Origin of the sequence: uncultured Halopseudomonas sp., from assembly GCF_963977355.1 — a bacterium.
Classification (GTDB): Bacteria; Pseudomonadota; Gammaproteobacteria; order Pseudomonadales; family Pseudomonadaceae; genus Halopseudomonas.
This window is the reverse complement of the sequence record NZ_CAXBOV010000010.1, coordinates 1-57,671: the sequence shown is the minus strand read 5'-3', so window position 1 is coordinate 57,671 and position 57,671 is coordinate 1. Positions and strand designations below refer to the sequence as shown.

At 56.0% G+C, this 57,671-nt stretch carries 55 protein-coding genes and 1 pseudogene (1 of these 56 running past the window's edge); 29 read left to right on the top strand and 27 right to left on the bottom strand.

The features are described from left to right. Together AAC076_RS07040 and phoU are read right to left on the bottom strand one after the other, a co-directional pair. A protein-coding gene (locus AAC076_RS07040) for an iron-containing alcohol dehydrogenase (RefSeq protein WP_339843925.1) crosses the window boundary here: on the bottom strand, nt 1–739 show its 5' portion. It extends 416 nt beyond the left edge of the window; 739 of the gene's 1,155 nt are visible here — the first part of the coding sequence; its start codon is at nt 737–739; its stop codon lies off the left edge, out of view. 144 nt (nt 740–883) lie between these two features. Continuing rightward, entirely contained in the window at nt 884–1,606 is a 723-nt protein-coding gene (gene phoU, locus AAC076_RS07035) for a phosphate signaling complex protein PhoU (protein WP_339843924.1), read from the bottom strand. Nucleotides 1,607–1,910: 304 nt separating this feature from the next. Here phoU and AAC076_RS07030 point away from each other — a divergent pair, with 304 nt between their 5' ends. The 4 genes from AAC076_RS07030 to AAC076_RS07015 all read left to right on the top strand — a co-directional run bounded on the left by AAC076_RS07030 (nt 1,911) and on the right by AAC076_RS07015 (nt 5,765). Continuing rightward, nucleotides 1,911–2,303: an acyl-CoA thioesterase gene (locus tag AAC076_RS07030; RefSeq protein WP_339843923.1), complete on the top strand. Its 393-nt coding sequence runs from the start codon at nt 1,911–1,913 to the stop codon at nt 2,301–2,303. Between the two features lie 68 nt (nt 2,304–2,371). Then, a complete protein-coding gene (locus AAC076_RS07025) occupies nt 2,372–2,902 on the top strand; it encodes a TRAP transporter small permease subunit (RefSeq protein WP_339844029.1) in 531 nt (176 codons plus the stop codon). Further along, a complete protein-coding gene (locus tag AAC076_RS07020; protein ID WP_339843922.1) occupies nt 2,902–4,269 on the top strand; it encodes a TRAP transporter large permease subunit in 1,368 nt (455 codons plus the stop codon). The genes AAC076_RS07025 and AAC076_RS07020 overlap by 1 nt, the downstream gene beginning before the upstream one ends. Before the next feature lie 146 nt (nt 4,270–4,415). Then, nucleotides 4,416–5,765, top strand: coding sequence for an MFS transporter (locus AAC076_RS07015; RefSeq protein ID WP_339843921.1), 1,350 nt, complete (start codon nt 4,416–4,418; stop codon nt 5,763–5,765). Nucleotides 5,766–5,768: 3 nt separating this feature from the next. Here AAC076_RS07015 and AAC076_RS07010 read toward each other — a convergent pair whose 3' ends face one another. The 3 genes from AAC076_RS07010 to AAC076_RS07000 form a co-directional block, all read right to left on the bottom strand. Continuing rightward, a complete protein-coding gene (locus AAC076_RS07010) occupies nt 5,769–6,266 on the bottom strand; it encodes a nucleoside deaminase (RefSeq protein ID WP_339843919.1) in 498 nt (165 codons plus the stop codon). Nucleotides 6,267–6,388: 122 nt separating this feature from the next. Beyond that, nucleotides 6,389–7,315, bottom strand: a complete 927-nt coding sequence (locus AAC076_RS07005; RefSeq protein ID WP_339843917.1) for a dienelactone hydrolase family protein — start codon at nt 7,313–7,315, stop codon at nt 6,389–6,391. A gap of 350 nt (nt 7,316–7,665) precedes the next feature. Further along, nucleotides 7,666–8,610 (bottom strand): dienelactone hydrolase family protein, encoded by a 945-nt coding sequence (locus tag AAC076_RS07000; RefSeq protein ID WP_339843916.1) that lies wholly within the window; start codon nt 8,608–8,610, stop codon nt 7,666–7,668. A gap of 605 nt (nt 8,611–9,215) precedes the next feature. On the opposite strand from AAC076_RS07000, the gene AAC076_RS06995 reads away from it, so the two are divergent. Continuing rightward, on the top strand, nt 9,216–10,343 hold the full coding sequence (locus AAC076_RS06995; RefSeq protein ID WP_339843915.1) for a zinc-binding dehydrogenase: 1,128 nt from the start codon (nt 9,216–9,218) through the stop codon (nt 10,341–10,343). 147 nt (nt 10,344–10,490) lie between these two features. On the opposite strand, the gene AAC076_RS06990 is transcribed toward AAC076_RS06995, so the two are convergent. Then, entirely contained in the window at nt 10,491–10,904 is a 414-nt protein-coding gene (locus AAC076_RS06990; RefSeq protein WP_339843913.1) for a YidB family protein, read from the bottom strand. Between the two features lie 2 nt (nt 10,905–10,906). Continuing rightward, entirely contained in the window at nt 10,907–11,164 is a 258-nt protein-coding gene (locus AAC076_RS06985; protein WP_339843912.1) for a hypothetical protein, read from the bottom strand. A 331-nt stretch (nt 11,165–11,495) separates the two neighbouring features. Between AAC076_RS06985 and AAC076_RS06980 the strand changes: the two genes are divergently transcribed. Further along, on the top strand, nt 11,496–13,286 hold the full coding sequence (locus AAC076_RS06980) for a diguanylate cyclase (protein WP_339843910.1): 1,791 nt from the start codon (nt 11,496–11,498) through the stop codon (nt 13,284–13,286). A gap of 382 nt (nt 13,287–13,668) precedes the next feature. On the opposite strand, the gene AAC076_RS06975 is transcribed toward AAC076_RS06980, so the two are convergent. Then, nucleotides 13,669–14,121, bottom strand: coding sequence for a DUF302 domain-containing protein (locus AAC076_RS06975; RefSeq protein ID WP_339843909.1), 453 nt, complete (start codon nt 14,119–14,121; stop codon nt 13,669–13,671). 102 nt (nt 14,122–14,223) lie between these two features. On the opposite strand from AAC076_RS06975, the gene AAC076_RS06970 reads away from it, so the two are divergent. After that, complete coding sequence (locus AAC076_RS06970; protein WP_339843908.1) at nt 14,224–14,412, top strand: hypothetical protein; 189 nt, start codon at nt 14,224–14,226, stop codon at nt 14,410–14,412. After that, complete coding sequence (locus AAC076_RS06965; protein ID WP_339843907.1) at nt 14,379–16,145, top strand: hypothetical protein; 1,767 nt, start codon at nt 14,379–14,381, stop codon at nt 16,143–16,145. Before AAC076_RS06970 ends, AAC076_RS06965 begins: the two co-directional genes overlap by 34 nt. A 107-nt stretch (nt 16,146–16,252) precedes the next feature. Here AAC076_RS06965 and AAC076_RS06960 read toward each other — a convergent pair whose 3' ends face one another. The 7 genes from AAC076_RS06960 to uvrD all read right to left on the bottom strand — a co-directional run bounded on the left by AAC076_RS06960 (nt 16,253) and on the right by uvrD (nt 24,643). Then, nucleotides 16,253–16,822, bottom strand: coding sequence for a hypothetical protein (locus AAC076_RS06960; protein ID WP_339843906.1), 570 nt, complete (start codon nt 16,820–16,822; stop codon nt 16,253–16,255). A 142-nt stretch (nt 16,823–16,964) separates the two neighbouring features. Beyond that, nucleotides 16,965–17,651, bottom strand: a complete 687-nt coding sequence (locus AAC076_RS06955) for a hypothetical protein (protein ID WP_339843904.1) — start codon at nt 17,649–17,651, stop codon at nt 16,965–16,967. A 31-nt stretch (nt 17,652–17,682) separates the two neighbouring features. Next, entirely contained in the window at nt 17,683–18,735 is a 1,053-nt protein-coding gene (locus AAC076_RS06950) for a hypothetical protein (RefSeq protein ID WP_339843903.1), read from the bottom strand. A gap of 103 nt (nt 18,736–18,838) precedes the next feature. Next, complete coding sequence (locus tag AAC076_RS06945) at nt 18,839–19,855, bottom strand: PIN domain-containing protein (RefSeq protein ID WP_339843902.1); 1,017 nt, start codon at nt 19,853–19,855, stop codon at nt 18,839–18,841. 48 nt (nt 19,856–19,903) lie between these two features. Beyond that, entirely contained in the window at nt 19,904–20,779 is an 876-nt protein-coding gene (locus AAC076_RS06940; protein ID WP_339843900.1) for a J domain-containing protein, read from the bottom strand. Between the two features lie 447 nt (nt 20,780–21,226). Then, the gene (locus AAC076_RS06935; protein ID WP_339843898.1) at nt 21,227–22,327 is read right to left on the bottom strand and encodes a TRAP transporter substrate-binding protein; all 1,101 of its coding nucleotides are present in this window, start codon (nt 22,325–22,327) and stop codon (nt 21,227–21,229) included. A gap of 141 nt (nt 22,328–22,468) precedes the next feature. Continuing rightward, complete coding sequence (gene uvrD / locus AAC076_RS06930) at nt 22,469–24,643, bottom strand: DNA helicase II (RefSeq protein ID WP_339843897.1); 2,175 nt, start codon at nt 24,641–24,643, stop codon at nt 22,469–22,471. A 180-nt stretch (nt 24,644–24,823) separates the two neighbouring features. On the opposite strand from uvrD, the gene AAC076_RS06925 reads away from it, so the two are divergent. Then, nucleotides 24,824–27,682, top strand: a complete 2,859-nt coding sequence (locus AAC076_RS06925; RefSeq protein ID WP_339843895.1) for an EAL domain-containing protein — start codon at nt 24,824–24,826, stop codon at nt 27,680–27,682. A 28-nt stretch (nt 27,683–27,710) separates the two neighbouring features. Here the strand turns inward: AAC076_RS06925 and zwf are convergent, their stop codons facing one another. Further along, nucleotides 27,711–29,186: a glucose-6-phosphate dehydrogenase gene (gene zwf, locus AAC076_RS06920; protein ID WP_339843893.1), complete on the bottom strand. Its 1,476-nt coding sequence runs from the start codon at nt 29,184–29,186 to the stop codon at nt 27,711–27,713. Nucleotides 29,187–29,288: 102 nt separating this feature from the next. Between zwf and hexR the strand changes: the two genes are divergently transcribed. From hexR to AAC076_RS06900, 4 genes are all read left to right on the top strand, one after another. Continuing rightward, nucleotides 29,289–30,164, top strand: coding sequence for a transcriptional regulator HexR (hexR, locus tag AAC076_RS06915; protein WP_339843892.1), 876 nt, complete (start codon nt 29,289–29,291; stop codon nt 30,162–30,164). A gap of 210 nt (nt 30,165–30,374) precedes the next feature. After that, a complete protein-coding gene (locus AAC076_RS06910) occupies nt 30,375–30,728 on the top strand; it encodes a response regulator (protein ID WP_339843890.1) in 354 nt (117 codons plus the stop codon). A gap of 184 nt (nt 30,729–30,912) precedes the next feature. Next, nucleotides 30,913–32,058 (top strand): ATP-binding protein, encoded by a 1,146-nt coding sequence (locus AAC076_RS06905; RefSeq protein ID WP_339843889.1) that lies wholly within the window; start codon nt 30,913–30,915, stop codon nt 32,056–32,058. A gap of 163 nt (nt 32,059–32,221) precedes the next feature. After that, complete coding sequence (locus AAC076_RS06900; protein ID WP_339843887.1) at nt 32,222–33,811, top strand: ABC-F family ATPase; 1,590 nt, start codon at nt 32,222–32,224, stop codon at nt 33,809–33,811. Between the two features lie 7 nt (nt 33,812–33,818). Here AAC076_RS06900 and AAC076_RS06895 read toward each other — a convergent pair whose 3' ends face one another. Continuing rightward, nucleotides 33,819–34,535, bottom strand: coding sequence for a cold shock and DUF1294 domain-containing protein (locus tag AAC076_RS06895; RefSeq protein ID WP_339843886.1), 717 nt, complete (start codon nt 34,533–34,535; stop codon nt 33,819–33,821). 138 nt (nt 34,536–34,673) lie between these two features. On the opposite strand from AAC076_RS06895, the gene AAC076_RS06890 reads away from it, so the two are divergent. Both AAC076_RS06890 and AAC076_RS06885 read left to right on the top strand, forming a co-directional pair. After that, nucleotides 34,674–35,078 (top strand): TraR/DksA C4-type zinc finger protein, encoded by a 405-nt coding sequence (locus tag AAC076_RS06890; RefSeq protein WP_339844028.1) that lies wholly within the window; start codon nt 34,674–34,676, stop codon nt 35,076–35,078. Beyond that, nucleotides 35,062–35,496, top strand: coding sequence for a hypothetical protein (locus tag AAC076_RS06885; RefSeq protein WP_339843885.1), 435 nt, complete (start codon nt 35,062–35,064; stop codon nt 35,494–35,496). The genes AAC076_RS06890 and AAC076_RS06885 overlap by 17 nt, the downstream gene beginning before the upstream one ends. Nucleotides 35,497–35,532: 36 nt before the next feature. Here the strand turns inward: AAC076_RS06885 and AAC076_RS06880 are convergent, their stop codons facing one another. From AAC076_RS06880 to AAC076_RS06865, 4 genes are read right to left on the bottom strand one after another with little or no spacing between them, the layout of a single operon-like run. After that, nucleotides 35,533–35,868 (bottom strand): DUF3325 domain-containing protein, encoded by a 336-nt coding sequence (locus tag AAC076_RS06880; RefSeq protein ID WP_339843884.1) that lies wholly within the window; start codon nt 35,866–35,868, stop codon nt 35,533–35,535. Next, a complete protein-coding gene (locus AAC076_RS06875; protein ID WP_339843883.1) occupies nt 35,865–37,439 on the bottom strand; it encodes a PepSY-associated TM helix domain-containing protein in 1,575 nt (524 codons plus the stop codon). The genes AAC076_RS06880 and AAC076_RS06875 overlap by 4 nt, the downstream gene beginning before the upstream one ends. Next, a complete protein-coding gene (locus AAC076_RS06870; protein WP_339843881.1) occupies nt 37,436–37,732 on the bottom strand; it encodes an iron transporter in 297 nt (98 codons plus the stop codon). The genes AAC076_RS06875 and AAC076_RS06870 overlap by 4 nt, the downstream gene beginning before the upstream one ends. Nucleotides 37,733–37,734: 2 nt before the next feature. Continuing rightward, the gene (locus AAC076_RS06865; protein WP_339843879.1) at nt 37,735–39,933 is read right to left on the bottom strand and encodes a TonB-dependent siderophore receptor; all 2,199 of its coding nucleotides are present in this window, start codon (nt 39,931–39,933) and stop codon (nt 37,735–37,737) included. 210 nt (nt 39,934–40,143) lie between these two features. On the opposite strand from AAC076_RS06865, the gene AAC076_RS06860 reads away from it, so the two are divergent. Beyond that, nucleotides 40,144–40,335, top strand: a complete 192-nt coding sequence (locus AAC076_RS06860) for a hypothetical protein (protein ID WP_339843878.1) — start codon at nt 40,144–40,146, stop codon at nt 40,333–40,335. A 16-nt stretch (nt 40,336–40,351) separates the two neighbouring features. Here AAC076_RS06860 and AAC076_RS06855 read toward each other — a convergent pair whose 3' ends face one another. After that, nucleotides 40,352–41,290: a LysR family transcriptional regulator gene (locus AAC076_RS06855; RefSeq protein ID WP_339843877.1), complete on the bottom strand. Its 939-nt coding sequence runs from the start codon at nt 41,288–41,290 to the stop codon at nt 40,352–40,354. Nucleotides 41,291–41,430: 140 nt separating this feature from the next. On the opposite strand from AAC076_RS06855, the gene AAC076_RS06850 reads away from it, so the two are divergent. From AAC076_RS06850 to AAC076_RS06790, 13 genes are all read left to right on the top strand, one after another. After that, nucleotides 41,431–42,846 (top strand): acetyl-CoA carboxylase biotin carboxylase subunit, encoded by a 1,416-nt coding sequence (locus AAC076_RS06850; RefSeq protein ID WP_339843874.1) that lies wholly within the window; start codon nt 41,431–41,433, stop codon nt 42,844–42,846. Nucleotides 42,847–42,939: 93 nt separating this feature from the next. Next, entirely contained in the window at nt 42,940–44,760 is a 1,821-nt protein-coding gene (gene oadA / locus AAC076_RS06845) for a sodium-extruding oxaloacetate decarboxylase subunit alpha (protein ID WP_339844026.1), read from the top strand. Between the two features lie 149 nt (nt 44,761–44,909). Further along, nucleotides 44,910–45,842, top strand: coding sequence for a sodium-dependent bicarbonate transport family permease (locus tag AAC076_RS06840; RefSeq protein WP_339843872.1), 933 nt, complete (start codon nt 44,910–44,912; stop codon nt 45,840–45,842). A 9-nt stretch (nt 45,843–45,851) separates the two neighbouring features. Beyond that, the gene (locus AAC076_RS06835; RefSeq protein WP_339843870.1) at nt 45,852–46,154 is read left to right on the top strand and encodes a transcriptional regulator; all 303 of its coding nucleotides are present in this window, start codon (nt 45,852–45,854) and stop codon (nt 46,152–46,154) included. A gap of 162 nt (nt 46,155–46,316) precedes the next feature. Further along, nucleotides 46,317–46,808, top strand: coding sequence for a 5-(carboxyamino)imidazole ribonucleotide mutase (purE, locus tag AAC076_RS06830; protein ID WP_339843868.1), 492 nt, complete (start codon nt 46,317–46,319; stop codon nt 46,806–46,808). A 10-nt stretch (nt 46,809–46,818) separates the two neighbouring features. Beyond that, nucleotides 46,819–47,901, top strand: coding sequence for a 5-(carboxyamino)imidazole ribonucleotide synthase (locus tag AAC076_RS06825; protein ID WP_339843867.1), 1,083 nt, complete (start codon nt 46,819–46,821; stop codon nt 47,899–47,901). Between the two features lie 13 nt (nt 47,902–47,914). Then, the gene (locus AAC076_RS06820) at nt 47,915–48,442 is read left to right on the top strand and encodes a DUF3299 domain-containing protein (protein ID WP_339843865.1); all 528 of its coding nucleotides are present in this window, start codon (nt 47,915–47,917) and stop codon (nt 48,440–48,442) included. Between the two features lie 125 nt (nt 48,443–48,567). After that, on the top strand, nt 48,568–49,503 hold the full coding sequence (locus AAC076_RS06815) for an alpha/beta hydrolase (protein WP_339843863.1): 936 nt from the start codon (nt 48,568–48,570) through the stop codon (nt 49,501–49,503). A 3-nt stretch (nt 49,504–49,506) separates the two neighbouring features. Then, the gene (gene tsaA, locus AAC076_RS06810; RefSeq protein ID WP_339843861.1) at nt 49,507–50,211 is read left to right on the top strand and encodes a tRNA (N6-threonylcarbamoyladenosine(37)-N6)-methyltransferase TrmO; all 705 of its coding nucleotides are present in this window, start codon (nt 49,507–49,509) and stop codon (nt 50,209–50,211) included. Between the two features lie 71 nt (nt 50,212–50,282). After that, the gene (locus AAC076_RS06805; RefSeq protein WP_339843859.1) at nt 50,283–51,845 is read left to right on the top strand and encodes a sensor domain-containing diguanylate cyclase; all 1,563 of its coding nucleotides are present in this window, start codon (nt 50,283–50,285) and stop codon (nt 51,843–51,845) included. An 89-nt stretch (nt 51,846–51,934) separates the two neighbouring features. After that, nucleotides 51,935–52,300: a DUF3301 domain-containing protein gene (locus tag AAC076_RS06800; protein WP_339843857.1), complete on the top strand. Its 366-nt coding sequence runs from the start codon at nt 51,935–51,937 to the stop codon at nt 52,298–52,300. Nucleotides 52,301–52,356: 56 nt separating this feature from the next. Further along, complete coding sequence (locus AAC076_RS06795) at nt 52,357–53,370, top strand: CobW-like GTP-binding protein (RefSeq protein WP_339843855.1); 1,014 nt, start codon at nt 52,357–52,359, stop codon at nt 53,368–53,370. After that, entirely contained in the window at nt 53,367–53,774 is a 408-nt protein-coding gene (locus AAC076_RS06790; RefSeq protein WP_339843854.1) for an NADH:ubiquinone oxidoreductase, read from the top strand. The genes AAC076_RS06795 and AAC076_RS06790 overlap by 4 nt, the downstream gene beginning before the upstream one ends. 11 nt (nt 53,775–53,785) lie before the next feature. Here AAC076_RS06790 and AAC076_RS06785 read toward each other — a convergent pair whose 3' ends face one another. The 5 genes and pseudogenes from AAC076_RS06785 to AAC076_RS06765 form a co-directional block, all read right to left on the bottom strand. Beyond that, entirely contained in the window at nt 53,786–54,283 is a 498-nt protein-coding gene (locus tag AAC076_RS06785; protein WP_339843853.1) for a DUF192 domain-containing protein, read from the bottom strand. Then, a complete protein-coding gene (locus AAC076_RS06780) occupies nt 54,283–55,155 on the bottom strand; it encodes a flagellar brake protein (protein WP_339843851.1) in 873 nt (290 codons plus the stop codon). The genes AAC076_RS06785 and AAC076_RS06780 overlap by 1 nt, the downstream gene beginning before the upstream one ends. A 255-nt stretch (nt 55,156–55,410) precedes the next feature. After that, nucleotides 55,411–56,778: a bifunctional UDP-N-acetylglucosamine diphosphorylase/glucosamine-1-phosphate N-acetyltransferase GlmU gene (glmU, locus tag AAC076_RS06775; RefSeq protein ID WP_339843849.1), complete on the bottom strand. Its 1,368-nt coding sequence runs from the start codon at nt 56,776–56,778 to the stop codon at nt 55,411–55,413. Between the two features lie 154 nt (nt 56,779–56,932). Next, a complete protein-coding gene (locus tag AAC076_RS06770) occupies nt 56,933–57,370 on the bottom strand; it encodes a F0F1 ATP synthase subunit epsilon (RefSeq protein WP_339843847.1) in 438 nt (145 codons plus the stop codon). A 42-nt stretch (nt 57,371–57,412) separates the two neighbouring features. Next, a pseudogene (locus AAC076_RS06765) lies at nt 57,413–57,671 on the bottom strand (F0F1 ATP synthase subunit beta); the annotation flags it as partial.

The following is a 57,671-nucleotide window of genomic DNA, read 5'->3' as shown; positions in this document are numbered from 1 at the left end:
TCTGCTGCCGTGCTTCCACATCCTGGCCATTGGCGGTGGCCCGTGGCAGGTACTCCTTCACCAGGCGCATGCCTTCCAGAGCAATACCTTCGGCCATCGGGTGGTAGACCGGCGTGCAGTAGGATTCGAGGTTGTGCGCCAGGGCATCCATACCGGTAGCCGCAGTAAGCTTGGCAGGCAGACCCAGGGTCAATTCAGGGTCAAGAATAACAATGCCCGGAACCATCTTCAGGTGGAAAATCGGCCGTTTGACGTGTTTCTCGTCATCGGTGATTACCACCGCCTGGCCCACTTCCGAGCCAGTACCGGCGGTGGTCGGTACCGCCACCACGGGCAGCATCTTGCTTGCATCAATGGTAGCGGGGCCCGCTTCCCACAGCGTACAACTCTGATGGGCAACCAGCGCTACGGCCTTGGCCGCATCAATGGCAGATCCGCCGCCAAAGGCAATCACGCCATCGTGGGCACCGGCTTTCAGCGCAGCTACCCCGTCAGCCACGTTGCGACCGGTCGGGTTGCCCTTGATGTTGCTGAACAGTCCCACCTGCAAACCCGCGTCGCGGCAATTCTGCAATGCTTCTTCAACCATCGGCATCGCCGCCAGGCCAGGATCGGTCACCAGCAGCGGCGCTTTCATGCCCAATTGCTTGCACGACTTGCCCAGTTCGCGAATGCGGCCTGCACCCACCTTCATAGCCGTTGGGTAGTGCCAGTTCATGCTGAAGGACTTGATCTCCATGGATACTCCGATAAATTTGGCAGAAATGGATCGTCAAGCGTCACATGGCGCCCCTGACAGCAGGGATACAGTCCGCTTTTGTGTCCCGAAACATACCCAAACCCGATCGTCGCGTCTATGCCCCATTAGCGGGAAAAGTATCAGCTAATCCTTCCTCACTTCCTCTTTCATGCGTTCCAGCCCTATATAACGGACATCGGTACCCTTGACCAGGAAGATGACCTGCTCCGACACATTGCGCGCATGGTCGCCCACCCGCTCGAGCGAGCGCAGAACCCAGAGGATATTCAGAACCCGGCTGATGGAACGAGGATCTTCCATCATGTAGGTAACCATTTCGCGCATCGCACTCTTGTATTCCTTATCGACGATCTTGTCTTCGCGGGCCACCAGAAATGCCTGGTCACTATCGAGCCGCGCAAAAGCGCTCAACGCATCCTGCACCATCTGACGCACATGGGCACCGATATGCCGGCATTCAACATAGCCCTGTGGCGACTGGCCTTCGTCGACCAACAGCAAGGCCCGTTTGGCAATCTTGGACGCTTCATCACCAATGCGCTCAAGATCCACGACGATCTTGGTGATAGACATGATCAAGCGCAAATCGCTGGCCGCAGGTTGACGCCGAGCGAGTATGCGCATGCATTCCTCGTCGATCTTGCGCTCCATCCTGTTGACCCGCTCATCAGCGGCACGCACCTGTTCACCGAGAATGCTATCTCCCTCGATCAGCGCGGTAATGGCGTCGTTGATCTGCTTCTCTACCAGCCCACCCATCTCCAGAGTCTGGGTACGGATGCCCTCGAGATCATCGTTAAACTGCGTGGATATGTGTTGCGTAAATGCCTCTTTGTCTTCCTTCATCACAACTGGCTCCTGCTGATTACCCAGAAAACCGTCACCAGGCGGCGAACACTGACGCCCCAACTGGTAACAGACATAGGTCAACCGTACTGCTGGAATAGGACAATTGTGTGACCATTCTGTGACTTGCGCGCAAACAGCCCTCTGGATGGGTGCAAAGCGGCCGCGCCGGGGCCCATTGCCGGGCACACAAGCATTGAGACAAGGCCCGCAATCTCTTACCATAGAGCGGCTCCGCGCATGTCAATAGATTCATAACGCGAGTGAATAAAACAATTACAACAGCCCTTTATTCGAGAATCCCATGCAAGAGATAGACAAGGATCCGGTACCAACAGGGGAGTTGGCACTGAAAATCACCGCGCTGCCGCGCGATAGCAACAGTTTCGGCGACGTCTATGGCGGCTGGCTGGTCTCCCAGATGGACGTGGCCGGCACCAGTACTGCATCGCGGCTGGCCCGGGGTCGGGTAGCGACTGTGGCGATAGACCGTATGGGCTTCATGGTCCCGGTCCCCGTCGGCGCTCAGCTGGCCTTTCACTCCCATGTGCTCGAAGTAGGCCGCAGCTCGGTAAAGATGCTGGTTGAGGTCTGGAGTGAGGACCTGGCACATGAAGGTAGCCGCAAGGTGACCGAAGCAATATTTGTATTCGTTGCTATCGATGACCGTGGCCGTACCCGAGTCATACCCTCCTGACACGCCGAGCCTAACGACGCTCCAACCACGGATACGCCATGCCAGGCCACTTTGCCACCTGCTGTTTGATGATAGCCCGCGCCATTGATCAATTGACTGGCTGGCTGGGGCGCACGTTGTCGTGGCTGACCTTGCTGATGGTTCTGATGACCGGCGCCGTGGTGTTGTTGAGGTACGCTTTCGGCATCGGCGCCACCGCCATGCAGGAACTGGTTTTGTATGCCCACGCCCTGGTTTTCATGGGTGCCGCGGCCTGGTCCATGCAGCGCGATGCCCACGTTCGGGTCGACATTTTCTTTCGCCGCATGACAGCCCGGCGCCAGGCCCTTGTCGATCTGACCGGCGGACTCCTTTTCCTGCTGCCGGTGTGCCTGTTCCTGGCCTGGAACTGCTGGGACTACGTAGCCGTATCCTGGGCGCGCAATGAACGCTCAGCCGATGCCGGCGGCCTGCCCTGGGTGTATCTGCAAAAGAGCATCATTCTGCTGTTGGTAGGCACGCTGTTGCTGCAGGCAATAGCGCAGATCATCAAGACGCTCTGTGTACTCACCGGCGTTTTGCCCAGCCATCTGCCAGCACGGCACGAGGAACATCTGTGATGCCCGAGCTGATGGCCATAGCGCTGTTCATCTGTCTGTGCCTGGCGCTGATGCTTGGGTATTCCGTGGCTTTCACGCTGGGCGGCATTTCACTGCTGTTTGCCGGCGCCGGGGTGTTGATGGGGCTGTTCGATCCCAGTTTCTTTGGCGCCCTGCCCAGCCGGTTGTTTGGCACAATGAACAACCAGACACTCCTGGCCGTGCCTCTGTTCGTGTTCATGGGCGTTATGCTGGAAAAGTCCAGAGTGGCCGAAAAACTGTTGGAGTCCATGTCACAACTATTCGGCGGCCTGCGCGGCGGTCTAGCCTTCTCGGTACTGCTGGTCGGCGCCCTGCTCGCTGCGAGCACTGGCATCGTCGGCGCGACAGTGGTCACACTCGGTCTACTGGCGTTACCCACGATGCTGCGCCGCGGCTACGATCCGGCATTGGCCACGGGCACACTCGCCGCTACGGGCACCCTGGGACAAATCATTCCGCCCTCGATCATTCTCGTTCTGCTCGGCGATGTGCTCTCCAACGCCTACCAGCAGGCGCAGCTGCGCATGGGCATCTTTTCGCCAAAAACGGTGACCGTGGGCGATCTGTTTATCGGCTCATTACTGCCCGGCCTGGTGCTGGTCGGTCTGTATCTGCTCTATCTGATTGGCGTTGCTCTCTGGCAACCAAAGAAGATGCCGGCTTTACCGGCAGAAGAACGCGGACAGGTCAGCATCCTGCGATTGGTCGCCAGCCTGCTGCCACCGCTGCTACTGATCACCGCTGTACTCGGCTCGATCCTCGCTGGCATAGCTACGCCAACTGAAGCCTCTGCGGTCGGAGCCATCGGCGCAATGTTACTGGCGCTGGCCAACGGACAGTTATCGGTTAGGCGACTTCGCGAGGTCAGCCGCGCGACAACCGAGATCAGTGCCATGGTTTTCATGATTCTGATCGGCGCTTCGATCTTCTCCCTGGTGTTTCGCGGGTTTGGCGGAGAGGAGATGATTCACAACCTCTTCCAGCAACTGCCTGGGGGCGCGTTCACCGCGACCCTGCTGGTGATGCTGGTGATCTTTCTGCTCGGCTTCATTCTCGATTTCATCGAAATCACCTTTGTCGTGGTACCAATCGTCGGACCCGTGCTATTGATGATGGGCATCGATCCAATCTGGTTAGGCGTGATGATCGCGCTTAATCTGCAGACGTCCTTTCTGACGCCGCCCTTCGGCTTTGCCTTGTTCTATCTGCGCGGAGTCACACCCCCCAGCGTGCCAACGTCGGCAATCTACCGTGGCGTGCTGCCGTTCATAGCAATCCAGATACTGATGCTGGTGATCGTGGCTCTGTGGCCCGGCCTGGTAACCTGGTTACCCAGCGTTCTGTAGATATCTTTTTCGTCACACCAGGGAAAACCCGCAGGATTGAGGCTTTGCTATCCTGCAGAGGGAACAGACGCCTTTTGTGTTTGTCCCAGGCAGCGAGATACCGCTTCAAGGTAAGTATCCACGCCAAGAACCTTCCCGGAGTTTTAATGCAACGCACTGCCCTTACCCTGTCATCGCTGATCACCAGCATCATTCTCCTGATCAGCGGTAACGCCTTTCTGATGACCCTGCTCGGCCTGCGCCTGAGTATGGAAGAGTTCAGCGCCAGTCTGATCGGCTGGATTCTGGTGTTTTACTCATTGGGCTTCGTCGCCGGTACGCTGTGGGCCGGACGCATAATCGAAAAAGTCGGACATATCCGCGCCTTCGCCGTTTTTGCCGCCATCCTTTCCGCGTCGATCCTGATTTACCCCATGGCCGTTCAGGCGGAACTCTGGGGGTTTTTGCGCGCCCTGGGCGGCTTCGTTATGGCCGGCCTGATGACCGTCATGGAAAGCTGGTTCAGCAGCAAGGCTGACAACCGCAACCGGGCGACCCTGTTCGCGGTGTATCAGCTGGTGTTCTTTCTATCCACAGCCGGCGGGCAAGTGCTGATCCGGGTCAGTGATCCGGGCGGCTTCATTCCCTTCTCCCTGGCGGCCATTCTGATTGCCCTCGCCCTGGTACCACTATCCCTGACGCGGGAAGCCTCACCCACGATGGCACAGAGTGAGCGCATGTCGCTGCGCAAGCTTTACAAGGCATCTCCACAGGGTGCCATGGGTGCGCTGGTGGCCGGGCTGCTGATCAGCGCCTTCTACGCCATGGGGCCGGTATTCGCCGACCGTATTGGTCTGGACGTCAATCAACTCTCGAATTTCATGGCTGCGTCCATCATCGCTGCAATGGTTCTGGCCTGGCCCGTCGGGCGCCTGTGTGATCGTTACGACCGTCATCAGGTCATGCTGGTGGTATCTTGCGTAGCTGCGGTATGCAGCCTGGGTGCGGCGCTGGTTGGCGACTTCAACATGACCCTGCTGATGATTTTAGTAGGTCTGTATATGGGCATAGCTGCCACGCTCTACCCCATTGCTGTGGCCATCACCAATGACCTGATGGAAAGCGACCAGATTACTGCCACCAGCACTGCTCTGCTGCTTAGCTATGGCGTCGGCAGCTGCGTCGGCGCGCCACTCAGTGCGCTTTTCATGGAGCTGCTCGGCCCCCGAGGCCTGTTTGTCAGCAACGCACTGATTCTTGGCGGGCTGATTCTCTTCATACTGTTCGGTCCCAGTCGCCCGCGCCCTGCTGTGGTTGACCAGCAGCAGTTCATTACCCTATCGCCAGAGGCTGCGCTGGGCCTGGCCGAACTGGATCCACGCTACACGGAATTTGAAGAAAGTATCCAGCCCGAGGCCGAGACCGAGACCACCGAGTCAGACGGCGAACCGGTCGTCGAAGGACAAACCGACACGGTTGCCCCTCGGCCACTGCCGGAGGAGCCAACCGAGCGCTAGAAGTCAGTAAGGCTGGCGGTCATGCTTGATCAACCAGGCCAGAAAGGGCGCTGCTGCATCGTCCATCTCGAGCTGTGATAGCCCCAGATTTTCGGGCTTTGCCGGGTGCAGCTGCCCGTACAACTGCTCGGCAATATTGCCATCGGCAAACCCTGCCTGATTGGCCGTTTCCTGGGGCGCGGCATATACAATACGCGGTATATGAGCCCAGTGAGCCGCCGCCAGACACATGGGGCATGGCTCGCAGCTGGCATAAAGAGTAGCGGCCGACAGATGTGGATTGCCCAGTGACTTGCCGGCCATACGTATCGCCTCCACCTCGGCGTGCGCCGTGGCATCGCAGTCGAGCGTCACGCGGTTACCCGCTTGGGCAATCACCTTGCCGTCATGCACTACTACAGCGCCGAAAGGGCCGCCGCCTGATGCGACCGAGTCCACGGCCAATTGAATCGCCTGGTGCAGGAAGGCTTTATCGTTGTCCAGGTCAGCTGGGTAGGTCATGGGGCGTATCTCCGGATGATCGGTAGCTTCAACCGGAATCCTAGCCCGAAATGCCCGTCAGCCCCATACAAAAAAGCCCCGGTTCCTTGCGGACCCGGGGCTTTATCCATACTGCCTGTTACTTAGTAAGGGCAGTTACCACGGTACTCGGAGATGTCGCGATCCGAAGTATGGTTGGGTCCACACAGGAACTGGCTGTAACGCGTGTCGTTATCCAGGTGACGCTTCATCCAGGAGACACCGAGACGGCTCAGCGTCTCATTGAAGCGGTTGCCACCGTTGGCGCAAGTGTGACTTCCACCGTTGATTTCAAAGAACGCTTTGTCGGTATTGAAGGGGATCTCGTTGTAAAACGGCGACGCATGGTTGCGAACTGGCGCAATCGTATCCGATTCACAGGCAAGGATCATGGTTGGCGCATCAACATTGCGAAAGCTGATGGTGTCATACGGCGCAAGCCCAACCGCAGCCTTCAGACGGTTCTGCGAAGCCACGCGCAATGTGCCGCCACCACCCATGGACCAGCCCATAACGCCCAGGCGATCGGTGTCGATCATGTTGCGAACCGGGCTTCTGGAATCGGAATTCTGATCAATCAGATAGTCCAGGGCACTGTTGATCTGCGTGGCCCGACTCCTTGGCTGATCATAGCCGCTGTTGGTCGCGATAGTCATGACCACGAAGCCATGGGAAGCCAGCTTGGGTCCCCACCAGGCGATGGAGGATTCCGGGGATACGAAACCGGGAATGACCACGATGGCCCCCATGGTGCCGCTAGTGCCCGTCGGATAATAGATGGTACCGCCGCCGAAGCCCCTGACAGTGCCCGACACACGGGTCTCTCGGATGCTGAAAGGACCGCGCGACGCTTCAAGGAAAGAAACGCTGGGGTTAGGGCCACGCTCGAACCCGTCGCTTGGCTGACCTGGGCCTGGGCCCGGATCTGGCGGTGGCGGCGGCGGATTGTAAGCGAAGGTAGAAGCGGAAAACAGCAACGCACTGGCTGCAAGAATCGACATCAAAGGTGAAAACTTATTCTTGTTATTCATTTGAACTCCGTAAGACGGTTATTATTTATTAACAGTCAGAATGCGGGTTCAAAAGATAGAGTCACCCGCAGCAACGAAGTTAGTCTTATTTTTTGGGAGCGATGAGTCAACGCCATTGGGGAAGTTTCACCCTAATTGGGTATTAAAATGCTATTAACGATATAAAAAATAAGCACACGCCATTGTTAAGGGCATATGTAAATACGCACCGCACAGCAAATTTCACCTGTTTGGGTTATGCCGAACAAAGGTTATTCATGCTGGTTAAAACATAAAACCGAGCGCTAACAAGATATAAAAAAAGCCCCGGACCCATTCGGATCCGGAGCTTTATGTGTATTACTTTTTACTTAGTAAGGGCAGTTACCACGGTATTCGGAGATGTCGCGATCCGAAGTATGGTTGGGTCCACACAGGAACTGGCTGTAACGCGTGTCGTTGTCCAGGTGGCGCTTCATCCAGGACACACCGAGACGGCTGAGCGTATCGTTGTACTGGTTCCCGCCGTTAGCACAGGTGTGGCTTCCGCCGTTGAGTTCAACGAAGGCTTTGTCTGTCGCATCGGGGATCTGGTTGTAGAACGGCGAAGCGTGGTTACGCACTGGGGCAATGGTGTCCGACTCACAGCCAAAGATCAGTGTCGGCGCATCGACGTTGCGGAAGCTGATGGTGTCATAGGGCGCCAGCGGAATAGCGGCCTTCAAACGATTCTGCGAGGCCACGCGCAGGGTACCGCCACCACCCATGGACCAGCCCATTACACCCAGGCGATCGGTATCGATCATATTGCGGACCGGGCTGCCGGAGCTTGAGTTCTGAGCGACCAGATAGTCCAACGCAGCGTTGATTTGCGTGGCACGGCTGCTTGGCTGATCAGTGGTTCTATTGGTTGCGATAGTCATGACCACGAAGCCATGGGAAGCCATTTTGGGGCCCCACCAGGCGATGGAAGATTCTGGCGAAACGTAACCCGGTATAACCACAATGGCGCCCATGGTGCCGCTGGTACCCGTTGGGTAGTAGATAGTACCGCCACCGAAGCCTCTGACCGAGCTAGATACTCGGGCGTTTCTCACGCTGAAAGGACCGCGCTCGGCCTGCAGCAGTGAAACGCTGGGGTTGGGGCCGCGTTGGAAGCCGTCATTCGGCTGCCCGGGAAGCGGTGCAGGTCCAGGCGTGGGGGTAGGCGACGGTGGTGGCGGCGCCGGATTGTAGGCAAAGGTGGAAGCGGAAAACATCAAAGCGCTTGCAGCCAGAAGTGACAACAAGGAAAGTGATTTATGCTGGATTTTCATTGGAACCTCGACAGTGTGTATTATTGTTATTACTGGCAGGTGCTGGTTCCAAAACAGGAGAGAACCCGCAAGAGCGAAGCAAGTTTTTACTGGAAAGGTTGAAGCGTCAATTCACCCATTCAGGTATCACCCCAATGGGCTATAGTTTGGATCGAAAACAGACTCTGACTATCAATAAATACAACTTTCTAACATCAAATCTCACCCGTTTGGGTTATGCCGCAAACTCGGGAAAGTGTAGTTATCCCTCATCCACACAACTCCTGTCGTAAAAAAGAAAGCAGTCTCAGCCCCACCTTTACAAACTTGAACTGCTGCTGGTGTGTTCGCCTGATTGATCATGTCCGGCGTACTTGCACCAGTGGCTCTCTACCCCACCATTATCCTGTCTGCTTGAACTGGATCGCGCACCCGACCCAGATGAGGTCATTCTGGACTCGCATTGCAACGCCAATGCACGAAACCCGGCGCAGGCGCCGCAGTGGTTCCGTGAATATCTAAACAATCTCGCAGCAGAGTTCTTAGGGGCTAGTGCTGCCAAGGCTGTATGCTGGAACACATACATCTGGCCCATTGATGCAATTTCACCTTTTCAGGAGACAACGATGTCAGACACCAATATGGAACTCATCTCAACCATCAGCGAAGACAACAAGCTGGAACTCAACCTGCGCGAGATCGACATCCCCGAGCCGGGCGAAAACGATGTGATCATCCGCATCGAAGCTGCCCCGATCAACCCGTCCGACCTGGGCGTGATGTTCAGTGCAGCCGATATGACCACTGCCAAGCAATCGGGCAGCACCGAGAGCCCGGTCATCACTGCCGACGTTCCTGCCAAGTTCATGGGCGCCGTTAAAAAGCGCGTCGGCAAGGCGATACCAGTGGGCAACGAAGGAGCCGGTATCGTCATCGCAGCAGGCTCATCTGCCGCTGCACAAAGCCTGATGGGCAAAACTGTTGCGTTCATTGGCGGCGGTAGCTATCGCAAATACCTGCGTGCCAACGTGCAAAGCTGTCTGGAACTGGAGCCGGGTACCACCCCAGTCGAGGCCGCTTCCAGCTTCGTCAACCCGCTGACCTCTCTGGCCATGGTTGAAACCATGCGCGCTGAGGGCCACAAGGCCATCGTTCACGCAGCAGCAGCCTCCAACCTTGGCCAGATGCTCAACCGCATCTGCATCGCCGACGGCATCGACCTGGTCAACATCGTCCGCAAGCCGGAACAGGAAAAATTGTTGCGCGACCAGGGCGCCAAATACGTGGTCAACTCCAGCAGCGACAGCTTCATGGCCGACCTGACCCAGGCACTGATCGAGACCGGCGCGACCATCGCCTTCGACCCTATCGGTGGCGGCAAATTGGCAAGCGATATTCTCACCTGCATGGAAGTCGCAGTATCCCGAGACATCACTGAATACAGCGTGTATGGATCTACCATCTTCAAACAGGTGTATATCTACGGCGGCCTGGATCGCGGTCCGATTACGCTGAACCGCACCTTCGGTTTTGCCTGGGGTGTGAACGGCTTCCTGCTGTTCAATGCGTTGGGCAAGCTTGGCCAGGAAACTGTTGTCGCAATGCGCAAGCGCGTAGCGGCAGAGATCAAGACCACCTTCGCCAGTCACTACACCCACGAGGTCTCCCTGGCCGGTGCGTTGAAGCTGGAATCGATGGCGGTCTATGGCAAGCAGGCAACTGGTGAGAAGTTCCTGATCAAGCCGCAGAGCTGAGGCTTCGTCTAAGGCGATCGAGGGGCGCTGGAGTCAGATTGGCTCCAGCGCCTGCCTGCCAACTCTGCAGGCTACTGATAAAGGCTTCCAACTCGGCAATGGATCTTTCCATCTCCCTGATCAGCTACGCGACATCCGTCGGATCAATCAGGAGAGGAATTTACCCAGAACACTGGCAGCCGCTCCACCGAGAAAGGATCCGCCAGCGCTGTTTTTATCGATCACGCCAGGGATAACATCGGCCAGACCTTGCGCGGCTGTATCCGTATTCAGACCCAGCTGAGAGGCAAAACCGGCCACGTTCGATTTACCCAGCACACTCATGATCTGGCTAGCCGAAATTGCCTGATTACCGCCATCACCCAACCAGCTGGCAGCCATTGATGCCAAGCCCCCACCCTGCTGGGTAAACATGCTGACAAGCTGCGTAAGATTCAATTCACCGCCTGCGGTGGGTAACAGCTTTTGCATGGCGCCGATAACGCTATTGAGATCCAGCGAGCCGCCCTGAGAACCCATATCTTTCAGAAACAACTCGGCAAGAGTTTTTATCAGACTCATGACTATCCCTCTTGGCCAAGAATGGCTAACTCGGCATCAAAGTACGCTGCCGCTTTATCGGTGAATTCAAAGTTTTTGCGAATATAGTGCAAGGTCGACAATTCGGTCTCGGTTACCGCCACACCGTCCTGTGCAGACTCGATCAATATCTTGGCTTCATCCGCCGAGATCTTTCCTTCACCACGACCAGTAGTGTGGAGCTTTGCAAGATCCAGGAGCTCTTTCTCATATTTCACGCCGTCAATTTGAACGTAGGCCATATAGTCTTCCTCAAGCTGATTGAAAGTAGCGAAGCACCAACACTAACAATCAGAGCTGGCTGGCAAACTATAAAGCAGAAAGTTCAAGTGAGGGAACAGGCCAGGCCCACCCTTGAGAGAGTGATTCTTGACAACATAATATTGGCGCATGTAAACAACCACTGCGCTAGCAAACGACGCTGCACCAAGGATAAGGTCTTGGCGATGTGATCGACTGTCTGGCTCCAGTAACAACTAAAGACAGCAATGACGTGCAACGTCGGTGCTTTATTTCTAGACTAGGCAAAAGCTTGCTCATCCAACAAGACCTAAAAAACCGATGCAGCTAACCGTGACTCGTCTTATTAATACTGTCGTTCTGACGCTTGTGGTTTTGGCGGTACTCGGTCTGTCTGCACAGGCTACGAACGCCGCAGATACCATCGAGATCACCGCAGTAGAATACCTGCTCGCTCCAGGTTCCGAGTCTTTCACTGCAGTAACTGAGCCGCCTTTTGCGCCCCTCTGGCAGACCTCTGATCAACCTACCCTCCACATGGGCTATCGACCCGAAGGCGCATGGGTGCGTTTTCATATAACCAACCATGCAACAGATGAGGTCAAAAGGCTGCTGCTAGTGGACTGGAGCTACACCCAGATCGAAGCCAGGATTCTGAACACCGCTCGCGATGAATGGTCTTCCAGCGTCCATACCGGTGACGGCGTTGCACCCCACAGGCGCGACGTCAACAGCCCGATTCAAGTCTTGCCGTTGAGCCTGCCTCCTGGTGAAGCGGAGTTATACCTGCGGCTTGAGACCAACGCGCCCATGCTCCTGCCATTCCGCCTGCTTGCCCCCTCGGAACTGCCGAAGGCAGAGCGCGACAACAATCTGCTGATGAGCGCCTTCTTTGGCGCCCTGCTAGTGATGATGTTGTATAACGCGTCACTGTTCATTTTTACCCGGGACACGGCCTATCTTTTTTATTGTGCCTATGTGCTGAGCGGCGCCTTTTACGTCGCCAGCGTGTTCAGCTTTGGGCCTTATTTTCTGTGGTGGGATTCCCCCTGGCTGGTTTCGCGGGCCACGGTACTATCGGTAAGTATCGGCTTCTTCGGCGCCGCCTTGTTTGAACGCCAGTTTCTCGAACTCCGTCGCCAAGGTGGCTGGCTGCTGCATTTGAGCCATGTCGTGCTGGGCTATTGGTTATTTGCTGCCCTGGTCTCTGCCTTCGCCCCCCAGGCTATCGGCTATGTGCATATTGAGCACGGCGGTTCGCTCACCTGCGTTGCAGCCATCGTTATTGCGGTTGCATGTTGGCGGCGCGGCAGTATTTCCGCCGGCTACTTTCTCGTGGCCTGGACCGGACTGGTCGGCGCTACCCTGGGTATAACTCTGGCAATGGCCGGGATAATACCCATGACCAACTCAATCCGCTCCACACAGCTGGCGGGGTTCATCCTCGAGTTTCTGCTGCTGTCTATCGCGCTGGCTGAACGTATCAACCGGGAAAAAGCCTCCCGCTTGCAGGCGCAGGACGCCTTACTGCTCATGCAAGAAGAGAACACAGCGCTATTGGAATCCAGCGTTGCCTCACGCACCCGACAACTCGAGCAGGCCAACCTGGAACTCAAGCGGCTGAGTAACACCGACTCTCTGACGGGGTTGAGCAACAGGCGCGGATTTGAAGAGCAGGTCTGTGCAGCCATCAAACAAGGTCGCACCAATGGTGTACCGGTTGCTTTTCTGATGCTGGATGTCGATCACTTCAAGCACATCAACGACAAATTCGGCCACGGAGTCGGTGACGAATGCCTGGCAGTTATAGGTCAGACGCTAAGCGAGTACAGCCGCCGTGACACCGAGTACGCTGCACGCATTGGTGGCGAAGAATTTGCCGCCGTGTTCTACAGCATGCCAGCCGTCAACGCCGCTGCTGTGGCCGAACAGATTCGCTCCGCCATCGCCGAGCTGGAAATCAGACTTCCCGACGGCAGCCTTAACTTTACCGTCAGCATTGGCGTTGCTGCCTGGATACCCACAGAACAGGACAGCAACCTGACCTACGCCAACGCCGCAGACGAAGCCTTGTATCAAGCAAAGGCGAATGGCCGCAACCAGGTATGCCTGTCGGGCGGCTAGCAGGCGAGCCAAGCAAATAGCAGCTCTTTGTTCCCGGTAACACCGAAGGATCAGACACCCCTTTTGCAATTCAAGAAGATATCTGACCCCAGCGATTGCACTTAATATGTCGAATTAGGAGAATTCTCGGGGTTTATTTCGCCATAAACCTCATCAGGGTCGACGTCATTCATCAACAGCATTTCCCTCACTGTTTCAACGTGATCCAGGACTTTTTGGTAGCGATCACCGTACTCAAATTTTGTGACTTCGATTGATTTTGGCATGTAAGTAAACGCGATTTTCAATGCGTTCAAAGCGGACTCACTCAATTTCTCACTCATTCTGGTACTCGCTCCCTAATAGTCTGTATTCATAACGGTTGAGCTAAAGGCATCATTGGCTAAGGTGCGACAGCCGCAGCGGCAAACCCAGCCAGGGCCTTATGAAGATTCTCGGCCACCGAGCATTCCGGCACACCGTGGCGCTCTGCCAAATACTCAGGATCGTTGTAGCCCAACCAAACCTGCGATGATGCATCCTCCCACACCAACGCCTTCAATGGCAGGTCGATTCCTACCGACTGCGCACACTCCATGAATGGTGTACCGCCCTGGGGATTGCCGAAGATGAGCACTTCAGTCGGGCGAAGCGCCTTGCCGATTTTTGCGGCCCCGGCGGCGTGATCTATACGAGCGAAGACGTTCAATCCCTTGTCTTTGATGATCACCTCGAACCTGTCCATGGTCGCCTTTGCACTGTGTGGGCTCTTGACTGCAATAAGGCCCGCTGCGGCGTAGGCGTGGGAAAAGGCGGCAAGGAGAATTAGCGTGACAACAACCTTGATAGTTTTCATGGATACTTCCTATGAGCTGATCGAACGGTGGTGGTTAACATGACTGTTCATCTGACCTAGATTACTTCAATTACTTATATTCGTCTGACTACGGCATGGCTATTGATTCCCCGTATTGAAGAGCCTGAATCTTTAGATAAGCAGCGCATTTCAGCAATTGGCTCAGGCGCATCAATGACGCTGACCCCGTTGGTTCCTGAAGCTTCCCGCACATTTGAAATGCAACAGCAAAACGCTATCATCAAGGTTGCTCAGCCATGCAAGGCGATTCATTCCAGGGAGGAATCGTGAACCACCATCCGATCAGACTCATCTTTGCCACATTAGCAGTGGCGCTCATTGGCGGATGCGCCACTACCTCCAACGACTGGCACGGCGACTTTGTGCAAAGTATCAACGAGGACGGGAGCAACCCCTACATCAGGGACCCGGTCATGCAGGACCTGGAAAGCCGCATCCGCGACATCACCCGCGCCAAACCCCAGATCGAACCGCCCTTCAACAGTACTTTCGATCCCCGCAACCAGGCGATACTGAACAACTTTCGAAGTGAATACGATCAGGCAGCCCTGCTGCGCGACATCGACCTTGCGCGGGCCGGATTCCCTGCGGCGGTGGCGGCGTATTACCCCGCAATAGGAAACCAGACTGATTGCCGCATCACCGATCACAGTGCCCATTTCAGGAATCTGAACACTGAACCCACACGTTTCACCTGGCAATTTGTGCGCGGCAGCTGCGCCAATGGGTTGGCACAGGGCATAGCCGAGGCTAAAGCGGCGCAGTCAGGCGCGCGTTTTGTTGGCCGCTTTCAACAGGGGGTCATGACGGAAGGCATCTTCACCATGCTGCGTGAAGACGGCACACGAGTTATCCAGATAGGAGGCATCCCCAGCGATACCCACACCGCACGCCTGCTGAGTAGCCAATTGCATACCAACGGCTACCAGAACTACTACTACGGCGACTTCAATGACCAGGGCCAACCTGATGGCTTCGGTATGCGCCTGTCGAAGCACACACAAAGCATGGTGGTGAAATATGTAGGGCATTTTTCACAGGGTGAAATGAACGGATTTGCCGCCAGACAAAAACTGTTTGACTATGAAGGGGGTCGCTTCTACGCGGTGTGGATCGGTCATTATCAGAACGGCCTACTTAACGGTGCAGGCGCCTGGACCAACGGCCTGGACAAACTGGTCGTCGGCCAATGGAAAGGCGGCAAGCAACACGGTATTGCTTTTGAGGAGTCCGTGTTCCACTTCGGTGATTACTCCCACGACTTTATCGCTGGCCGTTATGTGGAAGGAAAAAAGCAGGGCTGGTTCAATGTGCGCACTAGAGGTCTGATTGGCGACGGCACGGAATATCGCGACCAGTACGACAACGGTCGCTGGGTGGCCGACGACCGGGAAAATATTGACATCGACTTCGGACAAGTAACCGCGCTCGTCGCAGGTGCGACCGTCATCGGCTCTGCTGATGTAGACGGGGCTTCCAAAGCAGCTATTGGCGGAGCCTTCATCACAGATGTCATGACGGACGGCAGTACCGGCCAGATGCGCAGCTTGCAGGGCAGCTATGACGCCGAGCTGGAACGCAGCAGAGCCAAGGCAAACGCTAGCACCCCTGCCCCAGCAGCAAGCACCACCCCCACAGCCTCATCAGGCGCTGCGACCAAAGGTGCCCCAACAAAACAACCACCAGACGGAACAGGCAACGCCCAGACCCAGCCCAAGACAACCACACAAATCTCTACACCGCCATCTCCTGAAATTGATTTCGCATGTACTTTTTATTCTAAAAAGCAGTGTGATGAGTACATAATGGATGATAAAGGACAAATAGATGATATGAAAACACTGTGTTTCCAGTCATTTGGTAATGTAGAAGCATCATGTAAGCGGGACGCTCCAAGTTGCTCCTATAGGACTTCTTGGGGTTCAAAGATTTCTTACGCCTACTATTCAGACAATTTTTACTTTAAACAGTCATGTATAGATGGTGGAGGAGAGCTGCGTTAAGACAGCCATACCCAAGCATAATCAATGAAAAAATAACTGAGTAATTGGGGGAGATGAACATTAATCGAAAATGTTCATATGACCCCAATAAGGCTTGCTGACGCCGACTATTGCGCTGCGGGGACTAAAATCATACTGCGATCGACAAAGCCTAAGCGATAGCTCGTCGTATTGCCTTCACTGATCTCAACAAAAGTTTCTGCTAATGCGGCTCCGCAGTTCTGGTTCGGATTCGCACGCACCAAATACCGCCCAGGGTTTAGGTGGAGCTCAAGCTTCTGGCCCACATCAATACGCGCAATATCTTCACCGTCGAGCGACATCCCAGGCTTACAAGCAGCACCCCGCATACCCGTATCGCGCTGGATAACCAACAGCCCTGTATTGTCACCCGGCACCCGATAATTTTGCGTTCTCCACGTTGACGGCGGAACCGTCAACCCGCTATCGCCTTGCACGGGAACCGTGGCGCCGACGCACCCGGACAAAAAAGCGAAGCTAAAAACGATGGCCAATATTTTCATTTTGAGTTCTCCATACTCGAGAGGCAAAAGGCAAGACCTGACCCCAGCTTTCGCATTTAGCTTTTCCCAATCCAGAACAAAAAACTGGCCAATACTCAGCGCTGCGTAAGTCCCAAGGAAAATCCAAATAAAGAAATCTAGTAAAAAAGACATCAAATAAGAGCCTAGAGCGAAAAATGGGGTCAGATTAAAATGAAATCATCTGAGCCTGACTAATTTTGAATTAATGCTCATCTGACCCCAATTACTTCGCGTCCCAGTGAGCGAAGCGAACGGTTTGAACCAATTGTTATGCTCAAAGCACGCCGAGACTCAAGGCTTTATTCATTTCACTAGGTTTTTTTGCACCTTTTAATACTTTTTGATTATTTTCCACTGTGCAGTAAATAATGTTTACGGCAAGGTTGCCTACGATATAAGCGCAAGAGCAGAACACCGAGACGCCGTTTATGTTGACTGCCTTGATCGGAGTTAAGCCAGCGTATTTGTGTTTTAGTTGAGCTGAAACATTCAAGAAGGATATGTAAACATTTGGGTGTTCTGTTTCATTAAGTATTGCTTGAGAGAGGCTTTCCAGATTTATTGGCACGCCATCTGAAATTACTCTGCAGCCAAAATGCTTTACAAAGAAAAGCTGCACCAGCTTCATGTCCCGAGCAATCGAGCCTGGGAATACTTTGTCGAGTTTTACTTCACCACTTTTCGATATTGTTCTTAGGTTATCCTGAAGATAGCTCGATAGCTTGCTCCAAGCTTTATCATGGGCGCTCGTTCTTTGGTTGTTACATTTGGCGCATAGGCGCGCTGCCGATTTAAGCTTGCTTGATGCTTTAATACTACCAATAGAAAGATTCTTCCTAGCTTCTGAGTTCTGGTAGATTGGTTTTTGTTGCGACACAGTCCCGAAATAGGATTTTAGATCAGAAGCTTTAATCAGATGCTCGCCTGTTGTCCCAGGTTGTCCACAAATCCAGCATTCCATCCAGAGTATCTCTTTGTGCATAACGCCGCATTCAGCGGCTTGTCCGCTGCAATGCTTTGTTAGGCGATGTCTGACGATATACTAATATTGGGTGAACCAACACTCTCGGGTATCGGCAGGTCCTTACCATTGCTTCGATGCCATCAAATCCTCTAAACATACCTCGAAACCCGCTTTCTACACTTTCATAGTCTTCGAGCTCTTCTTTTTCAAACTCTTGAAGTGGCGCAAAACCCTCTTCCTCATCAGAAGGAACAGATGTGATGATGCCAAGCATCGTAAACTCTTCTGTAGGAAACGAACCATAAGTGAAGTGGAAGGCAGTAGAGTCTGAAACGGTAAAGTTGGAAGCTTCTAGGTGACCAAAAACATGCTCATCATTTTCTTCATGGAAAGGATAAACGCGTATGTTTGTAATGTTCGGTAGAAATGCATCAATCCATGTTCCCATACCATCCAAGATCCACTGTGGAACCGCGTCTACGGCCGTTGACGTGGTTAGCAATGTATCAAGTCCTGTTCTCAGTTCCTTTGCCTGTTTCTTTGCTTTTGCCTTTGCATTTCTATCTCCGCTAACATTCTCAAGCTCTTTGATTTGCTGCTCGATTTTCTGAATTTCTGGGGTATCTCTCAACGAATCTGCATGACTTCTGTTTATCAGTTTTATAATTTCAGGAAAATCTTGACCGATTTTTTTAATCCTTTCATAGTCTTCGATGACTATCCTTCCTGTGCATTTAATGCATAAGGCATTTTTAAGTGTGGTTCTTAGCTCTATGTCTTTTAATGTCTTGCCCTCATCAAAGTTAGCTAAGTCCAACAGGTATCCCGAAGTAGATAGCTCTGCTTCAAGTTCCTGTAATAGAGCGTGGTAAGGCTTGATAGTAGTTTTATCTTGCTCCCTATCTTGAGTTGTTCCACCAGCATCATGTTTAAACACTTTGAAATCGTAGTTTCTTTTATTGTCTGAAGTAGATCCTTTTTCCGATTGAGTTTCACGCAACTCAACGACGCCACCAGTCAGTTGACTATACAGCGAGATAACCTTATCCAAATCTACATAAAGATAATCAAATAAATTCAAAGTATATTCCTTGTACTATTTTCGCCTAACGCCCGCAGCACGGGCAAAATTGCGGCGCAGCGGAAATTTTGTCCCAGTGGCTGCGATTGTTAGCCATATACACTCAATATCTCCGTGGCATCCTGTTAAGATGAATCTCTGACTCATTAACCTCAACCATGCTAACTGAGGATACCGAGCCGGATGCTGGATCAATTATTAGCTTCGCGGTTCCGCCAATAGTATTTGATTGCGAAACCCAATCGCTGTATGACTCCGTGTAGCCTTCGCTTGGATCGACAACTTCTTCCCACTTAATCTTGTGCTCAGAGTCAAATTCGGCTTGAAAAACAATTGTGCACTCATTGTTTCCAAGCCCGACAATAGTTGTCTCAATTATATTCGGACTCCCAATTACACTCTCCTCCTCCTCAAAGCCTTCGTCGTAGATATATGTGCTAAATTCATTGATCTGCTCGTAGACCGCATCTTCCAATATCTCCAAGCTGCCTGAAAGGATTTCCCTTAGCTCTTCGAGCTTAGCCTCTCCAACCAGCAAAAGCTCTGTTAGCTGAGCAAGAGATTGGAAGTAAAGTAGCGATGAATAATGCTCGCAGGCTCTTTTTAGGTCCTGATCTGCAGACACTACGGCAACACATATTCCATTTTGTTCTGCATATAGTGAGACTATTTCAATCGCAAATGCATCCGGAAATTCTTTTCTTTTCTTGCCTTCTCCAAATGGAGCCCTAACAGAGTCGTACCAAGACATTACCTTCGGTATCGAAACACCATCATAACCTAGCTTTTCCACCTGAAACTGCTTAAGGAATTCGGCCCACTCAGCTTGCGCAACCTGACTTACCTCCCACTGGGCCCATGATGGCTGCTTAGTCGGGAAATACTTCCACTTTGCTAGGAAAGGTGCCTTACGGCGCGCATCGTCTAGTGCCTTTAAGGCGTCTGCAGACCTTTCTTTAATCTGCCTTGCTATTTCTCTCGAAGTTGGATCTGGTAAGAGAAGCTTCAGATCTGCTTTTTTAGCTACAGGAACAAACGATGTCAGTACCGCTGACGCAAAGTTATATTGTTGTCCAGTAAATACACTTGTATCCAGAAATGCGGCTTTTGGTATTGACATAAAATTTACCTGTGAAAGGTATGGCTAACGCCGCCAGAAGCGGTGAGTTTACGAGTCCGACATGCTGGCCTTTTTAGCCGATACAATTTGGTACACTGTAGAAATTGAGCCAGAATTACGGCTTGTTATTGCTTTTCTTTTTAGTGCTCTTTCTAAGATAACCTCGGCGGTTGCATGTGCAAGCGGCGAATCAATTCGGCTCGAACTACTGAAAAGAACGAAAGGTGCAGATCGATACCTTCCATGTCGAAACATAATGAATTCGACAAAGTCTTCAAGAGTGAAGGTTTCTCTGTCTAAGCTACTAATGAAGCTAGTAAAAAGCCTGTTTTGAACTGATTCGGTCTTCAAGCTTTCCCGACGCTCTTTAGTCAGCTCTTCTCTTCTCCAGGTAATAACCCAAAACCCCACAGCAAAAATCAGCATGTTGAGCCAAGCTATATTTGCGGTCATACTGTCGAAATTAATGAATTTACTTAGAACTGGGTGTTCTTTCACTGTGTTTGGAAACATCCAAATTGCTGAAATACCTACAGTTAAAGCTGTTAACGCAATTCTTGGAGTTTTAAGCCTTGACCTATAGCTTTCGATGCTTCGATTTATTTCAGAGGATAGTAAAGTATCTTTACTTGAGACAATGTTCTGTGCTGTCACCATCGCAGTTACAGCCTTCGTCAAGTCTGTTACCGCAGAAATCGTTACTAACTCAGAATTGTTTTTGCTAATACTGTCAATGTAGGAAATGGCTTCATCGAGTTCATGATATTTGCTCTCGCTATATTCATCATAAAAGCTCCCTCCATTCTTATCAGGATGATACTCTGCTTGAATTGATCTTAGCTTCGACCTCAACTCATCCATTGATTCTTCTTCAATACCAAATTGATCTTTAATCATTTTAACTGAGGAAAAATGAGCACTCATATCTATCCTTTGTACGGCTAACAGTGATCAGACCGCGTTCTGCGGTATTCATTAATCCCGACTTCCGCATAACATCGCCACCCATCCAGCACCCAAGCGTTGAGCCACGCAAAATCAATAAGTTACTAGTCCATCCCGCCCCAGCCCCGTATTCGCTTGAATTCGGTATAAGCCCATTACGACAGAAACGCGACAAAGCTCCGCCCCACCGGCCAGCTATGCAGGCAATGTTTGAAAGCGCGAGATAAGCACTGGAATTTGAATACATCATGACTATCCCTCTCCCTGGTCCCCTAACGCTCAAAGCGCTGTCTCCGTTGCAGAGCACAAATAGGTCTGGCATCCATGCCTGCTGTTCAATCAATACTGCTCCGGTTTAATGCAGATTGCCAGTACCGGAAAGTAACGAGAGTGACGCTCATCCGTAAAGGATGAGCACAGGGGTGGTCAGCTACGCAGAGCGTACATCGCCTGTTCACTGATGGCGTGGTAGGCCCAGACCTTTTCGCGGAAGGCTTCCATCGAGTCCCATACCTGGCGGTTGAGGGGATCGGCGTTGGCGGTGTCTTCGAGTACTTGTTTGGACAGTTCGCGTAGGCGGTCGAGCACTTCATCCGGTAAGCGGCGCAGGTCGACGTTGTGTTCGTTGACCAGGGTGTTGAGGGCGTCGGCATTGCGGCGGGTGTACTCGTCGAGCATGGTCTGGTTGGTGGCGCGGGCGGCTTCGCGGACGATGCCTTGCAAGTCTGCGGGTAATTGCGCAAAGGCTTCCTGGTTGATGCTCAGCTCGAGCACGGCGCAGGGCTCCTGCCAGCCTGGGTAGTAATAGTACTTGGCGGCCTGGTGCAAGCCGAAAGCCAGGTCGTTGTAGGGGCTGACCCAATCGGTGGCGTCGATCACGTTGTTCTGCAGGGCGCTGAATATTTCGCTACCGGGCAGGTTGACCGTCGTGGCGCCGGCGCGGGAGAGCACTTCGCCGCCAAAGCCGGGCATGCGGATCTTCAGGCCGCGCAGGTCTTCCAGGCTATTGATTTCCTTGTTGAACCAGCCGGCCATTTGCACGCCGGTGTTGCCACAGGGCAAGGGCAGTATGCCCATGCTGGCGTAGGCCTGTTGCCACAGCTCCAACCCGCCGCCCTCATACAGCCAGGCGTTCATTTCCTGGGCGTTCATGCCGAAGGGGACGGCAGTAAAGAAAGGCGCTGAGGGACTCTTGCCCTTCCAGTAGTAGGCGGCGCTGTGGCCGAGTTCGGCGGTGCCGCTGGAGACGGCATCGAACACTTCCAGTGCGGGTACCAGTTCACCTGCGGCGAACACCTGCACCGTGAGGCGGCCATTGGACATGGCGCTTACCGTTTCGGCAAAGTGCTCGGCGGTGGTGCCCAGGCCGGGGAAGTTCTTGGGCCAGGAGGTGACCATCTTCCACTTGAAGCGTTGTTCGGGTGTGGCTGATTGCTCGGCTTTAGTGGCGGTCTGATCCGAGCATCCGGTAAGGGCAACGGCGCCCAGGCCGAGACCGGCGGCGGTAAGAAGTTGGCGGCGTTTCATTGGTCAGGTTCTCTTTTTATTGGTGATGGCTGTGTGGGGCTGGGTCCGCTTGGATTCCCGCGTTCGCGGGAATGACGGTAGAGGGTGCGGGAATGACTGTAGAGGGTGCGGGAATGACGGTGACTGGCGCGCGGGCTGCATTCAGATTGCCTGCAGTTTGGCATAGGCGACCATCAGCCATTTGCTGCCCTCATCATCGAAATTGACCTGGATGCGCGCCTGGGCGCCCTGGCCTTCGTAGTTCAGTACGACCCCTTCACCAAACAGCGAATGCAGGACCCGTTGGCCCAGTGCGAATCCGGCGTCTTCGGTGGCTTCGGCTGCGAACAGGCCGGTCTTGGCCGGGCCGAAGGGGCGGCTGACCTGGCTGCCCAGGCGCACTTCGCGGATCAGCTCGCTGGGAATTTCGCGCACGAAACGTGATACCCGATTGAAGGTTTCACTGCCATACAGCCTGCGGGTTTCAGCCCAGGTGATCACCAGTTGCTGCATCGCACGGGTGATACCCACATAGGCCAGACGACGCTCCTCTTCCAGCCGGCCGGGCTCCTCGAGGCTCATCTTGTGCGGGAACAGGCCTTCCTCGACGCCGGCCAGGAACACCAGCGGGAATTCCAGACCCTTGGCGCTGTGCAGGGTCATCAGCTGTACGCTGTCTTCAAAGCGATCGGCCTGGGTTTCCCCAGCTTCGAGCGAGGCGTGGGCAAGGAATGCCAGCAGCGTGTCGCCCTCGGCCTCTTCGTCTGCCTGATCGTGTTCGAATGCGCGGGCGGCGGATACCAGTTCTTCCAGGTTTTCGACCCGTGCCTGGGCCTTTTCGCCCTTCTCGTTCTCGTGAAAGCGCAACAATCCGCTCTGCTCGATCACCTGCTGGGCCATGCTGTAGAGGGGCACGCCTTCTACCCGCACGGTAATTTCTTCGATCAACTCGCAGAAGGCCTGTACTGCGTTGGCGGCGCGGCCGGGCAAACCCTTGTTGTCGAGCAGATCGCAGGCCGACTGCCACATCGACACATCCTGCTCGCGGGCATGCTGACGCAGGGCTTCAATGGTCTTGTCGCCAATGCCGCGGGTCGGCAGGTTGATGATGCGTTCCAGGGCGCCGTCATCGCCACGATTGGCGACCAGGCGCATGTAGGCCATGGCGTTCTTGATCTCGGCGCGCTCGAAGAAGCGCTGTCCGCCATAGATGCGATAGGGGATCGCGGCACGCAGCAACGCTTCCTCAAGCACGCGAGACTGGGCGTTGGAGCGGTACAGAATGGCGATTTCGCTACGCGCCATCCCAGCGGACACGGCCTGGTCGATGCGCTCGACAATAAAACGGGCCTCGTCCTGCTCGTTGAAGCCGGCGTACAGGTCGATTGGCTCGCCTTCGCTGTCTTCGGTCCACAGCTCCTTGCCCATGCGCCCGGCATTCTGCTCGATCAGGGCGTTTGCGGCCTTGAGAATCGTTGCGGTAGAACGGTAGTTCTGCTCAAGCCGGATCAGCTCGGAATTCGGGTAGTCACGCTGGAACTGGTGAATGTTTTCGATCTTTGCCCCGCGCCAGCCGTAGATCGACTGGTCATCGTCACCTACGACCATGAGGCTGGGGGTCTTGCCTGCAATCAAGCGCAGCCAGGCGTACTGAACCGCGTTGGTGTCCTGAAACTCGTCCACCAGCATATGCTTGAAGCGTGCCTGATATTGCGCTCGCAACGAATCATTGTCGCGCCACAGCTCCAGCGAGCGCAGCAGCAGTTCGGCAAAGTCCACCACCCCGGCGCGGGCGCAGGCCTGCTCGTAGCTTTGATAGATACGCTGCATGGTGGTCAGAAACAGATCGCCAGCGGGCTGGATATGTTGGGGCCGCAAGCCCTCGTCCTTCTGCCCGTTGATCCACCATTGGGCCTGACGGGGCGCCCACTGGTTCTCGTCCAGCCCCATTTCGCGGATGACCCGCTTGACCAGACGCATCTGGTCGTCACTGTCGAGTATCTGGAACTGTTCGACCAGACCGGCTTCGCGCCAGTGGGCGCGCAACAGGCGGTGTGCCAGACCGTGGAAGGTGCCCACCCACATCCCCTGGGGGGAGATGCCCAGCAACTGCTCGATGCGATGACGCATCTCGTACGCAGCTTTATTGGTAAAGGTGACCGACAGTATGCTCCAGGGCGAGGCCTTCTCGACCTCGACCAACCAGGCAATGCGATGCACTAGCACGCGGGTCTTGCCCGAGCCCGCACCAGCAAGAACCAATTGCTGGCCCGGCGCAGCGGTCACTGCCTGGCGTTGGGCGTCATTCAGGGAATTGAGCAGATGTGAAATATCCATCGCAGCATTCTATCAGCCTGCGCAGCGAAGCCGGAAGAATTGGCTGCAAAGTGCAGTCCAGACAGGTTGTTTTGAATTTATCAACAGGCTGGGGGCTGTGCCAGACCTAGGTGGTGGTGTAAGGTTACACTCGGTCCAAATATAACAAGAACCATAAAGTCCCGGGGGAACCACGTCGCTATGACGTTCGCGCCAATCACACCACCAGCTGTGCCCCGACAGCACCTGCGCCTGCGCGCACTGGATATGTTGTTCGCCTTCGCGCGACTGCCCCAGTGGCTGATCATGTTCAACGCCGTGGCGATGCTACCTCTGCTCTGGGTACATACCAGCCATGTTGAACTGCTGGTATGGATGGCTGTGCTTGGTGTATTGACACTGCAACGCATGATGCTGGTGCGCCGCTACCAGAGTGCGCCCGACGCGCACCGCGTGCGCCTGCGCTGGCCAGCGATGTTGTATTTGGGGAATCTGACTTCAGGTCTGTGTCTGGGCTGGATATACAGCGCCCTGGTACCGGTAGACAATTTCATGCTGCAAGCACCTGCCTACGCCCTGACCGCGGGCATCACGCTGTGCGTCAGCGTTATTTACGCCTTCCGTTACATTGCTTTCCTGGCTTTTACAGTGCCCGCCCTGCTCATGCCGAGCATTTATCTGTTGCTGCAGAATGATGCGTCCAGCCCCTACTGGGGACTCATGGGCAGCATACTGTTCAGTTGCCTGTTAATGGGCGCAGTCTTTATCAACCGCTCACTGGGTCTGGCCCTGAAAGCCAGCCTGCACAATGAGCAGTTGGTAGCACGACTCGAGGAATCGCGTCGCCAGACAGAGGATCTGAACTATCAACTTACCCAGGAAATCCAGCAACGCCGCCAGGCCGAGCAGGGCCTGCGCGACAGCCATGGCGTGCTCGAAGAGCGTGTCGCGCTGAGAACCGCTGAGCTGGAGGAGGCCAGCGCGGCCCTCAAATCAAGTGAAACTCAACTGACCCTGGCCATGGATGCCAGCCAACTGGGTCTGTGGGACTGGAATCTGGAAACCGACGAGGTGGTGCACTCTCACCTCTTGGAAATATTCGGGATGCCGCCAGACTCCGTGACCTTCATGCGTGCGCATCTGTCACCGCGCGTGCATCCTGATGACAGCGAGATGGTCCGCGACACCCTGGTCAGCCACATGCGGATGAACACCGGTTCCTACCGTATCGAATATCGCGTCAAACATGCCAACGGGCAGTGGATATGGGTAGAGGACAGTGGCCGGGCGGTGGAGCGTGACGCCAATGGACGCGTACGTCGCATGATTGGCACTCGTCGCGATATCAGCGCGCGTAAGATTCAGGACGAGCAGGCACAACTGGCGGCCACGGTATTCGAGGCGACTGCCGAAGGCATTTTCATTCTTGATCCTGATCTGCGCATTCTCACCGTGAACAACGCATTCAGTGCGATCACCGGCTATGCCGCAGAAGACGTCCTGGGGCTGCCCATTGCCGACACGAACAAGACCTCCAAGAACCAGCTGAGCTTCAAGGCCCTGTGTGACATCCTTGAGAACAATGATCGCTGGGAGGGTGAGCGCATCAGTCAACGGCGCAGCGGCGACCTTTACCCGCAATGGTTACAGCTGACCGTGGTGCGTAACGTCAATGGCAACGTGACCCATTATGTCGGTTTTTTTGCTGACCTGAGCGTCCGGCGCCAGACCGAAGAGCAACTGCAATACCTGAGCAGCCACGACAGTCTCACCGAACTGGCGAACCGCAGCATGTTTACCAAGTGCTTGCAGGAGTCCACGGCCAGGGCAAGGCAGCACGGCCAGAAGGTTGCGCTGATGCATGTCGACCTGGACCGCTTCAAGCATATCAACGACACCCTTGGCCACACTGTCGCAGACGAACTGCTCCGCCAGGTTGCGCTGCGCCTGCGTGAGATCACCCCGGAGCATGACACCCTGGCCCGGCTCTCGGCTGATGAGTTCGTGATTATCGTCGAGCACGACACCAGTCGCGAACGTCTTGAATACCGCGCCAGCACGATACTCGAGTTCCTGCGTCTGCCATTGAAGATTGGTGAACACGAGTTGGTGATCACGGCGTCCATCGGTATCAGCGAGTTTCCCAATTCAGCCCGCGACAGTCTGGTCATGATTACCCAAGCCAATCAGGCAATGCAGCATGCCAAGCACCTGGGCGGTAACAGCTTCCAGTTCTTCACCGAACAGCTACCCGGCTACAGTCTTGAACGGCTGCAACTTGAAAATCAACTGCGCAAGGCACTGGATGAGGACCAGTTGATTGTCTATTACCAGCCTAAATTGCACCTGGCCAGCGATCGCATACAGGGTGCAGAGGCACTTGTGCGCTGGCAGCATCCGGAAAAGGGACTGCTGTTGCCCGGAGCCTTTATCGAGATGGCCGAGGAAACCGGCATGATTGTCGCTTTGGGCGACGCCGTGCTGACCAAGGCCTGTTTGCAGGCAAGCGAGTGGTATCACCGCGGCCCGGCGCCGATATGTGTGGCGGTTAACCTGTCAGTCCAGCAACTACGTCAATCGAACTTTGCTGACCGTGTGCAGCAGATTCTCGACCACGCCCAATTGCCCGCCAGCCTGCTGGAGTTCGAGCTGACCGAGAGCATGTTGCTCGAGCACGTGGATGCGGTGGCGGAGAATATCGCCCAGTTGCAAAAGATGGGCATTCGCCTGGCGATTGACGACTTTGGCACCGGCTACTCTTCCCTCGCCTACCTGAAGCGCTTCCCTATCTCGACTCTGAAAATTGACCGGGCGTTTATCGGCGAGCTGGATGAGCAAAGCCCGCAGAACGCTCGCAGCCAGGACGCAGCGATCATCCGGGCAATCATTGCGATGGCCCACAGCCTGGACCTGATCGTGGTAGCCGAAGGCGTCGAGCATGATGGTCAGTTGGCGTTTCTCAAGGAGAACCTGTGCGATGAGGTACAGGGTTATCTGATCAGCCGACCGGTGCCCGCTGCGGACTTTACTGCGCTACTCACTGAAAGTGCCGAAGTCTGATGGACTCCTGAGCGCCTCGGTAGAGGCGTTAGCGTCGATCCAGCCAACGGTGCCCAAGGCGGTCGAGCAGGCTGTCTGCTGCTACTGGCCCCCAACTGCCCGCCGCATAGCGCTTGGGCGATCGGTAGCAGTCCTCCCAGCCCTGAATGATCGGGTCCACCCAGCGCCAGGCTGCTTCTATCTCGTCACGCCGCATGAATAGCGTCGCGTCACCACTGATCACATCCAGCAGCAGGCGTTCATAGGCGTCCCAGCGGCGCTTGTTGAATGCGTCGGCAAAATTCAGGTCCAGATCTACATCCTGCAGGCTCATGCCCCGGCCAGGGCTTTTGGCCATCAACGACAATCTAATACTCTCGTCAGGTTGGAGGCGAATGACCAGTCGATTGTGCTCCGGCGCATCTGTGCCCTGACCGAATAACCGATAGGGTACCGGCTTGAACTGAATGACAATCTCCGACTTCCGTTGCGCCAGACTCTTGCCGGTGCGCAGGTAGAAAGGCACCCCACCCCAGCGCCAGTTATCCACCTCGACCTTGAGTGCAACGAAGGTTTCAGTGTTGCTGTCGTGATCCACGTTTTTTTCAAAATAATAAGCCGGGAGTTTCTCGCCGGCGCGCACGCCCCGGGAATACTGACCGCGTACCGTGCGGTCCTGCACATCCAGACCGGTAATCGGCCGCAGGGCTTCCAGAACCTTCAGCTTCTCGTTACGGACCGCTTCAGGCTCAAAATGCACCGGCGCTTCCATCGCTACCAGACACAGTAGCTGCAGCAAGTGGTTCTGCACCATGTCGCGCATGGCACCCGCGTTATCGTAATAGGCGCCCCGGTTCTCTACACCGACGGTTTCCAGCACGCTGATTTGTACATGATCGATGTGCGCGTTGCGCCACAGGGGCTCGAACAGGGCATTGCCAAACCTCAGCGCCAGCAAGTTCTGGACGGTTTCCTTGCCCAGATAGTGATCAATACGGAAGACACTGGACTCATCAAAGACCGCACCAATGCCGTCATTGATCTGATTCGCAGTTTCCAGGCTCTGGCCGAGGGGCTTTTCCAGCACGATGCGCGCCTTGTCGTCTGCCAGCCCCACCGACGCCAGATGCTGCGCCGTGGCCGCGAAGAGCTCCGGAAACGTTGCCAGGTAGAACACCCGGATCCGGTCCGGTCGTGATGCAAGGGCTTTGGCCAGGCGCGGAAACTCCACGCGCTGGCTGGCGTCCAGGGTCATGTAATCCAGGCGGGCAGCAAAGGCGTCAGCAGTGGCCTGCTCGAAATCGCCCGGGGGCAGATATTGGCCCAGATGCCGCTGCACAAGCCGGCGATAGTCCGTTTCATCGTGCCGGGCGCGGGCCAGGGCAAGAATTCGACTATCCGGGTGCAGATGGCGATCACGATGAAGGTAGTACAGCGCCGGCAGGAGTTTACGCAGGGCCAGATCACCGGTCCCGCCAAATACCACTATGTCGCAAGGTTCACTGTAATGCACCGGCACGCTCATTCTCCCGGATGGAGGCAGGGGGGAAGGATTTGTAGTATAACTACAAGAAATCCTGCAAGACCGATCCCAGACTACCACGAAGCCCTAGCGCATGAAGCCCACGTGAACCTGCTCCAGCACATTGCCGCCAGTCGCCAGCAACTGCGCAAATCCGAACTCAAGGTCGCCGACCATGTGCTCGGCCACGCGGCGGATGTCATGCATTCGTCAATGGCTGACCTGGCGCGGGAAGTGGGCATCAGTGAACCGACCATAGTGCGGTTCTGCCGGGCCATAGGTTGCACCGGCTTTCAGGATCTCAAGCTGCGTCTGGCCCAGAGCCTGGCTGCCGGCGCCAGCTTCGGCCAGTTTTCCATCAGCGAAGACGACAGCGTTGGGCAACTCTCGCACAAGATATTCGATACCACTCTGGCCACGCTGATGGATGTTCGCGAGCGCCTGGACCCACAAAAAGTGGAGCAGGCAATCGAGGCGCTGAGCGATGCGCGGCGCGTGGAGTTTTATGGCTTTGGCGCCTCAGGCGCAGTGGCCAGCGATGCACAGCACAAGTTCTTCCGCTTGCAGGTATCCACCGCAGCCTATTCGGATCCGCATATGCAGGCGATGTCAGCCGTCACGCTGGGGCCGCAGGACGTGGCAGTGACTATTTCCCAGACCGGGCGCACCAAGGATCTGCTGCATTCAGCCACGCTGGTCAGGGAAACCGGCGCCACGCTGATCAGTCTCTGCCCAAGCCATACGCCACTGGCCGAGCTGGCGCAGATACATATCGCCATCGACGTGACCGAAGACACCGATATTTACACGCCCCTGTCGTCGCGCATCGCGCACCTGGTAGTGATCGATGTGCTCGCCATGGGCATGGCCATGCGCCGGGGCCCGGCGCTGGTCAACCATCTCAAGAACGTCAAACGTAGCTTGCGCGGATTGCGGCTCACCCATAAGGCCGGGCAACGCAATCTCGATAATAACGATTGATTACCCTTGTTCAGGCGTGAGCGCGATCGCCATGATCCACGGGCGGATCTAATGGCCCACGCATGCAGTCAGTTTCCAGCCTGGTGATGTTCGATAGCGCTTTATTGGAACGACCTGGCTTTGTCACAATCAAACAGAGGTGAGAGCCATCACCTATTGATGATAGCTGCGCAAAGTACGCAGCTCGACTAAACAAGGTTTATACCCCAGATGACCCGAATACTGATTGTGGAAGATGAGCCCGTAATCGCAATGCTGTTGGAGGAAATGCTCACAGACCATGGGTTCACAATTGTGGCCATTGCATCGACGCTGGAGCAGGCTCGAGCACTGGCCGAATCAATGAACCTGCAGGGCGCTTTATTGGATGTGAACCTGGGCGAGGACGAGGTGTTTCCAGTCGCGCGGCTGCTGGAGGAACGGGGCGTGCCCTTCGCCTTTACTACCGGTTACGGATCAATAGGCCTGCCACCGGATTGGGAGGACCGCCCGGTGTTCTGCAAACCCTACGATATTCAGTTACTGGCCGAGACCCTCTCGCAGCTGACGGGAAAAGTCGACTGAACGAAAAAAAATCTTCCTATTTTTGTAGCACATGACAACAATTGACTGGCGGGCCCAAAGGGTCCGTCAAGTAATGGGTGCCATGCGTATTTTTTGCCTAGTTTCGATTCCGCTCGCCGCCGGCTAGCGGCTTCAAGCAAGGGTCGATGCACCATAGTAAAAACATACATCATCAGGACTCCGCATGACGACGACGAGTACCCCGCAGAGCAGCTTACCTCTGAAGTCACAGGCTGTCGGGGACTTGCCCGATAATCGAACCGCTCTGCTTCTTGCGGTGCAAGCTCAGGAAAGGCTGATTGAGTGTCTGAGTAACTCTCAGCTGAGTTTTGAGGAAACCGTTGTCTGCGACGCCGCAGCGATTATCGTCAATCAGGAAGTAATCAGCCTGCAGGGTGACTGCGAGCTACGGGCGTTGAAAGCGCTTAGCTCGCTCCATGAGGCTGCTATCACCGGCGTCTATTACAGCGGCCTTCAGGAACAGGTAGATGGCGACCTGGAAGGGGTGTTGGCAATCTGTTTCTGTCCACCCGAAGATGGCTGGCTCCTGTGGTTTCGCGACGGACAAACAAGCCAGAAAGACGGTTGGAGCGACGCTGACATTGCGGCAACGACCTCTCTGCGTGGTGATTTACTCGAAGCCTGTCTGCAACGGGCAGCCATGACCTCTCGTGTACAGCAGAGCCTGATTGCCCGGCTGGGACACGATCTGTCCAATCCCTTGCAGTCCTTAACCATGTCCGCAGCCTTACTGCGTCCGCAGAGCGAGCGTGACATCGAGATGACCAAACACATCATTGCCGCGGGCAAGAAGATGGACCGTATGCTGGCCCAGATACGCGATCTCAATCAATTGCAGATGGGCAACAAGATCAGTATCAACCCGGTAGAAACCAACCTGTCGGCCCTGGTCAAATCGGTTCTGGAAGACGAACAGACGCTATATCCTGATCTGACAATCGAGGCACAGATCGAGCCGGTCATCAACGCTATGGTAGATGCGGAGCGTTACACCGAGGTCATTGCCCACCTGCTCAATAATGCGAGTCAGCAGAGCAAAGCCGAGACGCCCACCATCGTTAAGCTGACGAGGGAGGATGACACCAGTACGCTGACCGTCAGCAGTCAGATCGACCCGCTCAGCGCAGAGCAGATGGCGGGACTTTTTCAGCCAGTGACCAGCGACAGCCCCGCATCGGAACAAAGCGGCCTGGGCATGGGCCTGTATATCTGTGCGGCAATCGTCCAGGCCCATGAAGGTTCTGTGTACGCCGACCAGGGTGATGGCTCAATCGACTTCTGTCTGACCCTGCCTCTACTCAAGCAATAAGACACCAGCACCCCTGCTGATATCGCGAAGCCGACGAGTGTGCCCTACGCTCGTCGGACGCCCCTGTCAATAAAGAAGCATTGCCCGTACAATGCGCCGTCCGGTTTTCGGGCTCTGAACGCCGCACGAGAACAACCTCTTTCTTTTCCCGCAGGACATTCTTTTGATCTCCACCGCCAATATCACCATGCAGTTCGGGGCCAAGCCCCTTTTCGAGAACGTGTCAGCCAAGTTTGGCGGGGGCAATCGCTACGGTCTGATCGGCGCCAATGGATCAGGCAAGACCACCTTCATGAAGATTCTCGGTGGCGACCTGGAGCCGTCCGGCGGGCAGGTGATGCTGGAGCCGAACGTGCGCCTGGGCAAGCTGCGCCAGGATCAGTTCGCCTATGAGCAGTTCAGCGTGCTGGATACCGTGATCATGGGCCACGAAGAGCTTTGGAAAGTGCATGCTGAACGTGACCGCATCTATTCGCTCCCTGAAATGAGCGAAGAAGACGGTATGAAAGTCGCCGAACTCGAAACCGAGTTCGCCGAGATGGACGGCTACACCGCTGAGGCCCGCGCCGGCGAACTGCTGCTGGGCCTGGGGATACCCCTGGAACAGCATAGCGGCCCGATGAGCGAGGTTGCACCAGGCTGGAAGCTGCGTGTACTGCTGGCTCAGGCTTTGTTTTCCGATCCGGAAGTACTGCTGCTCGACGAACCGACCAACCACCTGGACATCAACACCATCCGCTGGCTGGAAAGTCAGCTGACCACGCGCAACAGCACGATGATCATCATTTCCCACGATCGTCACTTTCTCAACAGCGTGTGCACGCACATGGCCGACCTGGATTTCTGCGAGCTGCGCCTGTTCCCCGGCAACTACGACGAATACATGATGGCCTCGCACCAGGCTCGTGAGCGCTTGCTGTCGGACAACGCCAAGAAGAAGGCGCAGATCGCCGAGCTGCAGACCTTCGTCAGCCGTTTCTCTGCCAACGCATCAAAGGCCAAGCAGGCCACCAGTCGCGCCAAGCAGATCGACAAGATCCAGCTCGACGAGGTCAAGCCATCCAGCCGCATCAGCCCATTCATTCGTTTTGACCAGAACAAGAAGCTGCACCGCCAGGCAGTGATCCTCGACAAGGTCAGCCAGGGTTTCGACGGTCAGGCGTTGTTCAAGAACCTCAGTCTGCAGATTGAGGCTGGTGAGCGCGTGGCGATTATTGGACCCAACGGCATCGGCAAGACGACTTTGCTACGCACGCTGGTGGATGAACTGACTCCGATGGCAGGCACAGTCAAATGGGCCGAAAGCGCCGATCTGGGCTACTTTGCGCAGGAGCACGCGGACGACTTCAAGAACGACTGGACCCTGTTCGACTGGATGTCCCAGTGGACTACCGGTGGCGAGCAACTGGTGCGGGGCACCCTGGGCCGTATGCTGTTCTCCAACGATGACATCCTGAAATCAGTGAAAGTCATATCCGGGGGTGAGCAGGGCCGCATGCTGTTTGGCAAGCTGATCCTGCAGAAAGCCAACGTGATGATCATGGACGAACCGACCAACCACCTGGACATGGAATCCATCGAGGCGCTCAATCTGGCGCTGGAAAACTATCCCGGCACGCTGATCTTCGTCAGCCACGACCGCGAGTTCGTTTCCAGTCTGGCCACACGCATCATCGAACTGAACGAAAACGGCGTGACCGATTTCAACGGTACCTACGATGATTATCTGCGTGAGCTGGGTGTCGCTGTTTAAGCATCAGCTACCCCAGCAAACGCACCAGATAGCGCCCTTCCAGTAACAGCCTGTCAGCCCAGTAAAGCTGATGGGCTACGACTATCATCCAGAAAATCGTCTGGTACGAGGCCTTGCGGGTCTTGTGCCGGAAGCGCTGCTGGGCGATCAACGCCCCTGGCCAGCCACCTAACAACTCCGACAGATGCAACATATTTTCAGGGGTTCGCTGCCTTGATTCCTGGGCACTGCGTTTGTCGGACCGGTACATCAGAAAGCTGATCAGACTTGCTGCACAGTAAGCTACCAGGGGCACTATCCAGCCCTGCTCCCGGTAAAACTTCAGCGAACCCAGCAGCGGCAGAATACACAGCAGGCTCCAGACCCCCAGCTTGAGTGGCAGCTGCCGTATACCAGAGCTATGTCGCAAGCTTGGAGTCTTAGCCTTGGGCGGCCTGGAAGCGCTCCTGACCGGCTTTTCACGCTTGCCCGAAACCGCCTCTCGAGGCTTGCGACGGATCGAAGCCTTGTCCAGGCTCAGCGCTTCACCACGCATATGCGTGGCTCGCGGACGACCCCGCTCGTCCTCACCCACCAGATACAGAACGTTGTCACCCTGTTGGGGTCGCGCGTCGCCGCGCATCACGGAAATATGCACGAACAGTTTTGCGCCGCCCCCCTCCGGCTGGATAAAACCAAAACCCTTGTTGTCATCCCAGCTCAATAGCGTGCCCCGTTGTTCCATCAACCCGTATCCCCTGGTGGCCGTGTTCCGTGCCGATATTGTGCGTCAGCTTTGGCCATTACGGAACTTTTACGTCCTGAAAACCCTCTGAAATAAGCCATAGCACAACACAGGCCAATGACCATGGGCACACCGCCAATGACCAAGGAAGAGCTCCTCGCACAGCCCGCTGATGAGTATATGAGTGACTCCCAGCTGGCGTTTTTCAAACACATGCTGCTCACCGAGCGTGAGGAGCTTCGTGAGAGAATTGATAGGGATTTCAAGGATTTACGTGAATATGAGCTGCCCTCGGATCCGGCCGATCTGGGTAGTGCCGAGGAGCAGCGGCAATCCCAGCTGAACATGCTGGAACGGGAGAAACGGCTGCTCGACAAGATCGATCAGGCGCTGGACCGGATTGCCAGTGGCGAATACGGATGGTGCGCCGAAAGCGGTGAGCAGATCGGCTTACGCCGACTATTACTGCGCCCTACAGCAGCCTTGAGCATTGAAGCCAAGGAGCGTCAGGAGCAACTGGAACGCCATGTACGCGAAGTATGAAAATTTCCCGAGCGAGCGCGACCGACGAGAGGATAAGGCGGTGAACCCTGAACAGCAGGAAACACGAGAACGCCTGATCGCCGCACTAGAACGGGCCATGGAAACTGCCAAACCGGAGCTGCCAGGGCTGACGTACCTGGTGCCCCTGGCAGCCGACTACCTTGATCCGGCCGGAACCCACGTGGTATGGATTTTCGGTACTCGCTCTGATCTTGCCAGCGCACTGGAAAACGGAGGCGGACGATTGCTGTATCAACTGACTGCAACCGCACTCCGCGAGGCCCGTATGCAGGTTGATGACATTGATGTGAATGTTCACTTCGACAGCGAGGAGGCCTGCCAGCAGGAAAATCAGGGCAATTGGCAGTCCCGCCTCTCCATTCTCCACTACCCGGCGCGGGAGTTGGAGGGAAAATAAACGATATAGAAGCGTGCCTTCTGGCGCGCAACGGGCTTACCAGAGCAGACCCGTAATCCCTGATCCCAGGGAGAACAGCGAAACCAGCTTCACCGACTTCGGCCGATAGCTGACCTGCAGTATCACTGCGAGTGCTGCCATGCTCAGGATACCGAACAGCAATATCAGCCCCACTCCCGCACCATAGCCTTTCAGGCTGACTAACAGGGCTGCACCCAAAGATAACCATCCCCCCAGCTCCACTACCCGGCTGTGCTGCCAGAACAAACTGCGGTCATGCAGCAAGTGTCTGCGGTGCTTGTCCATAGCCAGAGCCTTAAACGAGAATCCGGCATGCGCCAACAACAGCACTGCCACACCGGGCCAGTTCATGATTGTGCCTCGGCAGTTCCCGTGCCGGTTACGATACCTTTCAAGGATTGGCGCTGGTGTCGCCACAGGTAAAACGCCGCTGCTGCGAACCCAAGGCTGATAACCAACACACAAAACTCGAACCCCACAAAAATCCAATCGCCTACCGCAACGCTTTGCCACAAGGGCCGATCAGTGGTCAGCGCGTTGAGAAAGGGCAGCAGGAAAAAAGTCAGAGCGGCGCCTGCCAATTGCTCAACCCAGGCCTTTCCTGATGCACGCAAGCCCGCATGCAGGAACAGACAGGCCCACACGATAAACAGGATATTGATCTCCCATTGCGCACGCGCCTCCCAGCCCACCGGGAGCAATCGATTGGCCCAGAAATACGCGGCAATGGCCAGCGGCAGGCCGGCAATGGTTGCTACATTCAGACTCTCGACCAGACGTAGACCGGCATGATGCTCGCCGGTTCGGTCCGCACGCTGCCGACGCTTGACCGTCCAAAGCACCAGTCCGGTGGCGATCATTGCGGCGCCGAGCAGACCCGAAAGAAAATACAGCCCGCGCAGTAACGGTCCCGCAAACAACCCCTCGTGCAAACCGACAAGCAGATCACGACTCAGTCGCCCCATCGGCACATCGGCAGGCTGTGTATCCAGCGCTTTTGCTGTGACGCCATCGAGCACCAATACCGCGTCACGCTGCAGGGGTCCGGCGAGTTCGCCATAACCGACTGTCACCCGCGCATTCGCATCGCCCGGATTACTGACAACCAGATAGCGCGGCGTCTCCGCCTCGCGTCCCGCGGCAAACCCCTCCATTAGATTCACGGCACTGGCCAGAGGTGCGGACTCACCCATGACTGTGATCTGCTCCGGCCCGGGAAAAGCTTCCCCGAAAAAGGATTGGCGACCTTCGGCATCCACGCCGTAAAACGCACTTACGGTCAACGGCATAACGGAGAACATCATGAATACCAGCCCGGAATAGGTGATCATCAGCTGGAAAGGCAAGGAAATGACGCTTGCAACGTTATGTGCATCCAGCCATGAACGCTGACCCTTTTTCGGCCGAAACGTGAAGAAATCCTTAAAGATCTTCTTGTGCACCACTATCCCGCTGATCAACGCCACCAGCATCAGCATGCTGGCGAGTACCACTATCCAGTCGGAAACTGATCTGGGCAGGTAATGCAGGCGCCAGTGCATCTGATACAGCAGCTGCCCGCCCGCTGTCGACCGTGCCTCCGGCGGCGCCCCTGTGGAAGGGTCAAGCAGCTCTTCCCCGCGACCACCTGCACCCTGCCAGAAAATACCTGGATAGGGATTGTTGCGGTCACCGGTCAGCGTGATAAACCAGCGAGAGGCGTCCGGGGCAACCTTGTGCAATCGCTGGAATGCTGCGCTCAGCGTTTCTACCGGAGTCGCCTGCGTATGCGCTACAGGTAATTCCGGCTGCATCCACCGGTCGATTTCAGTATCAAAATAACCGGCTGTCCCGGTGATGAACATGAAGTACAAAAGCCATCCGAGGAGCAAACCGACCCAGGTGTGCAGCCAGGCCATCGACTGGCGAAAGGTCTCCCTCATCCCAGCCGCTCGGCAAGCAGCAAGATGATGACGGGCGAGCAAAACACGGCCACCCCCAAGGGCCCGACGATGGCCCACCAGAGGTTACGGGCTGTGAACACCCAGACAACAACACATGCATACAAGGCAAAACTGACCTGAACGGACACTAGCGCCGCATCGACCTGGCTCAGTGGCAATAGCGCAGCGAATGCCACCGCGCCGAGATTGGCCACCGCATACCCCCCTACCAGAGCAAACAGCACCCTGATAGAAACGTTGATACCCAGCCGCAGCCTATTCACGCTTTTCACGCTCAAAAGCTGTATTTGAGGGTCAATTTGCCATTGCGCGGTTCGCCGAAGGCGTGCTGACTGTAGAAGCCGATCTGGCTGTAGTACTTTTTATCCAGCAGGTTGTCGATATTCAACTGGGCACTGAGGGCGTCGCTGAGCTGGTAGCGCGCCATGAGGTTGACCAGCGCATAGGATGGCTGCTCGAGTTTTTCCGCTTGTCCAAGGGGGTTATTGGCTACGGTGTAGTTGCCGTCTTCCCAATTCACTCCACCGCCCAGGGTCAGACGATCAATGCGATAAGTGCTGAATATATTCGCTGTGCGACGCGGGAAGCGAGTATTGACCCGCTCCCCATCCGCATCCTTGGCGCTGAACTGAGCCCAGCCAACCATGAGGTTCCAGTTATCGGTGAGAGCGCCGGATAGCTCGATTTCATAGCCGTCACTGGTTGTGCCCTGCGCCGGGTAATAAGCCTGGGCGATACCACCGGGCACCACTGCACCCACATCGGGTTGTGCGAGGTTATCCTGCTCGATGCGGAAAACGGCCAGTGCGGCGTTGAGTCGACCAGCGAAATACTCGCCTTTTACCCCGGCTTCGTAGTTCTGGCCTTCCAGGGGGTCCAGGTAGTCACCATTGCGGTCCTGATAATCCTGAGGGTTGAAAATTTCCGAGTAGCTGACATAGGCGGAATGCTGGTCATTGATGTCATAGACCAAGCCGGCGTAGGGTGTCAGCTCCTTGTCGTGCTCGAACTCGTAGGGGTCACCGTTCCATTTCGTGCCGCTGGTGTCCCAGTTGCTGATGCGGCTACCAATGATCAGCTGCAGCGGCTCGGCGAGTCTCAAACGCGCCACGGCATAGGCCCCCAGTTGCTCGGTATCCTGGGTGGTGTAAGTACTAGAGGGCCCCCATGCGGGCTCCGGATAGGAGCCATCCCAGTCATAGTAGTTTCCGGCCACCGGCGTATTCAAACGCGGACGGTTGTCGGTCACCAGTTCCTGCTTGCTGTGCATAAGGCCGAGTACGAATTCGTGATCCTGACCAGCAAAACTGAACGGTGTGCTCACGTACAAATCCAGATTGTCCTGCTCCCGCGTGACGTCGTACCAGGAAGGACTGGCGCTAAGGCCCAGGCCGGTTACCCGGTCCGGCGCACCGGAAACATACAACAGGCGCAGGTCACCTTCGTTGATGCTGCGGCTATAGGCGGCATACAACTTGGTGCCGGAATCGAAAACATGCTCGACATTGGCGTAGTAGGTGGTGTGCTTTGAGGCCCATTCGGACCAGTCAGTCGCCGTGGTCTTCGAGCGATCCCAGTCAGTACGGGTGCCATCGCTGAACCAGGTCGGCAGGCCGCCCCACATGGAAGCCGTAGGGCTGTTGTCCTGGTAGCTGGCGCCGATATTGAGCAACGTATTATCGGTCAGGTCGATGCCCAGAGTGCCAAACAATACTGACCTTTCGTTTTTTGCAAGATCAACGAAGGAGTCGCCTTCCAGATAACTACCAACCACGCGGCCTCGTACGCGACCACTCTCATTCAGGGCACCGGAGACATCCAGCGTGCCCTGATATCGATCCCAGGAGCCGACCTGACCACTGACGAAGCCCCTGAACTGCTCGCTATCTGCGCGCTTTCTGACCAAGTTGATTGCCGCGGACGGGTTCCCGGCGCCGGTGACCAGACCGGTAGCACCGCGGACGATCTCGACCCGGTCGTAGAGCACCGTATCCATCTCCGTTTCGCCAGCCGCCCAGCCACTGCTCCAGGTGGTGGGTACTCCGTCAATCTGCAGATTGGTGATATCAAAGCCCCGAGCGGCAAAACCACTGCGGGAGCTGTCCAGCGCCTTGCTGGTAACCCCGGTGGTGACACCGACCACATCGGTGATGGATTCCAGCGCCATATCGTCGATCATCTGGCGGGTAACCACCGACACGGACTGCGGCGTCTGGCGGATGGGCAGTGAAAGTCGAGTCGCAGTATTCATCGAGTCGGTGGTGTAGGACTCGGTACCCTCGGTGGTTGGCGTTGGGCCGATGCTAGTCGCGGTAACCGTGACATCATCAAGCACCAATACGTCCTTGCTTTCCTCGCTCTGAGTCAGGTCCTCATCCGCCCAGGCCGGTGCCACGCCTGTCGCAGCCAAGCTGATACAGAGGGACAGGAACGAGTAGCGAACGGCGTGCGAGTGGGGCATTGAATGGAGCATCGGTTCAATCCTTTGTTTAGGTAAGATTTACTCTTCACCGAGGGCTACGGGGCGGTGCAGGTGAAGAAGCCAAAGGATATTACTGATAATAGTAATGATTCGCAATTAGATTATAGTGATCTGAAAGTCAAAGATGTTTCACTGCTCTGTAACGCTCCCGTCATTCTCGACGCGCAAGTTGATGGGGTACTCACACAGCGGAGAACCACCATGGCTTTTGATGCAGATTATGAGGATGGCAATACCTCGGTACGTAAACAGCGCCGGCAGAACGAAGATCGCAAGCGTATGGCCTACCGCAGGGCGATTGAGGAGTATCGGGAAAGCCAGGCATTGCACGCCCAGGTATGCGACTTCCCGGACATCATGGAAGCGCGGCGTCCGGGTATCTGGATGCACTGAATAGCCGGCTTGCCCGCTAGGCGGTTTCGAACCGCTCGGCCAGGGTGCGGATCTTGGCGCGTTCAGAGCGAAGAAACTCCAGAAAAGCCTGGGCCACGGGACTCAGACGCTTGCCCCGGGCGTGGACCGCACACCAGCTGCGTAACAGTGGCAGTTCGGTGAAGTCCAGACGCACCAGGTCGCCGCTGCGAATGAAGGGTGAAGCTGCATGGCCTGAAACCATGGCTATCCCCAGGCCTGCTATTGCCCCCTGAATCAGGCTTTCGCTGGAGCCCAGCTGCATCGATTGCTGCAGGTGTACGCGTTTTTCCTGAAGAAAGTCATCACTGGCCTTGCGCGTACCCGAACCTGGCTCACGCTGCAGCACCGTCGCATTCTCGATCTCGGCAAGCGTCAAGGCGCTGCGCCCCGCCAGGGAATGCTGCGGACTCGCCACCGCAATGATCGGGTTGTTGAGGAACGGAAAGAACTCCAGCGCTCGGTCCTCCGGCACCAGACCCATGAGCACCACATCATCCAGATTATCCCGCAGACGCTGAATAACCTGACCTCGTGTAGCAATCTCGAGCCTGAAGGATACCTCCGGGTAGCGTTCCCGGAACGCTGCGAGCAGATGGGGCGTCAGATATTGAATACTGCTGACCACGGCCAGACGCAGCTCCCCCTGCAGACTGCCCTGCAAGTTGGAAAGGGACATGTCCAGGCTTTCCAGACGAGCAAATATATCCTCGCTGGCCGCCAGCAGGCTGGTCGCCGCTTCGGTGAGATACAGCTTGCGGCCGACATATTCAAACAACGGCTGATCGATCTGTTCTTCCAGCTGACGGATCTGCTGACTGACCGCCGATTGGGTAAGGGCCATCTCCTCCGCCGCCCGGCTGAAGGAGTGGCAACTGCATACCGCGCGGAACACCTGCAACTGCCGCAGGGTCATCCGCAAAAGCGTCTTGCGCATTCTCGTCTACCCTATATCTACGCCTGTTCAGCATATGTATAAGCAATTACTAATGGATAATCCAATTATTATTCATTTCTCTTGTGGGAGGCGCAGGCGTAAGTTGTTTGCACCCGGTCACCACCAGGAGGAAACAGGACGTGATCAAGAAAATTCTCATAGCCAATCGTGGCGAGATTGCCGTTCGTATCGTGCGCGCCTGCGCCGAGATGGGCATTCGCTCCGTGGCTATCTACTCTGAAGCAGACCGCTTCGCACTCCACGTCAAACGTGCCGATGAAGCCTATAACCTGGGCAGCGATCCCCTTTCCGGTTATCTCAATGCTCGCCAACTGGTTAACCTGGCAGTCGAAACCGGTTGTGATGCATTACATCCCGGCTACGGCTTCCTGTCCGAAAATGCTGAGCTGGCGGACATCTGCAGCGAACGCGGAATCAAGTTTATTGGACCCTCTGCGGAGGTGATTCGCCGCATGGGGGACAAGACCGAAGCCCGACGCAGCATGATCAAGGCTGGCGTACCGGTCACCCCCGGCACTGAGGGCAATCTGGCAGATCTAAAGGATGCACTCAAGGAAGCCGAGCGCGTCGGCTACCCGATCATGCTCAAGGCTACCTCTGGCGGCGGTGGCCGCGGTATTCGCCGCTGCAACACCCAGGCAGAGCTCGAGCAAGCCTGGCCACGGGTCATATCCGAGGCAACCAAGGCGTTCGGCTCCGCCGATGTGTTTCTGGAAAAATGTATCGTCAATCCCAAGCATATCGAGGCGCAGATTCTCGCCGACAGCCACGGTAATACCGTGCACCTGTTCGAGCGTGACTGCTCTATCCAGCGCCGCAACCAGAAGCTGATCGAGATCGCGCCCAGCCCCCAACTGACCCCCGAGCAGCGCGCCTATATCGGTGATCTGTCGGTGAAGGCCGCGCAGGCAGTGGGCTACGAGAATGCCGGCACCGTGGAGTTCCTGCTCGCCGAGGGCGAGGTGTACTTCATGGAGATGAATACACGGGTGCAGGTGGAACACACCATCACCGAGCAAATAACCGGTATCGACATCGTCCGCGAGCAGATCCGCATTGCCTCTGGCTTGCCACTGTCCGTCAAGCAGGAAGACATTCAGCACCGCGGGTTCGCCATTCAGTTCCGCATCAACGCTGAAGATCCGAAGAATGATTTTCTACCGTCCTTCGGCAAGATCACCCGTTATTACGCCCCCGGCGGTCCCGGGGTACGCGTGGACACCGCCATCTACACCGGCTACAGCATTCCACCCTATTACGATTCCATGTGCCTGAAGTTGATTGTCTGGGCACTGACCTGGGAAGAGGCGCTGGACCGTGGGTTGCGCGCGCTGGATGACATGCGCCTGCAAGGGGTGAAGACCACCGCAGCCTATTACTCGGAAATCCTGGGTAATGCGGAATTTCGCAGCGGCGTGTTCGACACCAGTTTTGTCGAGAGTCATCCGGAACTGACCCGCTACTCGGTCAAACGCAAACCCGAGGAACTGGCGCTGGCGATTGCGACGGCAATTGCCGCGCACGCCGGACTATAAAACCCGCGGCAGGCAACAGGCCTCATGCCGCATGAGAACATCGATCCGCTGGCAGCTTGGCGCATGAAGCTTGCAGATAACGAGGAACAGACAATGAGCACCACACGCAAGATTACCGTTACCGACACCATTTTACGCGATGCCCATCAGTCGCTGCTGGCTACCCGCATGCGCACCGAAGACATGCTGCCAATCTGCGCCAAGCTCGATCAGGTGGGTTACTGGTCCCTGGAAGTCTGGGGCGGCGCGACCTTTGATGCCTGCGTGCGTTTTCTCAAGGAAGACCCCTGGGAGCGCTTGCGCCAGCTGCGTGAAGCATTACCCAACACACGACTGCAGATGTTGCTGCGCGGTCAGAACCTGCTCGGCTACCGTCATTACAGCGATGACGTGGTTAAAGCCTTCGTCGCCAAAACAGCCGAGAACGGTATCGATGTGTATCGTATCTTCGATGCGATGAACGATGTGCGCAATCTGGAGACCTCCATCAAGGCGGTCAAGGATGCCGGCAAGCACGCCCAGGGTACCCTCGCCTACACCACCAGCCCGGTACACAGCGTGAAAGGCTACGTCGCCCAGGCCAAGGCCATGGGAGAGATGGGCATCGACTCCATTGCAATCAAGGATATGGCCGGTCTGCTGACCCCCTTCGCCACAGCCGAGCTGGTCAGCGCGCTGAAGGCCGAGTCGGATCTGCCGGTATTCATTCATTCCCACGACACCGCAGGCCTGGCGGCGATGTGTCAGATCAAGGCCATCGAAGCAGGCGCTGACCATATCGACACCGCGATCTCCAGCATGGCCTGGGGCACCAGCCATCCGGGTACCGAGTCCATGGTTGCGGCCCTCAAAGGCACTCCCTACGACACCGGACTGGATCTTGAGTTGCTGCAGGAAATCGGTATGTACTTCCATGCCGTACGCAAGAAGTACCATCAGTTCGAGAGCGAGTTCACCGGTGTGGATACCCGGGTACAGGTCAACCAGGTACCGGGCGGGATGATGTCCAACCTGGCCAACCAGCTCAAGGAACAGAATGCGCTGAACCGGATTCAGGAAGTATTCGAGGAGATCCCGCGCGTGCGTGCAGACCTTGGCTATCCTCCGCTGGTGACGCCTACCTCGCAGATCGTAGGTACCCAGGCCGTGTTCAACGTGCTTGCCGGTGAGCGCTACAAGACCATTACCAACGAGGTAAAACTGTACCTGCAGGGCCGTTATGGTCAGGCACCGGGGCAGGTAGACGAGTCTCTGCAGCGCCGTGCGATCGGCAACGAGCAAGTAATCGATGTGCGTCCGGCGGATCTGATCAAGCCGGAAATGGACAAGTTGCGTGGAGAGGTGGGCACTCTGGCGCAGAGCGAGGAAGATGTTCTGACCTACGCCATGTTTCCGGACATGGGCCGCAAGTTTCTCGAAGAGCGCGCCGCAGGCACCCTCAAGCCTGAAGAGCTATTACCCGAGCAGGGCGCGTCCGGTACTCCGGGCAAACCAATGGCGGACGCGGGTGCTCCAACCGAATTCATCATTGATGTGCATGGCGAGTCGTATCGCGTCGATATTACCGGCGTCAGCGTCAAGGGCGACGGCAAACGACACTTCTACCTCAGCCTGGATGGCATGCCCGAAGAGGCTGTATTCGAGCCATTGAACAGCTTCGACGGTAGCGGCGGCGGTAGCCAGCGCAAGCAGGCCAATCAGCCTGGCCACGTCACCACCAGCATGCCCGGCAATGTCGTCGATGTACTAGTGAATGTCGGAGACACCGTCAAGGCCGGACAGGCTGTACTGGTCAGCGAAGCAATGAAGATGGAAAGCGAGATACAGGCAGCCATCGGCGGCACGGTCAAGGCCGTCAACGTCGCCAAGGGTGATCGAGTCAATCCAGGCGAGATTCTGATCGAGATAGAATAAAGGAAGTCAGGAAGCTCAACGCTTGAAGCTGGACGTGAAAGCGCCACCACGCTGCATCCGGGCTGCGATGCAGTACTGGTGCTCCCAGAGTGCACGGTCAACTTCGAGCTTCCGGCTTAAGACTTCCAGCTGCTTTCCTGGAGTAACACATGGGTTTTGATCCGGTTGTACTGTTCTTTATCTTTGGCTTGATCGCCGGCCTGGTGAAGAGTGAACTGAAGCTCCCGCCAGGTCTCTACGACACGCTGTCGATCATTTTGCTGCTGGCCATCGGCTTGCACGGTGGTGTTGAACTGGCTGAGCAGGCCAGTCCTGCCTTGCTGGGTCAGACCCTGGCTGTGCTGGCGCTGGGTATCGCATTGCCCCTGATCGCCTTCCCATTATTGCGTCTTCTGCGATTCCCCCGCGTTGATGCAGCCAGCATCGCGGCCCACTACGGCTCGGTCAGTGCTGGTACTTTCGCTGTGGTGATTGCCTATCTGCTGGCCCGCGATATCGTATTTGAAAGCTACATGCCACTGTTTGTGGCAGTCCTGGAGGTACCCGCGATCATTGTCGGTATCCTGTTGGCCAAAGGCATACGCCGGGACACCGACTGGAAAGCGCTGAGCCATGAGGTATTTCTTGGCAAGAGCATCATGTTATTGCTGGGCGGCCTGATTATCGGCGTACTGGCTGGCAAGGAAGCCATCGCTCCCCTTGAACCGCTTTATACAACGATGTTCAAGCCAGTTCTCGCCTTCTTCTTGCTGGAAATGGGTCTGATCGCTTCCCGACACCTGGGTAGTCTGCGCACCACAGGGCCCCGACTGGTGGTGTTCGCTCTGGTTTTTCCACTGATCGGCGCATTGGCCGGCGGGCTTTTGGGTACCGCGCTGGGACTGACTGTGGGCGGCGTGACCGTGCTGGCAACCCTGGCAGCCAGCGGTTCCTATATCGCGGTTCCGGCAGCAATGCGTCTAGCGCTGCCTGAAGCCAACCCGGCGTTGTCCCTGACCGCATCGTTGGGTATCAGCTTTCCTTTCAATATACTGATCGGGATTCCCCTGTATCTGTCCCTGGCCGAGTGGCTGGCCGCCTGAGGAGCACACATGAGCATGTCAACCCGTACCCTGCTCACGCTGATCTGCGAAGCAGCCCTGGAGCCCCGGCTGGTAAAGGATCTCGAGCGACTGGGCGCGCCCGGATGGACGTTGTCTGATGCCCGGGGCAGCGGCACCCGTGGGGTACGTAGCGCCGGCTGGGATAATGACGGCAATATCCGACTGGAGGTGATCTGCGGTCGGGAGCGCGCTGAGCAGATCATCCAGCATCTGCAGGAACGCTACTACGACAACTATGCGATGATCTGCTATCTGTCGGATGTAGAGGTGCTCAGGCCACAGAAGTTCTGATATTCGTCAATTCGGGTTATACTGTCCGGCTTCCTACAATCAGCAGGCCGCACCCGGATGCCGGGACCCGATCTGCTCCGCCAAGCCACGCCAGTAACGCTGCCGTGGCTTGTTGGTTTTTGCCGTAACTGCACGGCACAACAGAAAGCGAGGCACCGATAAATGACCGCATTGGTTGGCGTGATCATGGGCTCCAAGTCAGACTGGTCCACCTTGAGCCATACGGCCGACATGCTGGACCAACTGGGCATTCCCCACGAGGTCAAGGTAGTTTCGGCCCACCGCACGCCGGACCTGCTGTTCCAGTATGCCGAGGAAGCCGCCGCCAGGGGCATCGAGGTCATCATCGCCGGGGCCGGGGGCGCAGCCCACCTGCCAGGCATGTGCGCCGCGAAGACCCATCTGCCGGTACTGGGTGTACCTGTGCAATCTTCGATGCTCTCTGGCGTAGACTCGCTGCTGTCCATCGTGCAGATGCCCGCGGGCGTGCCTGTGGCGACCCTGGCAATAGGCAAGGCCGGCGCTATCAATGCTGCGCTATTGTCGGCGAGTATTCTTGGCGGCAAACATCCGCAATTTCACCAGGCGCTCCAGGATTTCCGTGCCCAGCAGACCGACAAGGTGCTGGACAACCCGGACCCCCGTCAGGACTGAGGACTTAATCATGAAGATCGGCGTAATCGGTGGTGGCCAGCTGGGCCGCATGCTCGCACTGGCAGGCACTCCCCTGGGGCAGCAGTTCGTGTTCCTTGATCCGGCGCCGGACGCCTGTGCCCAGGCGCTGGGCGAGCATATCTGCGCTGATTACAGCGATCACGATCATCTGCGCCAGATAGCAGATGAATGTGATGTGGTTACCTTCGAGTTTGAAAGCGTACCCGCCGAAACGGTCGCCTTCCTGTCCCAGTTCGTGCCGGTCTTTCCCAATGCCGAATCCCTGCGCATTGCCCGTGATCGATGGTTCGAAAAGTCAATGTTTCAGGACCTGGGCATCCCGACTCCCGAATTCGCAGACGTCCAGTCCCAGGCTGACCTGGAAGTAGCGGTAAGCAGCATCGGCTTACCGGCGGTCATGAAAACCCGCACGCTGGGCTACGACGGCAAGGGTCAGAAGGTGCTGCGGGATCCAGAAGATGTTGCCGGAGCCTTCGCTGAACTGGGTAACGTGCCCTGCATCCTGGAAGGCTTTGTACCCTTTCAGGGCGAAGTATCGCTGATCGCCGTTCGCGGGCGTGATGGCCAGACGGCTTTTTATCCCCTGGTTCTGAATGTCCACGACAAGGGCATTCTGCGGCTTTCGGTTGCCAGTGCAGCGCATCCGCTCCAGGCCCTTGCCGAAGACTACGCCACCCGAGTACTCAAACAACTCGACTATGTTGGCGTACTCGCATTCGAGTTCTTCGAAATAGACGGTGGGCTGAAGGCTAACGAAATCGCTCCACGCGTGCACAACTCAGGTCACTGGACAATCGAAGGCGCCAGATGCAGCCAGTTCGAGAACCACTTACGCGCCATAACAGGCCTGCCTTTGGGCTCCACTGCCAAGGTGGGTGAAAGTGCCATGCTGAACTTCATCGGTGAGGTTCCGCCAATAGAGCAGATTACCGCCATCGACGATTGCCACGTGCATCACTACGGCAAAGCATTCAAGACCGGACGCAAGGTAGGGCATGCCACCCTGCGCTGCACCGACAACCAGGCGCTCGATGCTCGTATCGCCGAATTACAGGCGCTGATCGGCGTCTGATGCGGGAGCTCCCATGCGTGGCTATTGGCCTTACCTTCTGCTTGTCGTGTCCCTCGGACTTGATGCTGCGCCGCGCACGGTAGACTGGCTGGATCTGCTGCCCGAAGAAGACTATCAGGCCATGCTGGATATGCCTGAAATCGGACACGACAACATTGAAGAGGCCCCGGCCGACTTCAGCACCGACCTGCGCCAACGCGACCGAAACCTGCCTGAGGTCATGTACTCCACCAACGTGGTAGCAGAACTGGATAACCAGGAACTGCGGATCGCTGGCTATCCCGTGCCACTGCAGAGCAATGAGCGCGGACTCTACACCAGCTTCTTCCTGGTGCCGTACGCCGGCGCCTGCATCCATGTTCCTCCTCCGCCGCCAAACCAGATCATTCTTGTGGACTACCCCAAGGGCATCGCGATTGAAGATATCTACGAGCCCTTCTGGATAAGCGGGAACCTGCTGATAGACCAGACCAGCAACGAACTCGCTGACGCCAGTTACCGTTTTACTGCCGATAAGGTCTGGATCTACGACGGCGAGTGAAATAGCCTTTGGCCATCGCCCTTACGGGTGGCTCATGGTTACAGGTAATCGGCTATGCTAGGTTCCTGACCACAAGGTCAAGGCTTGACCGCTATGTTCAAGGCAGTTCTGATGGAGTTGTACAGATGGAATCGCTAATCGGTTTGGTAGGTTTGGCAGTATTGGTCGTTGTATACCTGCGGCGCTGGCTGCTGAGACGCGAGATACCCCAACAACAGGCTGTATCATTCAAGGGAGAGGTGTTCACTGTCGGGCAGGCCAACGTCGCGCGCAGACAGGCCGAGAAACAGCCCAGAGCTAGCGTCATCGTGATGCCGGGTTTCATGGAGAACTTCCTGTACTTTACCGAGTATTACGAAGACCCTGCCATCGAGCTGATCCTGATCACCAGCGCCGACTATCACGTGCCGGTGCTCGATTTCCGACCCAGTGTTCCCGCCTGGAGCAAAACACCCAATGCGACTCCCGGTACCATTGCCTATGACGCTGAAGTACTGAACATGGCATTGCGTAACCTGGTTACTACCGAGAATGTAAGGGTCCACGGCCACTCACGGGGTGGCGCTGTTAGCCTTGAAGCGGCACGGCAACAACCAGCATTGTTCGAGAACGTCGAGGTTATTCTCGAGGCACCCGTGCTACCCCAAGGCAAGCCATATGCTCCATTGCCACCGCTGGCCCGCTGGTTTGTGCCCTTTTTTCTCCCCATGTGGCAACAGCAACCGATTTCTGACCGCAATCGAGCCCTTTGGGGCCCGCTCGATGACTCCCGCAAGCGCGAATTGATCATGGGCGTACCCTTCAATCCGCGGCATTGCTCCACGATGGTCGCCAACCTGAAGGACATGGCAGACTGGATGGACACTACCAGCACTGAGATCTACCAACATGTGAAGCGTGGAGCCATTCTGGTGCCGGGCAAGGACCGGGTCTTGCAGACTGGCGCCATGCGAGCCAGCGCGCAACAGGCAGAGAATCTTCAGGTGATAGCGATAGAGGGCGGCAGCCACTTTGTGATTCCCGATCACCCGGACTCGATTCCGCCGCTGTCATTGGCCTAGAGCATGGCCTACCAATTTGATCCCGTAGGCGTCGTGCATTCGTGCTTTCACGAAAAGTTTGCAATACCTCGGCAGCCCAGCCTGGCCGCGGCTGCGCGTGGGGTCCTCGAGTTGCTCCCACCCTATGACAAGCCTGAAGCGCTGGCCGGTCTGGAGCATGTCAGTCATCTGTGGCTGCTCTTTGTCTTTCACGCCGCCCCTTCCGGACCCGATTACTTGCGCGTCCGCCCGCCCCGCCTGGGTGGCAATCAGCGTGTGGGTGTTTTTGCCAGCCGTTCAACCCATCGCCCCAACCCCCTGGGCCAGTCAGTCGTACGCCTGGATGCAGTTGAGCCGGGAAGGCTCTTGATCTCCGGTATCGACCTGCTTGATGGCACACCCATACTCGATATCAAACCCTACGTTCCCTACGCCGACCATGTAGCGGACGCCCGCAACGAGATGGCCAGTAGCGCGCCCGTTCTGATTCCGGTCGCCTGGAAACCAGCCGCCTGGCAAGCTGCCCGAGAGCACGCTATTCGGCTGCAGCAGCCGGTTATCGAGCTGATCGAGCAGTGTCTGGCCCAGGATCCCAAACCGGCCTATCAACAGCCCGAGCCAGAGCGCGAATACGGTGTGCGTTTCTGGGATCTGAACGTGCGCTGGCATTATCCGCAAGCAGGCTGCATTCAAGTCCTGGCCGTCGAGAGCCAGACCACGCAGATATAGGACCTGGACGCGACCAAACCGCTTTCCAACGGCTATACTCGGGACTTTGGCCAATAGCAGGACAGCGACCCTTGTTGTACTACTCACCCATGCTCCTGGGATTCTGCTTGCTACTCGCCGTAGCGGTTGCTTCAACGGCTCTGTGGCATATGTCCCGCCCCTATTCCGGACCCGGCTTCTGGATGGCTGGCTGTTGGTCGCTGATCGGTGGGATCATTCTTTTTATCGGATACATCATTACCGGTAGCCCGACGTTGAATGTGCTGGGCAACGCCGGACAACTGGCCGGTGAGGCTCTATTCCTGCTGGGTATCTTCCGCTTCATGGGCCGTCCGTTGCCCTGGTGGATAGTGCCATTGAGCGTCAGTCTGATGATCCTGTTCAACATCCACTATTGGGTGTATGACGGCAACTCGGACTTTCTGATGGGTGTGTATTCTACGATTGCCGGACTGTTGCCGCTCCAGGCGATCGCTCTGTTGCTGCGTGAAAAATCCGACTCTGCCACCCGTCCTGCCCGTCTTCTTGTGGGCCTTAGTCTGTTGGTCTATTCGGCCGTTACGCTGCTGCGTGGATATCTGGGCTACCACGACTGGTGGCATGACGCCCCCTACATCAATCCCTATGAGTCATTCAGCTATCTGCTGCCTTACAATTTCGCCATTCCGGCGTTGGTAATGGGATTTATTGGCGTCACACTTATGACCATGCAGCGCATCCTTGCCAACAGCCAGCAACATGCCGAGCGGGCGCGCAACAGCGCTGTACGTTTCGAGCGTTTGCTGGGCGCATCCACCTCCGCCGTAATGATTGTAAAGGGCGGTCTGATACAGGACGCCAACCTGCGCCTGGAGCAGCTTAGTGGTCTGTCCAGAGGGCGCCTTCTACAACAATCGGTATTCACTCTGTTTCCAGACAGCAGCCACGGTTTTATACAGCAGCACCTGTCCAGCCAATATGCCAGCCAACTGGATGTGAATGCCGTACATGCAAACGGTAAACTTTTTCCAGTCGAAATCAGTATTGCACCGCTGGGTGATCAAAGTGATGACCTGGTTGTCGAAATCCGCGATGTCAGTCATCGCAAGGCCCTGGAGGAACAGTTGCTCCTGCTGGCTACCCAGGACTCCTTGACCTGCGCGCTCAACCGTCGCGCATTCAACTCCGAGGCGGAAATAGCGATCAAGCGAGCAGCTAGACATAATCGCCCCCTGAGTCTCGCTATTCTTGATCTGGACCACTTCAAGCGTATCAATGACGACTATGGGCATCTTGCGGGCGACCAGGCCTTGCAGAGCTTTGCGGACCTGTGCCGAGAAGTTTTGCGTGAGGAGGATGTTTTTGCGCGTTTCGGCGGCGAGGAATTTGTTCTGCTGCTGGCCGACACCGATACAACAGCCGCCTTGCGACTACTTGAGCGCCTGAGACAGCAAGTGAGTGGGCTGGTTTTGAACAACGGTACCGATTCCTTTGGTTTACAGGTCAGTGGTGGCCTGGCGGGTTGGGAACCGGGTGACAGCATAGAGAGCCTGTTCAGGCGTGCGGATCAGGCGCTGTATGCGGCAAAAACAAGCGGCCGTAACCGTGTTGTGCTCTGGACTGAGACCTCCCCCGAGGGCGCTACAGGTATCTGACTGCAAGAACCCGCACTGCCCAGGCAAGACAGACCACAACAACAACTGTGCTAGGCTTGGCGCTCTGTATTATCCGAGGAAGTGGCTCGATGTTCGATCTTCGTCATGCTGGCCTGTTGATTCTGGCCGTCGCCACCGGCTTCTGGTTGTGGCGCACGCTGGGCCTGCGCGATCAGGCATTGGCCCTGGTCAGGCAACACTGCCGCCAGGCTGATGTTCAGTTGCTGGATGAGAGTATCTACCTGAACAAAGTGCGGATCGGGCGCAGCAAGGGACTGCGCTTCGCTCTGGTCCGCCGCTATGGATTCGAATTCACAGTCACGGGCGAACGACGCTATCACGGGTATGTCGAACTCTACGGGCCGAGGCTTCGCCACATTGAACTGGCTCCTCATCCGTTCCCTGGGGGCAATCCCGAAGACGTTCAGGAGTCATTCGGACAACGGCTGAACTGACCCGCCATGTACGGTTCCACGTGGAACTGTCCGCGACCTGGCGGTATGCTTGCCCGATGATGAATCCTCAGAATATTGAACACATACCTACCCACCTGATCGCCGGCCCCCTTGGGTCAGGCAAGACATCATTACTCAAAAGTCTGTTGCAGCAACGTCCAGATCATGAGCGCTGGGCGGTCCTGATTAATGAATTCGGTCAAGTGGGCATCGACGCGGCGCTACTGCACGCCGATGCTGCAGGCATTCAACTTGCAGAAATTCCCGGCGGCTGTCTGTGCTGCGTCAATGGCGTCCCCTTTCAGGTCGGCCTGGGTCGACTGCTGCGCCGTGCGCGTCCGCACAGACTGTTCATCGAGGCGTCCGGGCTCGGACATCCAGAGACCCTGATGCGGCAATTGGCGGCCAAACCATGGCAGGGCGTGCTGACATTACAGCCGTTGATAATGGTGCTTGATGCGACCCGACTTCTGGCCAACGAAAAGCTGAGTGAGTCTCAAGAGCAAGCACTGCAATGCGCCGGTCTCCTGGTCCTGAACAAAACAGAAGATCTGACCTCCAGTCAGTGCGCAGCGCTGGTTCTGAAAATGCATCCCATAGCCTCTGTATGTGCCGTACAGGGCACCTTGGATCTCTCATTACTACCTGTGGCTGCCACTCCTGAAGGACCCGCAATAAGCCCTCAACTGAGCGCTCTGCCACCGCCAGTATCCATAGGCGCGCTATGGCGCGACGTAAACGACTGGCACTGTTACACGCAACAGCAAGGCGGCCAGAACAGTATTGGGTGGATCATTCATCCATCCAATAACTTCGTACTGGATGACCTGTCTGCCTGGCTCGATGAAGTTTCCTGGGATCGCGCCAAGGGCGTGTTACATACGGATAAAGGCTGGATGTCCTTTAATGCAACAGCTGGGGACCGACCGGTCTGGCACCCCAGTGAATGGCGCCGGGACAATCGTCTGGAATTGATTTCGAGCAACACTCCGGACCCACTGGACCTGGAGCAAAGCCTGCGCGACACCCTCGCCCCGCTATCCAATCACAATCAAACGGAGTTGCAATGAAGCTCTTTTACCCCTTTTTCACTGCGTTGCTCTGTGCGATGAGTGCTCAGGTCCTGGCCCAACAGGCTTGCCTGATTACCTCGAGCGATGATGAACTGCCGATTCGTATGTGCCAACAGAACATGACTATTCCGGACAGCCTTTTTACTGGCAGTTTCTGCCAGCCACAGATTCCCGATCGGACCTTCAATATCGATTTCGTCGACCATTGTCCAACCGGCGCTTACGGGGTTTGCGAAGGGGCGACAGCACAGGGCGTGGCTTATAAGCAATCGATTCACTACTACAGTGATAAGTCAGACGCACCGGTCCTGAAAGCCTATTGCGAAAGGATCAGCAAAGGCGTCTGGCTAGAGCCCGACCAAGCATCATTAGAACAGAATTCAGAAGCTGCTCAACCCTGAGTAAACGGGGTCTACCATTGAGGCGCCGGCTTTTCTATGATGCCGCCCAGCTCCAGTTTCTGGCCTTCTTCAAGCTCCAGGCGCTTGGCAGTCCCGGCGGGAACTTCAAGTACAAAGCGTAGCGGTTGGTTGGCATGGTAGATTTCGCAGGGCATTGCGCGGCAAGGGGGCACATCAGAAAATATCTGAGCTATACGCCCCGTTGAGTCGATGTAGAGTAAATCCAGGCTGATGACCATGTTGCGCATCCAGATCGATGGCTCGGTACCCTCCGGAAAATCAAACAGCATACCGGTGCCATCAGCCAGATTTTCGCGCCCCATCAGCCCCTGACGCCGGCTATCTGGATCTGCAACGTACTCCACGAGAAAAACCTGGTCGGCCAAACCCAGCTCAACCTGTTGTGCGGACGAAACAGCATAAGCTGGATAAAAGCTAAATAGCAGAAGCAGGCTATAGATCCAGCCACGCAGGTCCAACAAGCAGTCTGCAGGAGAGCGTACTCGCATCAGAGGTTATCCTTGAGCAGGTTCTGATAAACCATGTTGGTCAGGTAGAGCCGGTCCTGTTCATTCAAGTCGACGAATTCGACGCCGGTTGCCACCAGCCCTTTGTTGCTTTCATCTTTGCTGACAGCGCGCACCTTACCCTTGATATTCAGATAGACGTCTAGTCCTGAAGGGTTTATCCGGAAGGAGAGAGTCACTTCGTCTTCCTTGTCCGCAACTGGCTGCGGCGACAACATCCGCGCGCCGCCCCAGCTCAGATCGACTATTTTGGCTGCTCCCTTGCCCCGCGGTGCAACAACAGACGTTACCAGCTCGACCGGTACTCTTGCCGAGCCACGGATACGCATCGACTGAACAGATTCGGGATAGGCGAGATGCAAGTAGGGAAAGGGTGACAGGTTGGACTTGAGAACCCGTGTCTTGTAGGCCACGGCATCCTTGCCAACGAAGCCACGAACCAGAAACTGCTGTCCTTCCTTGATGAATACCAGCTTGCCCTGGGCCATGGGGCTGGTCACCATGAGGCTGATTGGCGCATGGAAGCCGAGCATTTTCACCTGGTAGCGCTCGGTGTGGGTGGCATGCATGGTTTGCAACTGCACCATATCGCCGGGGGCAAGCTGTACCTGTGCGAGCGTCGAGATCTGCATCTCGTTGGGAAGCGGCGCGGCATCTTCAGCCTGCTTGTCTTCTGCGGCATTGCGCTCTGGCGCCGCCCGGTAGATACCCAGCTTGAAAAGCTGATCAAGCAGAGGCTGGCTGTCTACGATGCGCGACTGCTCCATCAGAACATTGCCTTCAACGTCCATCAGATCCCACGGTAGTGGACTGCCAATCTGGATTTCTTTTTCTTTTAGAGGTATCAAGGTCACCCCGGCTCTCCATAACCTGCATGCAGTAGGCGGCCAATGTAGCACAAGGCCGGTATTGGGATACGTTCCATATAAGCTGATTCAGGAATAGATATTAGCCGAGGCCCAAGGTGACCGCTGGGCAGGAGACGCAGTTGAAGCTGCGACTAACCTCTACCGTGTGTTCCCATTCCTGTTAGCAATATAAGACACAGTCGGCGGAGATGTGTTCATTTTTTAACCACGGGCCCAAAACGTCCCGTGGCAAACTTTTGGCTAATCGGTTTTTTTCAGCGGACGTTGCCAGTTTTCAATAGATCGCTGGCGACTACGTCCCACCGCTAGCGCACCTGCCGGTACATCCTGGGTAATGGTCGAGCCTGCGCCAGTGGTGGCACCGGCACCTACACTGAGCGGTGCAACCAATGACGTATTGGAGCCGATAAACACGTTGTCACCAATCTGGGTGACGAACTTGTTCACCCCATCGTAATTGCAGGTAATGGTGCCTGCTCCGATATTAACCTGCTCTCCCACCACAGCATCGCCGACGTAGGATAGGTGGTTGATTTTCGATCCAGCACCGATATCCGCTTTCTTGGTTTCTACAAAATTACCGACCTTTGCTCCGCGACCGAGTACCGTGCCAGGCCGTAACCGCGCATAGGGCCCGATATCACAGCCTTCTCCCACCTCGGCACCATCCAGGTGGCTGAAGGCCTTGATCACACTGCCACTTCGAATCACGCTGTTGCGAATAACGCAGTTCGGACCTATCTCAACGTTATCTTCAATAGTTACCTGCCCTTCAAACACAACGTTGATATCCACAAATATATCCCGGCCGACTACCAGGCTCCCGCGTACATCCAATCGCGCCGGATCAGCCAGGGTGACACCTTCGGTCATCAGGCGGAGCGCTTCGCGTGACTGAATGGCACGCTCGAGAACCGATAGCTGTTGCCGGTTGTTGGCCCCCATGACTTCTACTTCGTCATCCGGTTGCGCTACCTCGATCCCGGTCTTGCTGGCTACTGCCAGGGCCACCACATCAGTCAGATAGTACTCGCCCTGGGCGTTATCGTTGGACAGACTGTTGAGCCAGTCAGCCGCATGGGACCCTGGTAGCGCCATGATGCCGGTGTTGGCTTCCGTAATCAGCAGATGTTCAGCACTGGCATCCTTTTGCTCGACGATTGACTGGACCTCTCCGGCCGGGTTACGCACGATACGGCCGTAGCCCGTCGGATCTTCCATGGTCACGGTAAGCAAACCCAGGTTGGTCTGTCCGGCCTGTTTGCTCAATCGTTGCACTGTAGCGGTTCTGAGCAAGGGCACATCACCGTATAGCACCAATATCTGGTCGGCACCGCCGGTATGCGGTATCGCCTGGGCTACGGCATGTCCGGTGCCTAATTGATCACTCTGTATTACCCAGTTCAGATCGTCCGACACCAGACTCTCGCGCACTGCTTCAGCACCATGACCTATAACCACGTGAATGTGCCTGGGAGACAACGCCCTTGCACAGTCGATTACGTGCCCCAGCATAGGCTTGCCTGCTACCGGATGGAGTACCTTGGGAAGCGAGGAGCGCATGCGTGTGCCTTGTCCGGCAGCGAGAATGACGATGTCCAATATCATAGGGGAACCATATCTGAATATAAGTAGGGTGATGATAGCAAAGCTGTAAGCCTTAGCAGGATAGCTTCTGCACTCGGAAGTCCGCTGGCATATCATTTTAGGCCAATAAAAAAGGCAGCCTGGGCTGCCTTTTTTATTATTACCGCAACAGTGATCAGGACGGAGCCCGGCCACCGTACTTCTTGCGCAGTTCCTGGACGGTACGCAGCTGAGCTGCGGCCTCGGCCAGACGAGCTGATGCGGCACCGTAATCAAACTCGGAGCCCTTCTCGCTCAATGCCTTTTCTGCGGCTTTCTTTGCTTCTTCGGCTGCAGCTTCGTCAATGTCGCCGGCGCGGACGGCCGTGTCGGCAAGCACCTTGACCATGCTCGGTTGAATCTCGATGAACCCGCCAGAGATGTAGAACACCTCTTCGCTGCGATCCTGCTTGATCACCCGAACCGGACCCGGCTTGAGGTCGGTAAGCAACGGCGTGTGACCGGGCAGAATACCCAGATCACCCATGTTGCCGTGTGCCACGACCATCTCGACCAGGCCTGAAAACAGCTCTTCTTCCGCGCTAACGATATCGCAGTGCACTGTCATAGCCATTTCATTGCCTCGATTCTGCGCCCGCTTGCGCGGGCGCTAGCATTACATTTTCTTCGCTTTCTCGATGGCTTCATCGATGGTGCCGACCATGTAGAACGCCTGCTCAGGCATGTGGTCGAACTCGCCATCCAGAATGCCCTTGAAGGCGCGGATGGTGTCCTTGAGCGAAACGTACTTGCCAGGTGCACCGGTAAAGACTTCCGCAACGAAGAAGGGCTGCGACAGATAGCGCTGGATCTTACGAGCGCGGGCTACCAGTTGCTTGTCTTCTTCGGACAGTTCGTCCATACCCAGAATCGCG

Coding starts and splice junctions, on each gene's coding strand:
- phoU (WP_339843924.1), bottom strand. CDS start 1,606: ATGAAGGAAGACAAAGAGGCATTTACGCAACACATATCCACGCAGTTT.
- AAC076_RS07030 (WP_339843923.1), top strand. CDS start 1,911: ATGCAAGAGATAGACAAGGATCCGGTACCAACAGGGGAGTTGGCACTG.
- AAC076_RS07025 (WP_339844029.1), top strand. CDS start 2,372: ATGATAGCCCGCGCCATTGATCAATTGACTGGCTGGCTGGGGCGCACG.
- AAC076_RS07020 (WP_339843922.1), top strand. CDS start 2,902: ATGCCCGAGCTGATGGCCATAGCGCTGTTCATCTGTCTGTGCCTGGCG.
- AAC076_RS07015 (WP_339843921.1), top strand. CDS start 4,416: ATGCAACGCACTGCCCTTACCCTGTCATCGCTGATCACCAGCATCATT.
- AAC076_RS07010 (WP_339843919.1), bottom strand. CDS start 6,266: ATGACCTACCCAGCTGACCTGGACAACGATAAAGCCTTCCTGCACCAG.
- AAC076_RS07005 (WP_339843917.1), bottom strand. CDS start 7,315: ATGAATAACAAGAATAAGTTTTCACCTTTGATGTCGATTCTTGCAGCC.
- AAC076_RS07000 (WP_339843916.1), bottom strand. CDS start 8,610: ATGAAAATCCAGCATAAATCACTTTCCTTGTTGTCACTTCTGGCTGCA.
- AAC076_RS06995 (WP_339843915.1), top strand. CDS start 9,216: ATGTCAGACACCAATATGGAACTCATCTCAACCATCAGCGAAGACAAC.
- AAC076_RS06990 (WP_339843913.1), bottom strand. CDS start 10,904: ATGAGTCTGATAAAAACTCTTGCCGAGTTGTTTCTGAAAGATATGGGT.
- AAC076_RS06985 (WP_339843912.1), bottom strand. CDS start 11,164: ATGGCCTACGTTCAAATTGACGGCGTGAAATATGAGAAAGAGCTCCTG.
- AAC076_RS06975 (WP_339843909.1), bottom strand. CDS start 14,121: ATGAAAACTATCAAGGTTGTTGTCACGCTAATTCTCCTTGCCGCCTTT.
- AAC076_RS06965 (WP_339843907.1), top strand. CDS start 14,379: ATGCAAGGCGATTCATTCCAGGGAGGAATCGTGAACCACCATCCGATC.
- AAC076_RS06960 (WP_339843906.1), bottom strand. CDS start 16,822: ATGTCTTTTTTACTAGATTTCTTTATTTGGATTTTCCTTGGGACTTAC.
- AAC076_RS06955 (WP_339843904.1), bottom strand. CDS start 17,651: ATGGAATGCTGGATTTGTGGACAACCTGGGACAACAGGCGAGCATCTG.
- AAC076_RS06945 (WP_339843902.1), bottom strand. CDS start 19,855: ATGTCAATACCAAAAGCCGCATTTCTGGATACAAGTGTATTTACTGGA.
- AAC076_RS06940 (WP_339843900.1), bottom strand. CDS start 20,779: ATGAGTGCTCATTTTTCCTCAGTTAAAATGATTAAAGATCAATTTGGT.
- AAC076_RS06935 (WP_339843898.1), bottom strand. CDS start 22,327: ATGAAACGCCGCCAACTTCTTACCGCCGCCGGTCTCGGCCTGGGCGCC.
- uvrD (WP_339843897.1), bottom strand. CDS start 24,643: ATGGATATTTCACATCTGCTCAATTCCCTGAATGACGCCCAACGCCAG.
- AAC076_RS06925 (WP_339843895.1), top strand. CDS start 24,824: ATGACGTTCGCGCCAATCACACCACCAGCTGTGCCCCGACAGCACCTG.
- zwf (WP_339843893.1), bottom strand. CDS start 29,186: ATGAGCGTGCCGGTGCATTACAGTGAACCTTGCGACATAGTGGTATTT.
- AAC076_RS06910 (WP_339843890.1), top strand. CDS start 30,375: ATGACCCGAATACTGATTGTGGAAGATGAGCCCGTAATCGCAATGCTG.
- AAC076_RS06905 (WP_339843889.1), top strand. CDS start 30,913: ATGACGACGACGAGTACCCCGCAGAGCAGCTTACCTCTGAAGTCACAG.
- AAC076_RS06895 (WP_339843886.1), bottom strand. CDS start 34,535: ATGGAACAACGGGGCACGCTATTGAGCTGGGATGACAACAAGGGTTTT.
- AAC076_RS06890 (WP_339844028.1), top strand. CDS start 34,674: ATGACCAAGGAAGAGCTCCTCGCACAGCCCGCTGATGAGTATATGAGT.
- AAC076_RS06885 (WP_339843885.1), top strand. CDS start 35,062: ATGTACGCGAAGTATGAAAATTTCCCGAGCGAGCGCGACCGACGAGAG.
- AAC076_RS06880 (WP_339843884.1), bottom strand. CDS start 35,868: ATGAACTGGCCCGGTGTGGCAGTGCTGTTGTTGGCGCATGCCGGATTC.
- AAC076_RS06875 (WP_339843883.1), bottom strand. CDS start 37,439: ATGAGGGAGACCTTTCGCCAGTCGATGGCCTGGCTGCACACCTGGGTC.
- AAC076_RS06865 (WP_339843879.1), bottom strand. CDS start 39,933: ATGCTCCATTCAATGCCCCACTCGCACGCCGTTCGCTACTCGTTCCTG.
- AAC076_RS06860 (WP_339843878.1), top strand. CDS start 40,144: ATGGCTTTTGATGCAGATTATGAGGATGGCAATACCTCGGTACGTAAA.
- AAC076_RS06855 (WP_339843877.1), bottom strand. CDS start 41,290: ATGCGCAAGACGCTTTTGCGGATGACCCTGCGGCAGTTGCAGGTGTTC.
- oadA (WP_339844026.1), top strand. CDS start 42,940: ATGAGCACCACACGCAAGATTACCGTTACCGACACCATTTTACGCGAT.
- AAC076_RS06840 (WP_339843872.1), top strand. CDS start 44,910: ATGGGTTTTGATCCGGTTGTACTGTTCTTTATCTTTGGCTTGATCGCC.
- AAC076_RS06835 (WP_339843870.1), top strand. CDS start 45,852: ATGAGCATGTCAACCCGTACCCTGCTCACGCTGATCTGCGAAGCAGCC.
- purE (WP_339843868.1), top strand. CDS start 46,317: ATGACCGCATTGGTTGGCGTGATCATGGGCTCCAAGTCAGACTGGTCC.
- AAC076_RS06825 (WP_339843867.1), top strand. CDS start 46,819: ATGAAGATCGGCGTAATCGGTGGTGGCCAGCTGGGCCGCATGCTCGCA.
- AAC076_RS06820 (WP_339843865.1), top strand. CDS start 47,915: ATGCGTGGCTATTGGCCTTACCTTCTGCTTGTCGTGTCCCTCGGACTT.
- AAC076_RS06815 (WP_339843863.1), top strand. CDS start 48,568: ATGGAATCGCTAATCGGTTTGGTAGGTTTGGCAGTATTGGTCGTTGTA.
- tsaA (WP_339843861.1), top strand. CDS start 49,507: ATGGCCTACCAATTTGATCCCGTAGGCGTCGTGCATTCGTGCTTTCAC.
- AAC076_RS06800 (WP_339843857.1), top strand. CDS start 51,935: ATGTTCGATCTTCGTCATGCTGGCCTGTTGATTCTGGCCGTCGCCACC.
- AAC076_RS06795 (WP_339843855.1), top strand. CDS start 52,357: ATGATGAATCCTCAGAATATTGAACACATACCTACCCACCTGATCGCC.
- AAC076_RS06790 (WP_339843854.1), top strand. CDS start 53,367: ATGAAGCTCTTTTACCCCTTTTTCACTGCGTTGCTCTGTGCGATGAGT.
- AAC076_RS06785 (WP_339843853.1), bottom strand. CDS start 54,283: ATGCGAGTACGCTCTCCTGCAGACTGCTTGTTGGACCTGCGTGGCTGG.
- glmU (WP_339843849.1), bottom strand. CDS start 56,778: ATGATATTGGACATCGTCATTCTCGCTGCCGGACAAGGCACACGCATG.
- AAC076_RS06770 (WP_339843847.1), bottom strand. CDS start 57,370: ATGGCTATGACAGTGCACTGCGATATCGTTAGCGCGGAAGAAGAGCTG.